The sequence below is a fragment of the Hymenobacter sp. CRA2 genome, assembly GCF_002007105.1.
Classification (GTDB): Bacteria; Bacteroidota; Bacteroidia; order Cytophagales; family Hymenobacteraceae; genus Solirubrum.
This window is the reverse complement of the sequence record NZ_MVBC01000003.1, coordinates 1-57671: the sequence shown is the minus strand read 5'-3', so window position 1 is coordinate 57671 and position 57671 is coordinate 1. Positions and strand designations below refer to the sequence as shown.

50 protein-coding genes, 2 tRNA genes and 1 rRNA gene (1 of these 53 running past the window's edge) are annotated in these 57671 nt (G+C 61.5%); 30 read left to right on the top strand and 23 right to left on the bottom strand.

Translation table 11 applies throughout. From position 1 onward, the window contains the following. From B0919_RS06645 to B0919_RS06635, 3 genes are all read right to left on the bottom strand, one after another. On the bottom strand, positions 1-183 hold the beginning of the coding sequence (locus tag B0919_RS06645) for an aldo/keto reductase (RefSeq protein WP_078011451.1). The gene continues 813 nt to the left of window position 1, outside the view; the window shows 183 of its 996 coding nt (coding positions 1-183); it begins with the start codon at positions 181-183; its stop codon lies beyond the left edge, outside the window. Between the two features lie 106 nt (positions 184-289). After that, a complete protein-coding gene (locus B0919_RS06640) occupies positions 290-949 on the bottom strand; it encodes a hypothetical protein (protein ID WP_078011450.1) in 660 nt (219 codons plus the stop codon). A 289-nt stretch (positions 950-1238) separates the two neighbouring features. Then, positions 1239-4433 carry a glycoside hydrolase family 3 N-terminal domain-containing protein gene (locus B0919_RS06635; RefSeq protein ID WP_254846503.1) on the bottom strand — a complete coding sequence of 1065 codons (3195 nt, stop codon included), beginning with the start codon at positions 4431-4433 and terminating at the stop codon, positions 1239-1241. A 493-nt stretch (positions 4434-4926) separates the two neighbouring features. Here B0919_RS06635 and B0919_RS06630 point away from each other — a divergent pair, with 493 nt between their 5' ends. Together B0919_RS06630 and B0919_RS06625 are read left to right on the top strand one after the other, a co-directional pair. Continuing rightward, a complete protein-coding gene (locus B0919_RS06630) occupies positions 4927-5172 on the top strand; it encodes a hypothetical protein (protein WP_217701004.1) in 246 nt (81 codons plus the stop codon). Between the two features lie 185 nt (positions 5173-5357). Then, entirely contained in the window at positions 5358-6248 is an 891-nt protein-coding gene (locus B0919_RS06625) for an alpha/beta hydrolase (protein ID WP_176132896.1), read from the top strand. A gap of 315 nt (positions 6249-6563) precedes the next feature. Here B0919_RS06625 and B0919_RS06620 read toward each other — a convergent pair whose 3' ends face one another. Further along, positions 6564-8627 (bottom strand): HelD family protein, encoded by a 2064-nt coding sequence (locus B0919_RS06620; RefSeq protein ID WP_078011447.1) that lies wholly within the window; start codon positions 8625-8627, stop codon positions 6564-6566. 878 nt (positions 8628-9505) lie between these two features. On the opposite strand from B0919_RS06620, the gene B0919_RS06615 reads away from it, so the two are divergent. Next, positions 9506-11923: a T9SS type A sorting domain-containing protein gene (locus tag B0919_RS06615; RefSeq protein ID WP_078011446.1), complete on the top strand. Its 2418-nt coding sequence runs from the start codon at positions 9506-9508 to the stop codon at positions 11921-11923. 179 nt (positions 11924-12102) lie between these two features. Here B0919_RS06615 and B0919_RS06610 read toward each other — a convergent pair whose 3' ends face one another. Further along, on the bottom strand, positions 12103-12528 hold the full coding sequence (locus B0919_RS06610) for a BLUF domain-containing protein (RefSeq protein ID WP_078011445.1): 426 nt from the start codon (positions 12526-12528) through the stop codon (positions 12103-12105). A 197-nt stretch (positions 12529-12725) separates the two neighbouring features. Between B0919_RS06610 and B0919_RS06605 the strand changes: the two genes are divergently transcribed. The 6 genes from B0919_RS06605 (at position 12726) to B0919_RS06580 (ending at position 21832) form a co-directional block, all read left to right on the top strand. Then, positions 12726-13094 carry a cupin domain-containing protein gene (locus tag B0919_RS06605; protein ID WP_078011444.1) on the top strand — a complete coding sequence of 123 codons (369 nt, stop codon included), beginning with the start codon at positions 12726-12728 and terminating at the stop codon, positions 13092-13094. A 288-nt stretch (positions 13095-13382) separates the two neighbouring features. Then, on the top strand, positions 13383-14120 hold the full coding sequence (locus B0919_RS06600) for a hypothetical protein (RefSeq protein ID WP_078011443.1): 738 nt from the start codon (positions 13383-13385) through the stop codon (positions 14118-14120). A gap of 17 nt (positions 14121-14137) precedes the next feature. Next, a complete protein-coding gene (locus tag B0919_RS06595) occupies positions 14138-16933 on the top strand; it encodes a TonB-dependent receptor (protein ID WP_078011691.1) in 2796 nt (931 codons plus the stop codon). 1 nt (position 16934) lies between these two features. Beyond that, positions 16935-18092, top strand: coding sequence for a DUF4249 domain-containing protein (locus tag B0919_RS06590; RefSeq protein WP_078011442.1), 1158 nt, complete (start codon positions 16935-16937; stop codon positions 18090-18092). A 104-nt stretch (positions 18093-18196) separates the two neighbouring features. Then, the gene (locus tag B0919_RS06585) at positions 18197-19363 is read left to right on the top strand and encodes a DUF4249 domain-containing protein (RefSeq protein WP_078011441.1); all 1167 of its coding nucleotides are present in this window, start codon (positions 18197-18199) and stop codon (positions 19361-19363) included. 36 nt (positions 19364-19399) lie between these two features. Next, a complete protein-coding gene (locus B0919_RS06580; protein WP_078011440.1) occupies positions 19400-21832 on the top strand; it encodes a hypothetical protein in 2433 nt (810 codons plus the stop codon). Positions 21833-21917: 85 nt separating this feature from the next. Here the strand turns inward: B0919_RS06580 and B0919_RS25150 are convergent, their stop codons facing one another. Next, positions 21918-22091 carry a hypothetical protein gene (locus B0919_RS25150; protein ID WP_176132894.1) on the bottom strand — a complete coding sequence of 58 codons (174 nt, stop codon included), beginning with the start codon at positions 22089-22091 and terminating at the stop codon, positions 21918-21920. A 335-nt stretch (positions 22092-22426) separates the two neighbouring features. Here B0919_RS25150 and B0919_RS06570 point away from each other — a divergent pair, with 335 nt between their 5' ends. Both B0919_RS06570 and B0919_RS06565 read left to right on the top strand, forming a co-directional pair. Further along, a complete protein-coding gene (locus B0919_RS06570; RefSeq protein ID WP_078011690.1) occupies positions 22427-23062 on the top strand; it encodes a flavin reductase family protein in 636 nt (211 codons plus the stop codon). A gap of 25 nt (positions 23063-23087) precedes the next feature. Continuing rightward, on the top strand, positions 23088-23489 hold the full coding sequence (locus tag B0919_RS06565) for a DoxX family membrane protein (RefSeq protein WP_078011438.1): 402 nt from the start codon (positions 23088-23090) through the stop codon (positions 23487-23489). Positions 23490-23562: 73 nt separating this feature from the next. Here the strand turns inward: B0919_RS06565 and B0919_RS06560 are convergent, their stop codons facing one another. After that, positions 23563-24279 carry a 3-ketoacyl-ACP reductase gene (locus B0919_RS06560; protein WP_078011437.1) on the bottom strand — a complete coding sequence of 239 codons (717 nt, stop codon included), beginning with the start codon at positions 24277-24279 and terminating at the stop codon, positions 23563-23565. A gap of 62 nt (positions 24280-24341) precedes the next feature. On the opposite strand from B0919_RS06560, the gene B0919_RS06555 reads away from it, so the two are divergent. Next, complete coding sequence (locus B0919_RS06555; protein WP_254846502.1) at positions 24342-25733, top strand: tetratricopeptide repeat protein; 1392 nt, start codon at positions 24342-24344, stop codon at positions 25731-25733. A 6-nt stretch (positions 25734-25739) separates the two neighbouring features. On the opposite strand, the gene B0919_RS06550 is transcribed toward B0919_RS06555, so the two are convergent. Beyond that, positions 25740-26162 (bottom strand): hypothetical protein, encoded by a 423-nt coding sequence (locus tag B0919_RS06550; protein WP_078011436.1) that lies wholly within the window; start codon positions 26160-26162, stop codon positions 25740-25742. A 357-nt stretch (positions 26163-26519) separates the two neighbouring features. On the opposite strand from B0919_RS06550, the gene B0919_RS06545 reads away from it, so the two are divergent. Next, positions 26520-27806, top strand: coding sequence for a T9SS type A sorting domain-containing protein (locus B0919_RS06545; RefSeq protein ID WP_078011435.1), 1287 nt, complete (start codon positions 26520-26522; stop codon positions 27804-27806). A 154-nt stretch (positions 27807-27960) separates the two neighbouring features. After that, positions 27961-29760, top strand: coding sequence for a DUF885 domain-containing protein (locus B0919_RS06540; protein ID WP_078011434.1), 1800 nt, complete (start codon positions 27961-27963; stop codon positions 29758-29760). A gap of 159 nt (positions 29761-29919) precedes the next feature. Here the strand turns inward: B0919_RS06540 and B0919_RS06535 are convergent, their stop codons facing one another. After that, the gene (locus B0919_RS06535) at positions 29920-30111 is read right to left on the bottom strand and encodes a hypothetical protein (protein ID WP_078011433.1); all 192 of its coding nucleotides are present in this window, start codon (positions 30109-30111) and stop codon (positions 29920-29922) included. Between the two features lie 192 nt (positions 30112-30303). Here B0919_RS06535 and B0919_RS25145 point away from each other — a divergent pair, with 192 nt between their 5' ends. Continuing rightward, complete coding sequence (locus B0919_RS25145; RefSeq protein WP_176132892.1) at positions 30304-30987, top strand: hypothetical protein; 684 nt, start codon at positions 30304-30306, stop codon at positions 30985-30987. Between the two features lie 229 nt (positions 30988-31216). On the opposite strand, the gene B0919_RS06525 is transcribed toward B0919_RS25145, so the two are convergent. Further along, positions 31217-31732, bottom strand: a complete 516-nt coding sequence (locus tag B0919_RS06525) for a hypothetical protein (protein WP_139361959.1) — start codon at positions 31730-31732, stop codon at positions 31217-31219. 143 nt (positions 31733-31875) lie between these two features. On the opposite strand from B0919_RS06525, the gene B0919_RS06520 reads away from it, so the two are divergent. Continuing rightward, positions 31876-32637, top strand: coding sequence for an adenine nucleotide alpha hydrolase (locus B0919_RS06520; RefSeq protein ID WP_254846501.1), 762 nt, complete (start codon positions 31876-31878; stop codon positions 32635-32637). A gap of 76 nt (positions 32638-32713) precedes the next feature. Here the strand turns inward: B0919_RS06520 and B0919_RS06515 are convergent, their stop codons facing one another. Next, positions 32714-33808 (bottom strand): MBL fold metallo-hydrolase, encoded by a 1095-nt coding sequence (locus tag B0919_RS06515; RefSeq protein ID WP_078011431.1) that lies wholly within the window; start codon positions 33806-33808, stop codon positions 32714-32716. Positions 33809-33847: 39 nt separating this feature from the next. After that, on the bottom strand, positions 33848-35476 hold the full coding sequence (locus B0919_RS06510) for an HTTM domain-containing protein (RefSeq protein WP_254846500.1): 1629 nt from the start codon (positions 35474-35476) through the stop codon (positions 33848-33850). Positions 35477-35495: 19 nt separating this feature from the next. Between B0919_RS06510 and B0919_RS25140 the strand changes: the two genes are divergently transcribed. Next, entirely contained in the window at positions 35496-36023 is a 528-nt protein-coding gene (locus B0919_RS25140) for a hypothetical protein (RefSeq protein WP_176132891.1), read from the top strand. A gap of 380 nt (positions 36024-36403) precedes the next feature. On the opposite strand, the gene B0919_RS06500 is transcribed toward B0919_RS25140, so the two are convergent. After that, on the bottom strand, positions 36404-36778 hold the full coding sequence (locus tag B0919_RS06500) for a hypothetical protein (RefSeq protein ID WP_139361958.1): 375 nt from the start codon (positions 36776-36778) through the stop codon (positions 36404-36406). Between the two features lie 235 nt (positions 36779-37013). On the opposite strand from B0919_RS06500, the gene B0919_RS06495 reads away from it, so the two are divergent. Continuing rightward, positions 37014-37424, top strand: a complete 411-nt coding sequence (locus tag B0919_RS06495) for a thiol-disulfide oxidoreductase DCC family protein (protein WP_078011429.1) — start codon at positions 37014-37016, stop codon at positions 37422-37424. Between the two features lie 95 nt (positions 37425-37519). Here the strand turns inward: B0919_RS06495 and B0919_RS06490 are convergent, their stop codons facing one another. Further along, positions 37520-38005, bottom strand: a complete 486-nt coding sequence (locus tag B0919_RS06490; protein ID WP_078011428.1) for a MarR family winged helix-turn-helix transcriptional regulator — start codon at positions 38003-38005, stop codon at positions 37520-37522. Between the two features lie 145 nt (positions 38006-38150). On the opposite strand from B0919_RS06490, the gene B0919_RS06485 reads away from it, so the two are divergent. Next, positions 38151-39152, top strand: a complete 1002-nt coding sequence (locus B0919_RS06485; protein ID WP_078011427.1) for a zinc-binding dehydrogenase — start codon at positions 38151-38153, stop codon at positions 39150-39152. Positions 39153-39268: 116 nt separating this feature from the next. After that, the gene (locus B0919_RS06480; RefSeq protein ID WP_139361957.1) at positions 39269-39535 is read left to right on the top strand and encodes a hypothetical protein; all 267 of its coding nucleotides are present in this window, start codon (positions 39269-39271) and stop codon (positions 39533-39535) included. Positions 39536-39710: 175 nt separating this feature from the next. On the opposite strand, the gene B0919_RS06475 is transcribed toward B0919_RS06480, so the two are convergent. Together B0919_RS06475 and rfaD are read right to left on the bottom strand one after the other, a co-directional pair. Next, the gene (locus tag B0919_RS06475) at positions 39711-41141 is read right to left on the bottom strand and encodes an FAD/NAD(P)-binding protein (protein WP_139361956.1); all 1431 of its coding nucleotides are present in this window, start codon (positions 41139-41141) and stop codon (positions 39711-39713) included. 109 nt (positions 41142-41250) lie between these two features. Next, on the bottom strand, positions 41251-42216 hold the full coding sequence (rfaD, locus tag B0919_RS06470; protein ID WP_078011424.1) for an ADP-glyceromanno-heptose 6-epimerase: 966 nt from the start codon (positions 42214-42216) through the stop codon (positions 41251-41253). A 325-nt stretch (positions 42217-42541) separates the two neighbouring features. On the opposite strand from rfaD, the gene B0919_RS06465 reads away from it, so the two are divergent. From B0919_RS06465 to lpxB, 5 genes are all read left to right on the top strand, one after another. Continuing rightward, a complete protein-coding gene (locus B0919_RS06465) occupies positions 42542-43453 on the top strand; it encodes a bestrophin family protein (protein WP_078011423.1) in 912 nt (303 codons plus the stop codon). A 195-nt stretch (positions 43454-43648) separates the two neighbouring features. Further along, positions 43649-44560 carry an ABC transporter substrate-binding protein gene (locus tag B0919_RS06460; protein ID WP_078011422.1) on the top strand — a complete coding sequence of 304 codons (912 nt, stop codon included), beginning with the start codon at positions 43649-43651 and terminating at the stop codon, positions 44558-44560. Next, positions 44557-45561 (top strand): FecCD family ABC transporter permease, encoded by a 1005-nt coding sequence (locus B0919_RS06455; RefSeq protein ID WP_078011421.1) that lies wholly within the window; start codon positions 44557-44559, stop codon positions 45559-45561. The genes B0919_RS06460 and B0919_RS06455 overlap by 4 nt, the downstream gene beginning before the upstream one ends. A 76-nt stretch (positions 45562-45637) precedes the next feature. After that, positions 45638-46057 carry a 6-pyruvoyl trahydropterin synthase family protein gene (locus tag B0919_RS06450; RefSeq protein ID WP_078011420.1) on the top strand — a complete coding sequence of 140 codons (420 nt, stop codon included), beginning with the start codon at positions 45638-45640 and terminating at the stop codon, positions 46055-46057. A 96-nt stretch (positions 46058-46153) separates the two neighbouring features. Continuing rightward, positions 46154-47263, top strand: a complete 1110-nt coding sequence (gene lpxB / locus B0919_RS06445; RefSeq protein ID WP_078011419.1) for a lipid-A-disaccharide synthase — start codon at positions 46154-46156, stop codon at positions 47261-47263. A 65-nt stretch (positions 47264-47328) separates the two neighbouring features. Here lpxB and B0919_RS25135 read toward each other — a convergent pair. The 6 genes from B0919_RS25135 to B0919_RS24625 form a co-directional block, all read right to left on the bottom strand. After that, a tRNA-Ser gene (locus B0919_RS25135) sits at positions 47329-47433 on the bottom strand. A gap of 179 nt (positions 47434-47612) precedes the next feature. Further along, complete coding sequence (clpX, locus tag B0919_RS06440) at positions 47613-48839, bottom strand: ATP-dependent Clp protease ATP-binding subunit ClpX (RefSeq protein WP_078011418.1); 1227 nt, start codon at positions 48837-48839, stop codon at positions 47613-47615. 396 nt (positions 48840-49235) lie between these two features. After that, positions 49236-49940 (bottom strand): ATP-dependent Clp protease proteolytic subunit, encoded by a 705-nt coding sequence (locus B0919_RS06435; RefSeq protein WP_078011417.1) that lies wholly within the window; start codon positions 49938-49940, stop codon positions 49236-49238. 133 nt (positions 49941-50073) lie between these two features. Then, complete coding sequence (tig, locus tag B0919_RS06430; RefSeq protein ID WP_078011416.1) at positions 50074-51402, bottom strand: trigger factor; 1329 nt, start codon at positions 51400-51402, stop codon at positions 50074-50076. 129 nt (positions 51403-51531) lie between these two features. Further along, positions 51532-51616: transfer RNA gene (locus B0919_RS06425), tRNA-Leu, on the bottom strand. Between the two features lie 161 nt (positions 51617-51777). Beyond that, entirely contained in the window at positions 51778-52479 is a 702-nt protein-coding gene (locus B0919_RS24625) for a hypothetical protein (protein ID WP_139361955.1), read from the bottom strand. Between B0919_RS24625 and B0919_RS06420 the strand changes: the two genes are divergently transcribed. The 4 genes from B0919_RS06420 (at position 52479) to B0919_RS06405 (ending at position 56850) form a co-directional block, all read left to right on the top strand. Then, positions 52479-54686, top strand: coding sequence for a RelA/SpoT family protein (locus tag B0919_RS06420; RefSeq protein WP_078011415.1), 2208 nt, complete (start codon positions 52479-52481; stop codon positions 54684-54686). The genes B0919_RS24625 and B0919_RS06420 overlap by 1 nt on opposite strands. A gap of 74 nt (positions 54687-54760) precedes the next feature. Further along, positions 54761-55231 carry a Fur family transcriptional regulator gene (locus B0919_RS06415; RefSeq protein WP_078011414.1) on the top strand — a complete coding sequence of 157 codons (471 nt, stop codon included), beginning with the start codon at positions 54761-54763 and terminating at the stop codon, positions 55229-55231. Then, positions 55228-55578, top strand: a complete 351-nt coding sequence (locus B0919_RS06410; RefSeq protein ID WP_078011413.1) for an STAS domain-containing protein — start codon at positions 55228-55230, stop codon at positions 55576-55578. The genes B0919_RS06415 and B0919_RS06410 overlap by 4 nt, the downstream gene beginning before the upstream one ends. Next, positions 55579-56850 (top strand): adenylosuccinate synthase, encoded by a 1272-nt coding sequence (locus B0919_RS06405; RefSeq protein ID WP_078011412.1) that lies wholly within the window; start codon positions 55579-55581, stop codon positions 56848-56850. A 174-nt stretch (positions 56851-57024) separates the two neighbouring features. Here the strand turns inward: B0919_RS06405 and B0919_RS24620 are convergent, their stop codons facing one another. After that, complete coding sequence (locus B0919_RS24620; RefSeq protein WP_139361954.1) at positions 57025-57459, bottom strand: hypothetical protein; 435 nt, start codon at positions 57457-57459, stop codon at positions 57025-57027. Between the two features lie 89 nt (positions 57460-57548). On the opposite strand from B0919_RS24620, the gene B0919_RS06400 reads away from it, so the two are divergent. Beyond that, positions 57549-57671, top strand: a 16S ribosomal RNA gene (locus B0919_RS06400); the annotation flags it as partial.

The following is a 57671-nucleotide window of genomic DNA, read 5'->3' as shown; positions in this document are numbered from 1 at the left end:
CGTGTCGAGCAGGTTGATGCCCAGCTCCAGAGCGCGGTGCAGGGTGGCCAGGCTTTCGGCTTCGTCGGCCTCGCCGTACACGCTCATGCCGCTTACGCCGCTGGTCATGCCCATGCAGCCCAGCCCTTCCACGGGTACTTCCAGGCCCTGGCTGCCCAAGGCGACGCGTTTGATGGTGTTCATGGTGTGGTGCAGAATTAAAGTGAATGTCTTGCCCGACAAAGGTCCGGCCCGTTCACCGCCGCGGGGGTATACAAACCCCGGCTTCTGCAACACAAAACGCAGGTGGCTACCGGCGCGTCCAGACGGTGCCGCCGCGCTCCTTAAACTGCAGTACGCCCCGCTCGCGGGAATAGAAAACCTGCACCGCATTGTAGGCTGCGTTGGCCGGGTACAACCAGGTGCTGGGCACGAATTCCAGCACGTTGGTATAGCTGATACCGCCGACGGTGTAGGTCGGGTGCAGCGTCCAGCCGGTGGGCAGATCCTCGCCGTTGGCTAGCTCGGTCAATGGCAGCTTCAGCTCGGCGTTGTGCCAGACCAGCGTCGCCCCGAACGCATCGTAATCCGGGTTTCGGCGCGTTTCCGGGGCTACATCCGCGCGGAGCTCAAACGGCATGAAGTATCGGTAGTTCTCAATCGAGGTGGCCGGCTGATACACCGAGTCCACGCGCTGGAGCTGGGCCGCCTGCTGCTCGCGGTAGTAGGTGGCGCGCCGGGCGTGGTGCTCGACAAAGCGAAAATCCTCCGTTGCGAAGCCTTCGGCCCGGTACACGCGCTGGTATCCCAGGCCTGCATCGAAGCGCCACTCGGCGTTGTCGCGGTAGGGCGTGCTCCACTGCTTCTGCTCTTCCGTGAGCTTGAAGCGCGGCACATTGGTTTCGTCGCGGCTGCAGGCGGAGAAGAGCAGGGCCGTGGCTAAAGCGAAAAGGGATACGGAGCGTAGCATATCAGGGTCGGGATAGGAGCGAGACTAGGCAGCATGGGCCGCACCTCACTTATTGCGGGGGCTGTGCCTAAGAGTGCTTCGGGAGGTATAAAGTTGCAGCGAGCTGTTTGGTCTTATGGCCGCTGACGGAAAACGGGTACGTTCCGCATCTTGGGTACGTCACGCTTTGTTTGCGCGGATAATAGATGCAAGAGAATTGCTTCGGAATCCCTGCTTAGGACTGGTCTGTACAAACAGCCGCGCCCGGCCTTGCGGGACCGGGCGCTGCTTTGCCTAAAGCGAAAGGGGCTTACTCTTCCACCGTCGTTTCCACCCGCGGCCGCTCCGACTTCACCGCGTCGATGGCCAGCTGCAGCAGCTTGGAGCGCACGCTCAGCTCGGTGATTTTATTGTTGTTGCGCGTGGGGTTCACGCGGTTGGTGAGCAGGATAACCATCAGGTCGTACTGCGGATCCACCCAGAAGTACGTGCCGGTGAAGCCCGTGTGGCCGTAGCTGCGCGGCGAGGCGTCCTTGGCCGTGTTCACCTTCGGGTCGTTGGCCGGGCGGTCAAAGCCCAGGGCGCGGCGGTTGTCGGGGCAGAACTGGCACTTGGTGTACTCCTGCACCGTCTCGGCCTTCAGAATCTGCTGCCCGCCGTACTTGCCTTCCCAGGCGTACATCTGCACCAGCTTGGCCAGGTCGTTGGCGTTGCCGAAGAGGCCGGCGTGGCCCGAGAGGCCGCCCTGCAGGGCCGCGCCTTCGTCGTGCACGGTGCCGTGCAGCAGCTGCTTGCGGAACAGGGAGTCGTATTCAGTGGGCACGATGCGCTTGCGCGGGAAGCGCCACTCCGGGTGCAGGCCCAGCGAGGTGGCGCCCAGCGGCCGGTACAGCTCCTCGCTCAGGAATTGCTCAAACGAGTGGCCTGTTTGCTGCTGCACCAACTGCGGGTAGAGGTAGAAGGAGAGGTCGGAGTACACGTAGCCAGGCTTCTCATTCAGCGGCGACTCGGCAATGCTCTTGCGCAGGCGCTCGGGCAGGTCCTGGCGGCCCCACATGCCGTTGGCCACCTGCAGCGGGAAGCGGGCCGACGAATCGGCGCGGAAAAACTTGCGGCTCATGGGCAGCACCTCGCCGGGCTTCGTCTTGATCGGGTCATGCGGGTATTTGCCAAAGAGGCGCGCAAACAGGCCCTTGGGCTGGGTGTACTGCTGCCAGAACGGAATCCAGGCCTTCAGGCGGGCCTGGTGGGTGAGCACGTCGCGCAGCTTCAGGTTTTCCTTGTTCGAGCCTTTCAGGAAGCCGAAGTAAGAGCCCATGGTCTGGTCGGGGCTGAACTTGCCCATGTCCTGCAGCTTCATCAGCGCGGGCGTAGAGGCGGCCACTTTCGTCACCGAGGCCAGGTCGTAGAGGTCGGTGTTGCGCACGGGCAGCGCGCCCGCCTCGTAGGTGTGCGTGCCAAAGCTCTTGCGCAGCACCACCGTGCCGCGGCGGGCAATGAGCACCTCGCCGCCGGGGAAGGCCTTGGCCGCCAGCGCCCCGTTAATCAGGGAATCCACCCGGGCTTCCAGCTGGTTGTTCATGCCCACGGCTTCGGGCGTGGCGTAGCGCAGGCGCAGGCCGCCCTGCGTAGTCAGGCCAGCGCCGTGGTTGTAGGGGCTGCCCGGCACGCTTACCGACAGCTTGCCGGTGGCGCCCACGCCACCGAAAATGACCTGCGCGGCCAGTTCCTGGGCGTTTTTGCTTTCCTGGTAGGCCAGCACCACGGCGTCGGCGGCGCTTAGGTCGCGCAGCTTGGCCACGGCGTAGGCGTTGCCGAACACCGACACCACCATTTTCTTTTTCAGGCCCGCCAGCTCGCGCAGCAGCACGTTTTCCTCCGGCGAGATGCCGAAGTTGGTGGCCGGCAGGCGGCCCAGGTTCTGCAGGCCCACCAGCAGCATGTTGTAGGGCTTCAGCTGTTCGCGCAGCTGGGTCAGCTCGTCCATCGTGGGCGAGGCCGAGATGCTGAAGTGCCGCGCCGGGGCGTAGTCGGCCACCATACGCTGGAAGTCGGTGGTGTCCTTGTAGCCCATGAGCACGGTAGCAATGCGCAGCGTATCGAGGCGTTGCAGCGGGAGCAGCTGCTTCTGGTTGCGCAGCACCGTCATGCTCAGCTCCTGCAGGCGCTGGGCCAGGTACTGGGCGTGCGGATTGTTGAGGTCGGCCGTGAGGTTCTTCAGCTCCACGGGGCGGTATTTGTTCAGCCCGGCCCACTGCTTCAGGGCCAGCACGCGGCGGCATCGCACGTCGATGTCGGCCTGCTTGATGCGGCCCGAGTCGATGGCGGCGCGCACGGCTTGCAGGGCCTTGGGCACGTTCTTCGAGAATTCCAGGATGTCGTTGCCGGCCAGTAGGGCGCGCACGTCGGCCTCGCCGGGCGGGTACTTGCTGGTGACGCCCTTCATGTTCATGGCGTCGGTGAAGATGATGCCGCGGTAGCCCAGCTCGCCCTGCACCATGCCCGTCACGATGGGCTTGGAAAGGGTAGAAGGGGTGCCGGTGGAGTCCAGCGCCGGGATGTTCAGGTGGGCAATCATCACCCCGCCCAGGCCGCGCGTCATCAGGGAACGGAACGGGCCCAGCTCCAGCGAATCGAGGCGGCGGCGGTCGGCGCGGATGATGGGAAGGGCCAGGTGGGAGTCGGCGTCGGTGTCGCCGTGGCCGGGGAAGTGCTTGGCCACGGCCAGCACCTGCGCGTCCTGCATGCCGCGCATGTACTCCAGGCTCTTGGCCGTCACGTTGCGCTTATTCTCGCCCCACGAGCGGAAGCCGATGACGGGGTTGGCGGCATTGTTGTTCACGTCGACCACGGGGGCGAAGTTGACGTGCATGCCGATGCGGCGGATCTGGTAGCCGACTTCCTGGCCCATGTCGTAGAGCAGCTGGTTGTCGCGCAGGCCGCCCATGGTCATCTGGTAGGGGAAGCGGATGGTGCTATCCAGGCGCATGCCCAGCCCCCACTCGGCGTCCATGGCTACCAGCAGCGGCACTTTGCTCTGGGCCTGGTAACGGTTCAGCAGCTTGGCCTGGCGCACCGGCCCACCCTGGAAGAAAATCAGCCCGCCGATGCCGCTCTGCTGAATCAGGGTCGAAATCGAGTCTTCGTCGATGCGCTTGCGGTTGGAGTAGGCCGCCACCATAAACAGCTGCGCCACGCGCTGGTCGGGCGTGAGCGTCTGCATCACCGAATCGACCCAGCGCGAGTGCAGGTACTGCAGAAACGCCGGCTGCTGGGCCGCGGGTTTGGCCGCGGCGGCTTTCTGGGCCGTAGCCTTGGCGGCCGGGCGCGCCTTAGCCGCGGCTGGTTTGGGCGCGGCCGGGGCTTTGGCCGCCGGGCGCCGGGCCGCCGCGTGCGTGGCGGGCTTCTTTTTGGTCGAATGCTTTTTGCGGTGCTGGGCCGAGAGCATCAGCGGCCCGAGCAGCAGCAGCAGCAACAGGAGCAGGGACTTAGGGAAAAAACGCAAAGCGGGATGGGAATTGGGTCCGCTGCGAAGTTAGCGCAGATGGGGCGTTTTGGATGGAGCAGGGGTAGTTGGCTGGTTCGTGAAAACTCTAGCACGTCATGTCGAGCGCAGTCGAGACATCTCGCGTGCTGACGTTGCGCCTCAAGGGACCCCCACGGGGCACGGCCTCCTCTCCAGAGAAGGAAGGGGGAATGAATTCCGGAATTGCCATCCTGAGGCGCTAGCCGAAGGACCTTCTCACGCGTGAACGGCAGGCATCAGTAAATTACTATAGAACGTGAGAAGGTCCTTCGCAAGCTCAGGATGACAAATGATTGGAGGCTTGGGCAAGTAAACCCCTATTTTTGACCGCTACCCACGTTGCTAGAGCCATAATTATTCTCGTCCCATAAAGCTGCCGCTTATCCTACTCCTGACTGCCGCGTGCTCCCTGCCGGCCGCCGCCCAACTTCAATACCCCCGCCTCAGCAAGACGCTGGATAGCCTGGCCTACGTGGATCAGTGGCCCATGCAGCAAATGTTTCGCCAGCAGCCCGACAGCGCGGGCCGCAACTTGGTGGATGTGGAAAAGGCCAACTATGCTCGCCACCAGCCTGTGCTAGAGCGCATCGTGCGGCAGTACGGCTTCCCCGGCGTCCGGCAGGTGGGCAAAACCAGCTCCCACAACTTCTGGCTCATGGTGCAGCACGCCGATGCGCATCCCGAGTTTCAGCCTCTGCCCGGGGGGGTATGGGAATAGCTGGCGTGCATCAGGCTTTTGAGGGCCATCAGCACGTCCTGCACCTGCTCGCGCTGCCTTTGCCCTTAACGTTGTTGCTGCTCAGCTCGGCGTACTCGGTGGCAATGGGCGCCCGGAGCCGTTTACTAAAGCATATACTTGCAGCGATAGTGCAAGTGCTCATTGTATCGCTCTCAGCTTTACCTATGTCGAAAACTGCCGTAGCGACGATGCAACTACCTGCTTTGTCCGGGTCAATCCGGCTGGTAATTGTTGTTGGCTTGATTGCCCTGCTCGGTAGCTGCCATCAGCCCCCTGCCGCGTACCAGCCCGCTTCCTCTTCTGCCGCTGCCAGTGCTGGGGATTCCGCCTGGGTAGGCCGGAACCGGCAGCGCTTATACGTGCAGGCCTACCGTAATACCCAGGTGTCGGCCCATCCCGTGCTGGTGGTCGTGGTGCATGGCGATGCTCCGTTCAATAAACCCGGTTATCAGTATGCCTTTGCCAAGCAAGTGGCCGCGAAGCATGCCGATGTGGTAGCCGTCGGGTTGTTGCGCCCCGGCTACACGGACCCGCAAGGTCACCGTTCCGCGGGTATCCGCGGCGAAGCAGTAGGCGACAATTACACGCCCGAGGTAATCAGGGCGGTGGCGGGCGGAATGGCGCAATTAAAACGGCGCTACAAGGCGCGGCGGGTGGTAGCGGTGGGGCATTCCGGCGGAGCCGCCATCGTGGCCGATGTGCTGGCCCAATACCCCGCCGCCGTGGATGCAGCGCTGCTGGCTTCTTGCCCCTGCGACGTCCCCCGCTGGCGGCAACACATGCAGCAGCTACACGGAGGGGCGGTTTGGGAGCAGCCTGTCACCAGCTTGTCGCCTCAGGCCCTAGTCCCGAAGGTTTCCCGTACCGTACCCGTAACGCTGGTGGTGGGCACCGCCGATTCGGTAACGCCCGTGCGGTTAAGTTGGGCGTACTGGCGCGCGCTGCACCAACAGAATCCCACGACCAAGTTCGTCACGCTCGCGGGGCTCGAACACGAGATTTTGTTTGCCCCAACGGTGCACCAAGAACTAGCCCATCTGCTGCAGATTCGTTAGCTATACGATTGGTTAACCAGTACTTCGTGGCGGTCAAGCGGGCCTCCGCAGGTAGTAGGCGGGGCTGATTATTTCTTATGCACTAGCCAGGAGCGAAGCTCAACGCGCCCTGATGAACTCCCACCCCTGAGAGCAACAGCCCGCCGGGTAGCGCACTCCGGCGGGCTGTTTCTTCTTTCCCTTCAGGCAACTTGGGCGGCTAGTAGCTCGCCTTCAGGATGCCAAACTTCCTTTTCTCGGCTAAGTGGGTTTTCGGAGATTTGGCGCGCAGCAGGCTTTTGGGCGGCCGAGAGCCACTTTCAACAAAACCTGCTCTCAAGCCGACAAGAACCCCGTCAACTCGCCGGTGTAGGTGAGCGTGAGGCGGTGCATGGCGCGGGTGCAGGCCACGTAGAGCATGCTCTTGTCGACCTCCGTGTGGTAGTTGCGGGCGGAGGCCATGGGCACGATGACCTCGTCGAATTCCAGGCCCTTGGCCAGGTGCGCCGTGGTGATGATGACGCCCTCCTTGAAGGCCGTGGACTCCTCGGTGAGCAGATGCACGCCGGGGCCTTGCAGCGCCTCGTGCACCTGCGCGGCCTGGCGCAGGGTTTTGCAGATGATGCCCAGCGAATGGTTGCCCGAATTGCGGAAGGCCGTCACCAGCGCCTGAATGGCCTGTAGCTCCTCGGCCGGGCTGCCGTAGCGCGTCACGGCGGGCTCGGGCCCGTGGCGCTCCAGCGGCATGATATGCGGGTTGGGGCTGATACGCTGGGCGAAGGCGGTGATTTCGACGGTGGAGCGGTAGCTGCGGTAGAGCTTGACCACGTCGGCCTGCGGGAAGACCCGCTCGATGGTTTCGGCCGAGGAGGCGCTGTAGGGGTTCACCGTCTGGCTCACGTCGCCCAGGATGGTCTTGCGGCAGTGGAACAGGCGCGAGAGCACCGCGTACTGCACCGGGGTGTAATCCTGCATTTCGTCCACCAGCAGGTGTTTCACGTGCTCGTAAGCCGTGAGGCCCTCCATACGGATGCGCAGATAGATCAGGGCAAACACGTCGGCGTACTCCAGGGGCCGCTGTCCATCGAAGCGGAACAGCTCGGGCCGGCCGACCCAGCGGTAAAAGTCGCGGTAGAACTCCAGCACGGTGGCGTAGCGGAACATGCGCGGAATGCCTTCCCCGATGGCGGCTTTCTCCCCGCCGGTGAGCTTACGGTCGGCCTTGTCGCGCACGTAGGCCCGCACGTCATTAGCCACCTGCCCGAAGCGCTTGAGCAGGGGCACGCGGTGGTAGGCCTTGAATTTCTGCTGGATAAACACGCCGGGCACCACGGTGCGGCCCACCCGCAGGTCGGCCACGCTGAAGTAGTTGTTCTCAACGTGCAGCAGGTATTGGTTCAGCTGGGTCAGAAACTCCGCCGAGGACTTGAACCGAATCCGCTCGATAAAAGCCGCGTCGTGCTTCTCCAGCAGCGCCGATACCTGCTCGAAGAAAGTCTGGAACTGGTACTGGCCCTGGAGCAGATCAGCCGCCAGCTCCTCCATGCCCAGCTCCGGAATGTGCTCTTCGCCCAGCTCGGGCAGCACGTTGGAGATGTAGTCGGCGAAGACCTTGTTGGGCGAAATGATGAGGATGTCCTGGGCCCGGATGGTGTCGCGGAAGCGGTAGAGCAGGAAGGCGATGCGGTGCAGGGCAATGGACGTTTTGCCCGAGCCGGCCACGCCCTGAATCACCATCACCGACGCGTCCTCGTTACGAATCACCGCGTTCTGGTCGCGCTGAATCGTGGCCACGATGTTCTTCATCTTGTCGTCCGACGACTTGGCCAGCTCGCGCTGCAACACGTCGTCGTGGATGTTCACGTCGCTGTCGAGCATGAACTCCATGCGCCCGTCGCGGATGCGGTATTGCCGCTTCAAGGCAATGCGGCCCTGCACCGGGCCGGTGGGGGAGGCGTAGGACGCATCGCCCAGCTCGAAGTCGTAGAACAGGGACGAAATAGGGGCGCGCCAGTCGTAGATCAGGTTTTGGCGCTGCTGCTCGTCGAGGAAGGAATGTACCCCGATGTACACCGGCGTGCTGCCCTGCTTCGACGTGTCGAAATCGATGCGGCCGAAGTAGGGCGACTGCACCAGCTTGAGCAGGCGGCGCTTGCGGGCCACGGCGCCCTCGCCGGTGTAGGCCATGCGGTTGATGGACTGCTCGGCGGCCACCATGTCGGCGTCGTCCATGCCCGACTGGTGCTCGTGGATATACTGCTTTTTCTGCCGCAGCTCGGTGGAGTACTGCCGCACGGCGTCGTCCACGCGCTTGACGGCCAGCGTCAGCTTCTCCTTGATTTCCTCCAGGTATTCTCGCTCTTGCTGTTCGGTGGCGTTCATCACGGGCAGTTCTTGCATAAGGAACCCCAAAGATGCCAGCAAATTCCGGGCTGCGGAAGCGTCGAGGTAGAAGAGGCAGGGGAGGGACCGACTGGCAAAGCCGAAAAGAACGTCCTGCCCAGCGCAGTGGAAGCGCAGGCAGGCGTAAGACAAGCACCCCCTGCTGTTTTGCCTGAACTACTCAAATAGCACGTCATGTCGAGCGCAGCCGAGACATCTCGCTGGCTTCGTTGGGCCTCACCCCCCGACCCCCTCTCCGAACAGGAGAGGGGAGCCTGACGACGCGAGAAATGCTTGGCTTACGCCTGCCTGCGCTTCCACTGCGCTGGGCAGGACGTTCAAAATGCGCCGAACATCTTTCGGATTCCCGCTCTACACTTCAGGTCGTTAGGTTGTAGAGAATTGAACTATAGCAACTGCGGATAGGCTGCATCCTGGTTTGACGATGGTGGGTTATCAAGACACGCATGGGTAGCGCAGCATATACATTCTTTTTGCGCCGGATGGTATACAAACGTTTCCGGAAACGGTTGCGGTACTTTCATTTATCTGCGGCGCTTGCCGGGTGTTGGCTCATTTTGGGAGGCTGTTAAATTCCTTCATAAACCGGTTTTTGCTCACGTCAGGGCCTTCGCTAGCTGCGAGGGGCTACCTGCTGGTGGGTAGATCGGCAATTGTACTATGGCTGTGCGACTCTGTTGCCGCGCAGCCTCTGCCGCGCACTTGTGCCGGCGCTGAGTGACTACGCCAGCCGGTGCCGGCACTGCTCACTTGCTTCTGCTCCGCTTACCCAATCTGCCTATGCCCCAACCCGCCTGAGCTACTACCACCGCCCCGTGCCAACGGCCCGCCGTTGGCCTTTCTGCCTCTGCTTTACCTAACTCATTCCCAACCCAATGAAGACAACCAATACCCTTGCAGCCTTGCTGCTGGCCATGCTGAGTCTGGGCGCTTCGGCGCAGCAGATTCCGCTGGTGTACACCACCGAAAACACCGGCGGCAGTTGCACGGCCCCGACCTTGCCGGCCTTCAACCAGCTACCCACCGTGGACCCGCTGCCCGACCCCTTTATGCGCTCCAATGGGCAGAGCCGTTCCACCGCTTTTAGCGACTGGGAGTGCCGCCGCAACGAAATCAAGGCCGAAATCGAGAACTACGAAATCGGCACCAAGCCCCCGCGCCCCCAAAACATCACGGCCAGCTACGCCGCCGGCACCACCGCCAATACCGGCGTGCTGACGGTGAACGTGACCGAGAACGGGCAGACGCTCACGCTGACTTCCGAAATCACGCTGCCTGCTACCGGCAGCGGGCCGTTTCCGGCCGTCATCGGCATGAACAGCGGCACGGGCAGCATCCCGGCTGCGGTGTTTACCAGCCGCAACGTGGCCACCATCAAGTTCAACCACAACCAGGTCACGACCTACGGCAACCCGGCCCAGACCGACCCCTTTTACCGCCTCTACCCCTCGCAGACGCTGGCCAACTCGGGCCAGTACAGCGCCTGGGCCTGGGGCGTGAGTCGCATCATCGACGGCCTGGAGCTGGTGCAGTCCTCGCTGCCCGTCGACCTGCGCCACCTGGCCGTGACAGGCTGCTCTTACGCCGGCAAGATGGCCCTGTTTTCGGGTGCCTTCGACGAGCGGATTGCCCTGACCATCGCGCAGGAATCGGGTGGGGGCGGAGCCCCGGCCTGGCGCGTGTCCGAAACGCTGGGCGCGGTGGAAAAGCTCGGCGCCACCGACTACCGCTGGTTCAAGGACGACATGCAGCAGTTTGCGGGTACCAACGTGAGCAAGCTCCCGCACGACCACCACGAGCTGATGGCCATGATTGCGCCGCGCGCCCTGCTGGTGACTGGCAACACCGACTTTGAATGGCTGGCCAACCCCTCGGCTTACGTATCGGCCCGGGCCGCGCACGAGGTGTGGAACACCTTCGGCATCGGCGACCGGTTCGGCTTCTACATCGACGGTGCGCACAACCACTGCGCCGTGCCCGCTACGCAGCAGCCGGCCGTGGAGGCCTTCGTGGAGAAGTTTCTGCTCGGCAACACAGCCGCCAACACCAACATTACCGTGCACCCGTACCCGCAGCTGAACTACCGCCGCTGGTACCAGTGGTGGGGCAGCGGCAACCCCGTGCTGCAGGCCGAGCCCCTGGGCAAGCGCTACTGGCTGGAAGCCGAATGCGCCACGGTGGGCGCCAACTGGAGCGTGATGGCTGATACCTCGGCCTCTAACGGTGGTTATGTACGGGTGCAAAGCGGCCTGAGCAGCCCCACCACGGCCCCCACGGCCGCCGCGGCTCTGCTGACCATGCCCTTCACCGTGGACAGCGCCGCCACCTACAATTACCTGGCCCGCCTGAACGTACCGGCTACCGAGGAGTATGGCTACTGGGTGAAAGTGGACAACGAAGCCTTCCAAGCCGTGACGAGCCAGCTGGCCACCAACCCCGGCTTTGAGAACGGCCTGACCGGCTGGACCACGCTCAACGCCACCGGCGCCACCATCACGGCCAACACCGTGGCGGCGGAAGCCCACAGCGGCACCGGCTCGATGAAAGTGGTAAACCCCACCGCCCAGCCCGGCAACCAGTGGCGCGTACAGGTAACCAGCGCGGCCTTCCCCACCACCATCGGCAAGCAATACCAGATTTCGTACTGGGTGCGGGCCGCCAACGCCGGGGGCTCCATCCGCCTCTCCACCGGCCCCAGCAGCCCCCAGTACCAGGCCGACCAGACCATCGGCACGACGTGGCAGCAGGTTACCTGGACCATCACCACGTCGTTGGCTTCCACCACCTTCCTGTTCGACATGGGGCAGGTGGCAAATACCTACTACATCGACGACGTGAGCGTGAAGGAAGTGGGCACCACGGCCGGCTGGCGCTGGCTGAAGCTGAAGGAAGGCGCCCTGACGGTGGGTCCGCACACGCTGACCATTGGCTACAACACCGGCGGCAGCGCCCAGCTGGATAAGGTGGTCATTGCTACTTCCACCACGGCCATTGCGGGCAAAGGGCCAGCCGCTACCAACTGCCGCATCACCGCTGCTACCGAGGCCGCCGCCAAACACGTCATCGAGGTGTACCCCAACCCCGCCGCCGATAAGATCATGGTGAAGCTGGGCGCCAACCCCACCCACGTCAAGCGCATCGACGTGCTGGACCTCGTTGGCCGCACGGTAAGTCAGGTAAGCGTGGACAAGCAGAGCACGCTGAGCATCCCGCGCGGGCAGCTCAAGCCCGGCGTGTACCTGCTGCGCTTCACCGGCGACGTAACGGAAACGCAGCGCATCGTGGTGCAGTAAGGGCGACGGCCAAAGTGACGGGCCGCCGTACGCAACATGCTACAACCGCCCGCCGAGCTTGCTCGGCGGGCGGTTTTGTTAAGGCCGGTTTCTTCTGAACTGTGTTGCCGATGCAGCCGCTCACGTGTAGCGTGCCCCGGTACCCCGCATATTCACCGGCCGCCGCTGGCCGGGGCCGCTTACGGGGCTAATTGCGGCGTTACGAAGGCGCGCAGGGCTTCCAGCAGCAGCTGGTCGGCTTCGCTGAAGCGGCCTTCGGGCAGCAGCCACTCCTGCAGCGGAATGTAGCCGGCGGCGTAGGCCAGCTCATCGGGCTCCTGTTCCCAGTACGACATGTGCCACTGGGCAAAGCTGCGCGCGGCCACCGGCTCGTCGGCTATCTTGATGACGCCGGCGTGGCGCGGGTCCTGGGCTATCAGCTCGTATAGGTAGCGCACGGGCGCCTCCGCCCCCTCCAGGACTTGCATGATGCGGCCCTCGTGGTAGAGCAAAACCCCCGTTACGTGGTAGCGGGCGTTCTTCAGGCGCGACTGGTGCAGCAGCTGCCGGAGCTTATCGGTGATAAACGGCTCGGTGGCAGTGCTGACGTAAATAATGCGGTGCATGAATGAGCTAAAAACCGCCTCAGTTACGCAGCAGCGCGGTTTTAGTTCGAAAAAGCTCGTTGGTCGGAGAGGAAAGGCGGCCAGCACTGCCGAGTAAGCCAAGTGCCGCTGGGCTGTCTGGCAGTGACCCGGGATGCGCCCACACGCAGCGCGAGGCAGAAGGTGTTAAGTTTATGCTTCACGTCCGCTATTCACCGATGCATACCCCTCTGCCCGACCTACTGCGCCACACGGCCACCGCCGAGCACTACCGCTGGGGCGACCAGTGCGACGGCTGGCACCTGGTCAAGACCCCGGAGCTCAGCGTCATTCAGGAGCGCATGCCGCCCGGCACCGCCGAGCAGTACCACTACCACGAGCGGGCCCAGCAGTTCTTCTACGTGCTGGCCGGCACTGCCACCTTCGAGATAGAGGGCCAGTGGCTTACGCTGACCGCCGGCCAGGGCCTGCACGTGCCCGCCGGCCTGCGCCACCGCATCCTGAACCAGGCCACCGCCGAGTTGTGGTTCACCGTCACCTCGCAGCCCATGGCCCACGGCGACCGGGTAAACGTGGCGGCCGTCTGACACGGGCTAGGTGGTGGCAACTGCACCGGGCGTGGGCAATAAGTTGTAATTATTAAAGAATTATAAGTGCGCAGTGCCGCGCAAAGCAACCTGAACCATAAGTTTACTGCTCATCATCCGGCGGTGAAGGCTTTCATCAGCTCGATAGCACTTGTATCAGGTTTCGCCAACTACGCCCGCCGCTTGTTCTGCTTCTGCTCCGTCGTTAACTAATTCATTCGTAGCTTCTTCTCAATAGGCTTAAGTCCTCTTTGTATGGGTAGACGATTACTTCTGGGCTGTACCCTGTTGCTACTGCCTGCGCTCAGCAGCCGTAGCTGGGCGCAGGCCGCACCCGCCGATTCCTCCTTGCTGGCCTCGACCGTCCAGAACATGCACCAGCGTTACCTCACGGCGGTAGGGGGCGGCGCGGCGCTGTACACCGGTTTGCTGTACACGAATTACCTGCCCGCCAACTCCAGGGGGCACCAGTATTTTTTGTCGAACGAGGAGCTGAACGGGAGCGTGCGCTTCAACGGCTACGATTTCGTCAACATTCCGCTGCAGTACGATATTCGGCTCGATGTGCTGATCACCAACAGCTACAACAGCCCCGTCAAGCTGATGCTGCTCAGCGAAGAGGTGGAAAGCTTTACCATCGACGGGCACCGGTTCAAGCGCATCGTGGCCGACCCGGCGGCGGAAAGCTCGGTAACCACGGGCTTTTATGAGGTGCTGTACGCCGGAAAAAGCGGACTGCAGGCCCTGGCCCGGCACAGCAAGACCACGCAGGATTTACTGGAGCAGCGCGTGTACTACAAGGTGCTCATCAATGTCGACCGGTACTTCATTGTTCGCAACGGCACCTATTACCCCGTGGCCAAAAAAGGCTCGGTATTGGCCGCCATCGGCGACCGGAAAAAAGAGTTGAAGAAGTACGCCAGCGAGCAGAAGCTCGCCTTCAGCAAGGAGCAACGCCTCGCTTCCATCGTGGCCCTGACGGCTTACTACGATCAGCTGAACCAAGCCAGCGCCCCCGGAAAATGATCTGCTCCCGCCGCATTATGAACTCCAACGATTCGAATCCGCTACGGGCGCTGCTGCGGCTGGGCCTGTGGCTGTGGCTACTGGGCAGCGCGCAGCTGGTCTGGGCACAGCAGCCCACCAACACCCTGATCAGCGCCCGGTTTGCCAACGCCTCCTTCGAGCAGTTTGCCCAGCAGATCGAAAGCCAGACCAAGTACCGCTTCCACTTCGAGCCCCTGACGGTGGACAGCCTCTGCATCAACCTGACGGTGGAACAGCAGCCGCTGCCCGCCGTGCTCGATGCCGTGTTTAAGCAGGGCGGCCTGCGCTACGCCATCGATGAGCAGAGCCGGGTGTACATCACCTCGGGCCAAGCCCTGCAAACGGGCTTGGCGCCCATGTTCTTCCAGCCGCTTACCGACGGATCCGTAGCCACCGCTCCCGGGGGCGACGACCCGCTGGACGCGCTGAACAAGCCCCGCACCAAGCGCAACGCTGAAGGCCGCGTGTACGACATCGGGCAGACGCCCAACCCCAGCGGCAAGGCCACCGTGGCCGGCCACGTGCGCGATGCCAATACTGGCGAACCGGCCGTGGGCGTGAGCGTGTACGTGGAGTCGCCGAGCGTAGGGGCCTCCACCGACCAGTTCGGCTACTACTCGCTGACCCTGCCGCTGGGCCGCCACGCCATCATGGTGCGCGGCATCGGCATCAAGAACACCCGGCGCGTGGTGGTGCTGCGCAACGACGGCAAGCTGGAGATTGACGTGGAAGAAGACGTGACCCCGCTCAAGGAGGTGGTCATCGAGGGCGAAAAGGACCGCAACGTGTCGGGCATGCAGATGGGGCTGGAGAAGCTCGACATCAAGACCATTAAGCAGGTGCCCACGGCGTTTGGCGAGACGGACATCCTGCGCGTGGTGCTCACCCTGCCCGGCGTGAAATCGGTGGGCGAGGGGAGCACCGGCATGAACGTGCGCGGCGGCTCCACCGACCAGAACCTGATCCTGTTCAACGACGCGACGGTGTACAACCCCTCGCACTTGTTCGGCTTCTTCTCCGCCTTCAACCCCGACGTGCTGAAGGGCGTGGAACTCTACAAAAGCGCCATTCCGGCCAAGTACGGCGGGCGCCTTTCGTCGGTGCTCGACATTGCCACCCGCGAGGGCAACCGCAAGAAGCTGGGTGGGGCCGGCGGCATCGGGCCGCTCACCAGCCGCCTCATGCTGGAAGGACCTATTCTGCAGGACAAAGCCTCGTTTATCATCAGCGGCCGCTCCTCGTACTCCGACTGGCTGCTGCAGCGGCTGCCCAACAAGAGCTTCCGCGAAAGCTCGGCCTCGTTCTACGACCTGAACGCGCACCTGAGCTACGACATCAACGACAAGAACTCGGTGTACCTGACCGGCTACCTCAGCCGCGACAAGTTCCGGCTGGCGGCCGACACCACGTACCGCTACCTGAACCAGAACGCGAGCCTGAAGTGGAAGCACATCTACAACAACCGCCTCTACAGCGTCGCCACGACGGCGTTTAGCCACTACGAGTACGACATCCGCAGCGAGAAAAACCCCGTCAACTCCTCGGAGCTGCGCTACAGCCTGAACCAAACTAGTGCCCAGCTCGACTTCAGCTACTATCTCAATCCCAAGCACACCATCGAGTTCGGGGGCAGCGCGATTCACTACCAGGTGGCGCCCGGCAGCCTGCGCCCCTTGGGCGCAGAGTCGCTGGTGAAGACGGATGTGCTTAGCCGCGAGCAGGGGCTGGAAAGCGCTCTGTACGTGTCAGACCGCATCGACGTGACGCCGCGCCTGGCCGTGTCCTTGGGCCTGCGCTACTCCTTCTACCACGCCCTGGGCCCGAAGGACGTGCCGCGCTACGCGGCCGGCGCCCCCCGCAACGAAGGCACCATCGTGGACACGGTGCGCTACAAGCCGGGGCAGGTAATGGCTACCTACCACGGGCCGGAGTACCGGGCCTCGGTGAAGTACGCCCTCACCGACAACTCCTCGGTGAAGGCCAGCTACAACCGCACGCGCCAGTACATTAACATGCTCACCAACACAGCCTCGGTGTCGCCCACCGATATCTGGAAGCTGAGCGACGTGAACCTGCGCCCGCAGGTGGGCGACCAGGTGGCCCTGGGCTACTACCGCAACTTCAAGAACAACACCATCGAGGCCTCGGTGGAAACCTACTACAAGTGGCTGCGCGACGTGGTGGACTACAAGAGCGGCGCCTCGCTGATTCTGAATCACAACATCGAGCAGGACGTGATAAACGCCCAGGGCAAGGCTTACGGGGTGGAGGTGATGCTGCGCAAGCTCACGGGCAAGATCAACGGCTGGGTGAGCTACACCTACTCCCGCTCGCTGGTGCGCGTCAACGGCATTGCTCCCTCGGAAATCATCAACGGCGGGCAGTACTACCCCAGCAACTTCGACAAGCCCCACGACGTGATGATGATCGGTAACTACCGCTTCAGCCGCCGCTTCAGCACCTCGCTCAACTTCAACTACAGCACCGGGCGGCCCATCACCCTGCCCATTGCCAAGTACTACGTGGGCAACGCGCTGCGCGTGCTCTACTCCGACCGCAACGCCTACCGCATCCCGGATTACTACCGCCTCGACCTGGCCCTGAACATCGAGGGCAACCACAAGGTGAAAAAGCTGGCCCACAGCTCCTGGACGGTGGGCGTGTACAACCTGACGGGGCGCAAGAACCCGTACTCGGTCTACTTTAAATCGGAAAACGGTAAGATCAACGGCTACCAGCTTTCCATCTTCGGCCAACCCATCCCCACAGTTACTTATAACTTCCGCTTCTAGGATGCAAAGCACATTATACCGGACAACTCGCCTGCTTGCCTGGGGGCTGTTGCTGCTGGCCGCCGGGTGTATCGACCCCTTCAACCCGAAGGTGGCCGACACCAACAAAAACTACCTGGTGGTGGACGGGTTCATCAACACCAAAGGCGTGACGACCATCAAGCTCTCGCGCACCTTCAACCTGAGCGCCGGCGGACAGGCCCCGACCGAAACGCGGGCACGGGTATACATCGAGGACGAGGCCGGCAGCCGCATCACGCTTAGCGAAGCCCCTTCGGCCCCTGGTACTTACACCTCGCCCTCGCAGGTGCTCAACCCGGCCCGCAAGTACCGCCTGCATTTCTTCACCAACGCCGGCAAGGAATACACCTCCGACTACACGGCCGCGCTGAATACGCCAGAAATTGACTCGGTAGCGTGGGCCTCCACCTCCAACGGGGTCGTCATCGACGTGAGTACGCACGATAACACCAACCAAGTGCAGTACTACCGCTGGAACTATGACGAAACGTGGGAATTTACCTCGGCTTACAGGTCGTACCTTGAGTACGTGAACAGACGGCTTCAGGGGCGAGGCGAAGACATTTACCGCTGCTGGATATCACAGCCGAGCACCAGCATTCGGCTAGCCGACGTTAGCCGGCTCAGCGAAACAGTAGTGTCAAAGCTTCCGCTGATAACCATCCCGGCGAAGTCGCAGAAGCTGCGGATAAAGTACAGCATCCTGGTGAAGCAGCACGCGCAGACGGCCGAGGAGTACGCCTACTGGGACCTGCTGCGCAAGAACACGGAGAACATCGGCACTTTGTTCGACCCGCTGCCCTCGCAGCTCACCGGCAACGTGCACGACCTGAACGACCCGGACCAGCCGGTGCTGGGATACGTCGGGGCCTATTCCGAAACCCAGAAGCGCATCTTCATCGAATGGGCGCAACTGCCCCAGGATGGCCGCTTGTTTGAGACCGGCTACGAAAGCTGCAGCCCGCCTGACACCGTGGAGGTGCGCGACGTAGCGGCGGCGTTTGCCAGCCCGGCGGTTCTTCCCCTCGAAGCCCTATATGATGGGCAGGGTAGCATCATCGCCTATACTTCTGGCTCGGCGGGTTGTACGGATTGCCGCCTGCGTGGTACCAATGTGCGCCCCGGCTTCTGGCGCTGAAGCTGCCTGCCTCAGCACCCGGTATTATTGCTTGAATAATTCGTCCCTGTTTTGCTCACGTTTCCGCTGCCGACCCAGGGTATTTATTATCGAAATACTAGCCTATGCGACATTTGAACAGTAAGGTACAGAGCCGGGTGGCGCGGATGTTGCCGTGGGCAGTGGTGGCTCTGGCCGGCTGCATTGATCCGTTTAACCCCGAATTAAAGGACGCCGACAACAGGCTCCTGGTGGTGGACGGCTACATCAACGCCCGGGGTATTTCAACGATCAAACTCTCCCGAAGCTTCGATGTAAAAGCCACTGGGCAGCCGCCAGTAGAGGCACGGGCGCGGGTGTACATCGAGGACGAGGCCGGCAGCCGCATTACGCTTAATGAAGCTGCCTCAGCCCCTGGTACCTACACCTCGCCGGCGCAAACCCTGGCCGCGGGCCGCAAGTACCGCCTGCATTTATTCTCCGCCGCCGGGCGCGAATACGCTTCCGATTACACGGCCGTTACCATCACGCCCGAAATCGACAGCCTTGGCTTCCAAGTCGCAGACGATGGGGTCGAAATCAACGTGAGCACGCACGACGCGAACAACCAAGCGCAGTACTACCGCTGGGACTTCGACGAGACGTGGGAATTCACCTCGGCCCACCGGTCGTTGTTCGAGTGGAAGAACAACCAGATACAGTTTCGGCAGGAGGACATCTATCGCTGCTGGACCTCGGCGCCTAGTACCACTATTCGCCTGACCAACACCACGCAGCTCGGCCAGGCGGTGGTGTCGCGCCTGCCGCTTACCACGTTGCCGAAGCGCTCGGCCAAGCTGCAGGTGAAGTACAGCATCCTGGTGAAGCAGCACGCGCAGACGGCCGAGGAATACGCGTACTGGGACCTGCTGCGCAAGAACACGGAGAACATCGGCACTTTGTTCGACCCGCTGCCCTCGCAGCTCACCGGCAACGTGCACGACCTGAACGACCCGGACCAGCCGGTGCTGGGATACGTCGGGGCCTATTCGACCACCGAAAAGCGCTTGTTTATCGACCGGTCCGAGCTGCCGCGCCCGTGGCTGTCTTTCGACACGGGTTATGAGAGCTGCCAGCTGACGCGGGATGTGTACTTACGCGACGTGCGGGGGGCCTTCTCCTCCTTTGTCTGGTTGCCGATTGAAGGAATATATTCTGCGGAGGGCACCCTCTTGGGCTACACCGCATCCACCCCAGAATGCGTGGACTGCCGCAAGCGCGGCACCAATGTGCGCCCCAGCTTCTGGCGCTAAGATTTAGAAAGAATGAACCCGAAACGACCACATACCATGGCAGGCATCGTGCGGATGGGCTTGCGCGCAGCGGTTGGGCTGGCCTGGCTGAATGCCAGCGGTGCCTGGGCCCAGGCGCCGGCCCCGGCGCTACCCGTAGCCCAGGCTTTTGAAAACTACAGCCAGCAGGACGCGCACGAAAAGCTCTTTCTGCACCTCGACCGCAGCCTGTACGTGGGCGGCGACATCATGTGGTTTAAGCTCTACGCCGTGGCCGGCTCCCGGCACCAGCCGCTGCCGCTCAGCAAGGTGGCCTACGTGGAGGTGCTCGACGCTAAGCAGAGGCCCGTGCTACAGGGCAAAATTGAGCTGAAGCAGGCTGCCGGGCACGGCTCCTTTCAGCTGCCGGCCACGCTGGCCTCGGGCCGCTACACGGTACGGGCTTATACCAACTGGATGAAAAACTTCGGGCCGGAGTATTACTTCCACAGCACGGTGACGGTGGTCAACACCTTCGCGGAGCGGCTGCCTGCCGCCGCCGATTCGGCGGGCATCGACGTGCAGTTTTTTCCCGAAGGCGGCAATCTGGTGAAGGGCCTGCCGAGCAAGGTGGGCTTCAAGGTAGCCGACAAAACTGGCCGCGGCCTGGACGCAGAAGGCGTGCTGCTGGACCCGCAGAATAAGGTAGTGGCGCGCTTCAAAACGCTGAAGTTTGGCATGGGCCGGTTCGCCTTTACGCCCACCGAAGCAGGCAAGGCGTACACCGCGGTGGTAAAATTACCGGGGCAGCAGACCGTAACCAGCCAGGCGCCGGCCGTGAACGAGCAGGGTTACGTGCTGAGCCTGGACGACGCCGGCCCGAACCAGGTGAGCTTATCGGTGCGGGCCAGCGGGCCGGCCGCAGCCAGTGGCCCGGTATACGTGCTGGGCCATGCTGGCCAGCAGGCCTTCGTGGCGACGAGCCTGCCGCTGGCCAACAGCCAGGGGCAACTGCTGCTGGACAAAAGCCGGCTGCCCGAGGGCGTGCTGCATTTCACCGCCTTCGATGCGCAGCAGCGGCCGGTGTGCGAGCGGCTGTATTTCCAGCGGCCCAAGGCGCAGCTGAGCATCAGCGCCGCCGCCGACCGCCGCCAGTACGGCACCCGCGACAAGGTAAGCCTGAGCCTACGCACCAACGACGGCACCGGCGCGGAGGCGCCGGCTAACCTGTCGGTGGCCGTGTACCGACTCGATTCGCTGGCTACTAGGGCTGCCACCGCCGCTGATATCAGCAGCTACCTGTGGCTTACTTCGGATTTGCCCGGGGTCATCGAAAATCCCGGCTATTACCTCCGGGATAGTTCCGCTGAGGCCGATGAAGCCGCCGACAACCTGATGCTAACCCAGGGCTGGCGCCGGTTTAGCTGGGACAAGGTATTGGCCGGCGGCCCGCTACCGCGGCCATACGTACCCGAATTCAACGGGCACCTGGTGCAGGGCCGCGTGTTTAATAAACATACCAACCAGCCGGCGGCGCAAATTCCAGCCTATCTGGCCGCGCCCGGCGTGCCCGTACGCATGTACAGCTCATTGAGTGACGCCAACGGCGCGGTACACTTTGAGGTGCGGGACTTATACGGGCCCAAAAATCTGGTGCTGCAAACCAATACCCGGCAGGACAGCATCTACCGCTTCGAAATTCACAATCCGTTTTCGGCGGTGTTCGTACCGCGGCCGGCGCCCGGGCTGGCCCTGCCCGAACTGTACCGCCCCGAGCTGACGCAGCGCCACCTGCAGATGCAGGCCCAGAACGCGTACTTCCGCAAACCGCTCAGCGCATTTGCCCAGCCGCTGGCCGATAGCGTTTCCCTCTACGGCAAGGCCTCGGAGCTGTACCGGCTCGATGATTACACGCGCTTCAAAGTGATGGAGGAAGTAATGCGCGAGTACGTACCGGGCGTGCAGGTGCGCCTACGCAAGGACGGTTTCCACTTCATGGTAGTCGACAAAGTCAGCGGGGCCTACTTCGACGATGACCCCATGGTGCTGCTCGACGGGGTGCCGTTTTTCGACATCAACCGCGTAATGAAAATGGACCCGCTAAAGATCAAAACGCTGGAGGTAATGGATGGCCGCTTCATGCAAGCGGGGCTGATGTACAGCGGCATCGTGAGTTACACTACCTACAAAGGCGACCTGGCTGGCTATCGGCCCGATGCCCGCGCCCTGGTTCAGGAGTACGAGGGCCTGCAATGGGAGCGGGAATTCTACTCCCCACGCTACGCCACCGCCCAGCAGCAGCAAAGCCGCCTGCCCGACTTGCGTAACCTGCTATACTGGAACCCTCAGGTGCTGACCTCCTCCGCCAGTGGGCAGCAACTGGAGTTCTACACGTCCGACGAGGCCGGCAAGTACGTGGTAGTGGTGCAGGGGCTGGCCGATTCGGGCCTGGCTGGCAGCCGCAGCTTCACCTTCGAGGTGAAGGCCTCGGGCGTGGCACAAGCCCGCTAGCGGGTGCTGTTGCCGACAAAAAACAAGCGGGGCCCGGTCAGTTAGCTGACCGGGCCCCGCTTGTTATGGGCGTGTGGCAGGCTGCCTAGCACCAGCGGCCCACGGAGCGGGGCTGCGCGCGTTCGGGCTGAGCAGGTTCGGGCTCCTGGCCGGGCTGCTGGGAGCGGCGCGGGCGCGGAGCACGGAGCGGATCGGAAGGACGGGCCGGGGGCAGGCCCTGGTGCGCGATAGGAGCAGGCGCGGTAGTTTGCTTAAACATAGCGGTAAGAAGTGCGGGCGGCTCGTCTGCGTGGCGAGGCAAGCTGGGTATACGGCAGAATTACTCGCTGGGCTACAACATTTTCTCTTTTTTCTGTCGGCAGCCGCCGCGTAGCTGATTCGGCTATTACTGCAGTGGCTAAAAGCAGCAAATGAGGCCGGTGCCGGGCTCGGTGGCCGTATCGGCTGGCGTTGAGGCCCGAATCGGATATCTATGGCCGCGTGCCGGATGGGTCACTGCTGCCTGACGGTTGGCTGCCAAAGGCTTGAATGCGGCGTACTGGCGAGCAGAACAATGACCCGGCGAAGCGGTACTATACCTATACTCCACTGCCCATGCACCACTTCACCGCCGCCGACCTCCACGCCTTCGAGAAAATCTACCGACTGAACCTCGTCAACGCCCTGCCCGGCTACAAACCCGCCAACCTCGTAGGCACAGCCGACGACGAGGGCCGCACCAACCTGGCTATTTTCAGTTCGGTAGTGCACCTGGGCTCCGACCCCGCCGTGCTCGGCATGGTGACGCGCCCTACTACGGTGCCGCGCCACACCTACAAAAACGTTCGGGCTACGGGCTGCTACACCCTGAATCATGTGCCGGCTACGCACGCAGGGGCGGCGCACTACACCTCGGCCAACTTTCCGCGTGAAGAATCTGAGTTCGACGCCTGCGGCTTTACCCCCGTGTACCGCGATGGATTTGCCGCGCCCTACGTGGCCGAAAGCCAGGTGAGCATCGGGCTGCGCCTGGCCGAGGAGCTGCCCATCAAGCTCAACGGTACGGTGCTGCTCATCGGCACCGTGGAGCACGTGTACATAGCTCCCGAAGCCCTGCGCCCCGACGGCACCCTCGACCTGGCCGCCATCGACACAGCGTGCATCTCCGGCCTGGAAAGCTACTACCGCGCCACGCCGCTGGCGCGCTACGCCTACGCCCGCGCAGGGCAGGGCCCCCAACGCATTCCGTAATCTTAGTGTAGCCTAAACGCCAGTTATGAACCTGACCAATGCGCAGCTAGCCTTTGTGCTGGGCCGCCTGCTGATGGGCGCCAATTTCTTTATGCACGGCCTGGTGCGCCTACCCAAGTTGGGCGCTTTTCGGGCCGGTATGGTGAGTAGCTTCGCCGATACCTGGCTGCCCGGCGCGCTGGTAGAAGCCTTTGCTACGGTGCTGCCACTACTGGAGTTCAGCGTAGGGCTGCTGCTCTTGCTGGGGCTGTTTACGCGCTGGGCCCTGGTGGGCGGGCTGCTTATTCTGCTGGCCTTGGTGTTTGGTACGGGCCTGCGCGAACAATGGGATACGCTGGGCACGCAACTCGTGCACGGCTTATTTTTCTACCTGCTCCTGCTCCACGCCGACCAAAACCGCCTTTGCCTGGACCGCAAAGCGCAATAAACGGGCACCCATTGGCGTGATTACAAGAACAAACATGCCCAGCCATCGGCCGGGCATGTTTGCTTCTGCTGCCTTACGGATTCGTGCTCCATAGGCCGGCTTCCTTCAGGAACACGCGGCGGTTGAGCTTGAGCTGGGCAATAATCAGCTCGGCCAGGTCTTCCGGCTGCATCACTTTTTCGGGGTTACCGTCGGTGAGCTTCAGCTCGGCGGCCAGCGGCGTGGCTACGGTGCTCGGCGTAAGGGCCGAGACGCGGATGTTGTGCTTGCGCACTTCCTGCATCAGCGACTCGCTCAGGCCTAGCACCGCAAATTTGGAGGCACTGTAGGCGCTGGTGACGGCTGCGCCGCGCTGCCCGGCCGTGGAGCTGATGTTGATGATGTCGCCGCTCTGCCGCTCAATCATTTGCGGCAATACCGCGCGGGTGGCGTAGTACACGCCCAGCACGTTTACGCGCAGGATGTTTTCCCAGGCTTCGGGCTCCAGTTCCAGAAACTTACCAAAAGCCGCCGTGCCGGCGTTGTTGATGAGAATGTCGATGGGGCCTAGCGCCTGCTGCAGGCTGGCCACGGCGGCTTCCACGGAGGCGCGGTCGGCTACATCGGCAGTAGCTATGGCGGCGCGTACGCCCAGCGCCTCCACTTCCCGGGCCACCTCGCGCAGCTGTTCTTCGGTGCGTGCCAGCAGGCCCACGTTTACGCCTTCCTGAGCCAGGGCCAGCGCCACGGCCCGCCCGATACCCTTGCCTGCGCCCGTCACGAGGGCAATTTTTCCGCTGATGGATTCCATGCGAGTACGTAAATGAAAAAGGAAACGAAAGCCCGTGTAACCGGTCATTGGCCCGAATAGTTATGTCCGCGCCCACAACCTCGGCCGTGGATGAGGCCGTAAACGCCTCGGTCCCGTATGTTAGCGGGGCCGAACTGCCCGCCGGCCGTTGTGCGTTTATGTCGGTGCTGCCGATTTGCTCCCCTATGCCCCTGATTCAGCGCCCTGCCGGGCTGTTCGTGTGCGTGTTGCTGCTGTGCCTGGGCTGCGCCCGCGGCATCGTGGCCCAACAGAAGACCGATACCACGCGCCAGCAGCCCGTGCGCAACATTCAGCTGGACAACGTGGAGGTGCTGCCCGATGCGCTGAACACCAAAAACTGGCTGTTGCTCGACCGGGACATTCAGCTGGAGCTGGACGGGGCCGTGCACAACCTCTACAACTTCAAGTACGACCGGGCCGAAAAGCAATTCCGCTCCCTGCGCCGCCGCTACCCCGAGCACCCGATGGCCTACTTCCTGCTCGGGCTGAGCCAGTGGTGGAAAATCGTGCCCACCAACGTGCAGAGCAAGCTCTACGACAAGCCTTTCTTCGCCTACATGGACACGGCCATTACCAAGGCCGAAACCTTGTACCGGGCCGACGACAAGAATTACGAGGCCTGCTTTTTCCTCTCGGCCGCCTACGGTTTTGCCGCCCGCCTGCACGCCGAGCGCAGCAACTGGCGCAAGGCTACCGTCTACAGCAAGCACGCGCTGGATTACCTCACCAAAAGCCAGGAAGCCAACGGCCTGAGCCCGGAGTTCCTGTTTGGGCAGGCGCTGATGAACTACTACGCGCCCTGGATTGCGGACAACTACCCCTTGCTGCGGCCGGTGCTGCTGTTCTTCCCGAAAGGCAACAAGAAGCTGGGCCTGCAGCAGCTGCGCAACGTCGCGGATAACGGCTTTTACACGGCTCCCGAGGCGCGGTTCTTCCTCATGAAGATCCTCTACAACGATGAGGGCGACCCCGCCGCCGCGCTGCCCGTGGCCAAAAGCTTGGCCACCACGTACCCCGACAACGCCTACTTCCAGCGCTTTTACGCGCTGATCTGCTACAGCCGCGGCGAGTACGACGAGTGCGAACGGATGAGCCGCGACATCCTCGATAAGCTCAACCGCGGCCTGCCGGGCTACGAAGCCATCAGCGGGCGTTACGCTACCTATTTCCTCGGCTGGCTCTACGAAAACCGCAACGACGACGTGGCCAAGGCCCGGGAGTATTACCAGCGCTGCATCGTGTTTGCCGAAAGTACCGGCGACACCGGCCCCGGCTTCTACGTGCTGGCCCACCACCACCTGGCGCGCCTGGCCGCCGATCAGCGGGACGTGGCTACGGCCCGCCGCTACTACAGCGTGGTGGAAGAAAAAGCCCAGAAAAATTCTGCAGAGTACCGCGAGGCCCGCGAGTACCTCAAGCAGCACAAAAAATAACCGCGGCTACCGGGCGCCCAGCCACGCGGCGGCTTCGGCCTGCGTGGGAAAATAGCGGAAAGTGAGCAGCTTGCCCGGCAGCTGCGCCCCGATGGACTGGGCTACCAACCGCCCTAGTGCCGACTGGTTCTCGACCACGGCGCAGTGCGAGTAGCCTGTCTCGCGCACGGCCTGCGGAATCCACTCCTCGGCCACCCAGGTACTGACGGCTGCCGGCAGCGGCGGACGTGCGCCGTGGTTGCTGAGCACTTTACGGATGCCCTGCTGCTGCATGGCGCGCAGCGCCTGCTCGTACACGGCCCGCAGCTCTTCTGGGCTGGCTTTGACCGCACTCCAGCTTAGCACCAAGTAGTTGCCATTGGGGGCGTAGCTGATGCTGGCCGCAGCATTCTGGAAGTAGGGACGAAAGAGGGCCGGGGACGAAGCCATGCGAAAAGACTGAGCGGGAAGTAGGCCGGTATGTAGGCTTGGCGTGCTGCTGGGCAGCTAGTTACGGACGGAAAAATAACTCCGAAAACAAAAATCCGCGATTGTACTGGCTTGGTCGTCGCAAGCAAATGAAAGCGCTTAAACGAGGCGATACAAGCCTTTCTCAGTTTTTCGGAGGCTCGCAGGAAATTGGACGATAATATAAACGCGAATTTAAATAGTTATATAAATATGTAACTATAACGCGAATTTATTTCATCTCAATAGTACAGCTTTTCGTAACAGCCACCAAATACCACGCTCATTTTCTGCATATGACCCACTTCAACCCTTTGTTCCCCAAAACCATGCATTCACATGACCTCCACCATACTCCGTTTTGCCTTTTCGTCGGCTCTGTCGCTGGCCGCTGTTGTTTCTGCCCAAGCCCAAGTCACCTACACCTCGCGCCCGAGTGGGGGTAACTGGAGCGACCCGAACACGTGGATAGTATCCGGCAACGGCGCCGCGGTACCCACCAACCAGTCCACGCGCAGCGGGGCCGAGGCCAGCGACAACGTTATCATCATCAACTCGGCCGTAGTGCTCGACCGGGACTACACCGTAGCCGGCGACCACGGCAAGCTGGTTATCACGCCTACCGGCTCGCTCACCGATGGCAACAGCCCGAACTCGCTCACCTTCGGGCAACAACAGGGCGCTGACATGGTCCGGCTCGATCTGGACGGCACGCTTGACATCTACAGCGTGAGCTTTTATAAGGCCGATGCGGATATCAGCTCCACTGCCGAGCTGAGCACCAACTGCAACATTTCCCTGGCCAACCAATCGGACCTGATGATTGCACCCGGCGCCACCGTCGACATCGATGGCAACCTGATGGTGCGGCAGGGCAACCCCACTATTACCGGCTCGGGCACGCTGATGATCAGCGGCTGCGTGCTCACCCAGGGCAACGGCGCCCTGAACGGCCTTTTCGGCCCCAACCTACGGGTGTGCGTGCAGGGCACACCGAATAGCTGCGCCACCGATGGCCTGAGCTGCAACACCCGCGTAGCCGAAGCCATTACCATCGACGCCTGCCGCACGTCCGCGCCGCTGCCGGTGGTGCTCACCGACTTTACGGCCCGCTTCCAGAACAAAGCCGTGCAACTGGCCTGGACCACGGCCCAGGAGAAAGACGCCGACTCGTTCACAGTGGAGCGCTCGGTGGATGGCCGCACGTTTGAAGCCATTACGACGGTGCGCGCCGCTGGCAACTCCAGCACCCGCCGCGACTACTCGGCCCAGGACCGCACCATGCGCGCCGGCCTGAACTACTACCGCCTCAAGCAGCAGGACTTCGACGGTACCGCGCACTACTCGCAGGTGCTGGCCGTGCAGGCCGGTGCTGGCCAACAGCAGCTGACGGCGTACGGCACCATTTCGGCCCTGACAGTGGAAATGCAAACGGCCGCGCAGTGCCAGGCCTTCCGCGTGATGGACAGCATGGGCCGCCTGCTCTACACCGAAAAGCTGCCCGACGGGGCTACCGGCACCGTGACACGCGAGATTCCGCTGCGCCAGAGCAGCAGCGGGGTGTACATCGTGCAGGCCGTGACTACCGACGGCGTGGTGAGCAAGAAGCTCTACCTGCAGGAATAAATTGGGCCAATAGCCCCTTAAGTAAGCCCGCGGCCGCTACCGGCCGCGGGCTTGTTGTTTGTGGCTGGCCGGCGCGAGAAAATAGGACCAGCGCGGCGCAGGTGCGGCAAAAGCAGCTAGCTTTAGCCCACTTATTTGTATTTCCTGCTCTACTATGAAGAAACAGATTCTCGCTGCCAGTGCCTTGGCCGGCGCGTTGCTGATGGGCTGTTCGCACCAGCCCAAGAACGAAACCCAGAACACCACCCAAGCCGGTACGGAAGTGAAAGACTTCGCCTCGGTGCTCGAAAACTACTGGGAAGAAAACGCCAAACTCTTCCCGCTGAACGCCACCTCGCAGGGCGACAACCGCTACAACGACCAGCTGCCCAACGACGGCACCGCGGCCTTCCGCCAGCAGCTGCACGACTACTACCAGAAGTACCTCGACCAGCTCGGGCAGTTCGACCGCGAAAAGCTGTCGGACAACGACAAGATCAGCTACGACATCTTCAAGTACGACCTGCAGATGAACCTGGAGGGGCTGAAGTACAATACGTGGATGATACCATTTCAGCAGTTTTGGGGCCTGCCCCTGACCATGGGGCAATACGGCTCGGGCGAAGGCGTGCAGCCTTTCAAGACGGCCGAAGACTACGACAACTGGCTGGGCCGGGTGCGTAGTTTCTCGGTGTGGGCCGATACGGCCATCAGCAACATGCGCCGCGGCATCCGGGCCGGGGTGGTGCTGCCTCGCCCGCTGGTGGAGAAAATGGTGCCGCAGATGACGGCCATGGTGGTGAGCGACCCGACGAAGAGCCTGTTCTACGGGCCCATCAATAAGTTTCCGAAGACGGTGTCGGAAGCGGACCGCAAGCGCATCACGGAGGCCTACCGCACGGCCATCCAGAACGAGCTGGTGCCCACCTACCGCCGCCTCGGCGAGTTCCTCGATAAGGAGTACAAGCCGCACGCGCGCCGCAGCACGGGCATTTCGGCCGTTCCGAACGGGCCGGAAATCTACCGCTACTACGTGCGCAACTGGACGACCACCGACAAAACGCCGGAGGAAATCTACCAAACGGGCCTGAGCGAGGTGAAGCGCATCCGCACCGAAATGGAGCGCGTGCGGACGTCGGTGGGCTTTAAAGGCGACCTGAACGCCTTCTTCAACTACATGCGCACGGACAAGAAATTCACGCCCTACAAAACCGACGAGGACGTGCTGAACGCTTTCCGCGCCATTCAGGCCCGCATCACGCCCAACCTGCCCAAGCTCTTCGGCCGCACGCCCAAGACGCCGTTTGAGGTGCGCCAGACCGAAGAATTCCGCGAAGCTTCCGCCTCGGCCGAGTACAACCAGGGCAGCCCCGACGGCTCGCGCCCCGGCATCTTCTACGTGCCGATTATCGACGCGAAGACTTTCCGCACCACCTCGGGCATGGAGTCGCTGTTTTTGCACGAGGCCATTCCGGGCCACCACTACCAGATTTCGTTGCAGCAGGAAAACACCTCTTTGCCCAAGTTCCGCCGCTTTGCGTGGTATGGAGCCATGGGCGAAGGCTGGGCCCTGTACACCGAAAGCCTGGGCAAGGATCTAGGTCTCTACACCGACCCGTACCAGTACATGGGCGCTTTGGGCGACGAAATTCACCGCGCCATCCGCCTCGTTGTCGATGTAGGCATGCACACCAAAGGCATGACGCGTGAGCAGGCCATCAAGTACATGATGGACAACGAGGCCATCGACGAGCAGGGTGCCACGGCCGAAATCGAGCGGTACATGGCCATTCCGGGGCAGGCGCTGTCGTACAAAATCGGTGCGCTCAAAATCCGCGAGCTGCGCAGCAAGTACGAAAAACTGCTGGGCGCGAAGTTCAAGATTCAGGAATTCCACGACGAGCTGCTGAAGGACGGCGTGATGCCGCTGGCCGTGTTGGAGCAGAAAATGGATGCCTGGGCCGCCAAGCAGTAACAACTGCCATCGGGCAGCCGGCCCCGCTACCTTACTGGTGGCGGGGCCGGTTGCATTTGGTGGGCTGGTAAGCGGGGCCGCTGCTGATCAGGCAATAAAAAACCGCCCTGGCTGGTGCGGTCAGGGCGGTCGGCGGAAGCTTGCTGACGCGGGAGCCGCTTATTGATCTTGCGGCGAAGCGCTGAAGCCGGATTCGCGCGGCAGCCGACCGTGCCGGCCGTAACGGTAGCGGTGGTACTGGGCGGTGCACGACGCGGAGCTGCTGTAGGTGTAACGAGGCGAGGCGACGCTACCCGCCGAGCTGGTTTGCGGGTAGCGCGAGTACTGTTTGGGGGGCAGAGGTGAGTTCATAGGCTGGGGTCGTTTGTAGCTGTATACGCCGCCAGCCTGTCCAGTTTTACCAGGATTTTGCAGCAGAAAACACGGGTTTTGCTGACAAGTACTTATCCGTAGTTACTCCCGATTCACCCACAAAAAACCAGCCCGCCGGATTACCGGCGGGCTGGTGTGTTTTAAGCTAAAAACGGCAGAACGCCTTAGGTGGTGGAACCGCCCGTAGTGGAGCCGGAAGTGCTGCCGCTGGTCGTACCCGTGGTGGTGCCAGTAGTAGTACCGCTGGTGGTAGTGCCACTGGTTGTGCCACTCGTAGTACCCGTGGTGGTACCGCTTGTAGTCGTGCCAGAAGTCGTGGTGCCACTAGTCGTGCCCGTGGTGGTGCCGCTGGTCGTACCCGACGTTGTACCGCTCGTGGTGCCCGTAGTCGTGCCGCTGGTAGTAGTTCCGCTGGTGGTGCCAGTTGTAGTTCCACTAGTAGTGCCGCTGGTGGTGCCTGTGGTAGTACCGGTCGTGGTACCGCTGGTGGTAGTGCCAGTAGTACCGGTGGTCGTACCGCTGGTAGTACCAGAGGTAGTGCCTGTAGTCGTACCCGAGGTAGTACCGCTAGTGGTTCCTGTTGTCGTGCCCGTAGTACCTGTCGTGCCGGTGGTACCTGTCGTGCCGGTAGTACTAGTGGTGCTACCGGAAGTCGTAGTGCCTGTGGTGCTGCCGGATGTAGAGCCGGAGGTAGTTCCGGTAGTGGTACCCGAAGTTGTACCGCTTGTGCTACCTGTTGTCGAGCTAGTAGTAGAGCCCGAAGAATCATCGTCGTCGTCGCAGGAAGTAAGCGCCGGCGAAGCGCATAGGGCTGCTCCTAGTAGCAGCGGAAGCCAGGGTTTACGCATGATGTAATTTGATTTTACAGATGAAAAAAATGCTTTTGTCTTCCCGGTTATACGCATTTCTACATGCTATAATCTAACCTATTATGTGGGTAAAAATACTGATTTTCAAATAGTTGAGCTTGTAAAAGGCTTTCTGATTCAGCGTGGGTTATACGGAAAATGAGCTTCAGGCCAAAGAAAAGAGCCGCTCTGCCCATCAGGCAAAGCGGCTCCCCGCAGGTAAGCAGAGCTACTGCTTACCGGTTCTTGTTGCTCTGGCCGTTGTTGTTGCCAGTGCCCGTTTTGGCCTGTTGCGGCGCGTTGGACTCGGCTTGGCTGGCGGCCGTTTGGGAGGTTTGGCGCGGCGCGTTATTCAGCGAGCCGCGGCCGTCGCCGGTGCCGGTAGCCGGGCCGCGGGTGGTGCCCGGTACTTCCGTGTTGGAGGTGCCCCGGTTGGTCAGGCTGCGGCCGCTGGTGGTGCTACTACCGTCGGTGGTGCCGCCGTCGGTGAATTTGGAAGTATTTGGGTCGCCGCCGGGCTGCGAGCTGATGGCCTCCGCCGACGAGCGAGCCAGCGAGCCGGTGCCCACGGGCCGGTAGGCCTTGCCGCCGCCCGATACGCTGTCGCGCTCTGTATCGACGCGCGTGGCCGGCGGAACCGTAGCAAAAGAATCATTATTGGTGACGTCGATGCCGGGAGCCCAGGATCTGTCGCAAGCGGCTAGCGGGAGAAGTAGCAAGGCGGCGCCCAGCACGCGAGAAGGAGAGAACATAGCAGATGCAGGGTTTTGGTATGGAAGAGGGGTGTGCGTGCATTCCTATACGCAGGCCGCGCAAAAAATGGCTAACCTGCCGCCGCACAGAGTAAGCGCAAGCCGGCGGCCGTGCATCTTTGCCCTCGTTTCATTCCCACGCTATGCCTACCCAAGCCGTGATGAGCTGGAGCGGAGGCAAGGATTCGGCCCTGTGCCTGTACCATGCCCTCCGCGACCCGCAGCTGCGCCCCACCCACCTGCTCACCACGCTCAACGAGCATCACCGTCGTGTGGCCATGCACGGCGTGCGCGCGGAGCTACTGGAGGCACAGGCCCAGCGCATTGGCTTGCCGCTGATGCCCATCTGGCTGCCCGAAATGCCTTCTATGGATGTGTACGAGCAGCGCATGAGCACCGTCCTGAGCAAGCTGGGGCGGCAGGGCGTTGGCACGGCCATATTCGGCGACCTGCACCTGGCCGATCTGCGCGTCTACCGCGAGCAGCAGTTGGCGCGCATAGGGTGGCAGGCAGCCTTTCCCATCTGGCACAAGCCCGCGACCGAGGTGCTGGCCGAGTTCTTGGCCCTCGGCTTCAAGGCCATCATCGTCTGCGTCAACGAGCAGCACCTCGACGCCAGCTTCTGCGGACGCGAACTGGACCGCGACTTTCTGCGTGACCTGCCGCCGGGCGTCGACCCCTGCGGCGAAAACGGCGAGTACCACAGCTTCGTGTACGATGCGCCGTACTTCAGCCGGCCCATTGCGGTGCAACGCGGCGAAAAGGTGCGCCGCACTTATCAGCCCACCGCAGCCCCCGATGCTGAGGACGCCACTGCTGATTGTTGCCGTGCCGAGCCGGACCCGTTCAGCGCCGCTTTCTGGTACTGCGACCTGCTACCGGACCCGGCAGAATCAGCCCGCTAGATGCCACCACGGCTAAGCAACGCGGCCCCGCTTGGCAAGTCCAGGCGGGGCCGCGTTATTGGCTGGAGAGAAACGACTAATAGCCGGCTTCTTCATCGATAGGCGTAAACGGGTCTACGGTGGGGTAGCTGTTGGCCGGCACATCCAGGTGGTGCTGGCGGTTGCGGCGGGAGCGTTGCACGTGCTTGTTGCGGCCTTGGCGACGCTGGCGCAACCAAATGCCCAGGCCAATGCCCGCCGTGGCGGCAAGGCCCCCGATGATCCAGGGCGTGCGCGGGTTGCTCGCGGGCGGCGGCACCGATACCACCCCTAGCTCATCGGCCAAGGCGGGCTGATCCACGTAGCGGCCTTGCGCCGGCACGGCCAATTCTTCGAAGTGCTGAGCCAGCTCTTCCAGCTCCTGGTGCAGCGCGGCTCCGCGCATCGGAATGCCGTGGCCGGTAGCGGCTACTGCGGGGCGCAGCAGCGCCAGTTTCTCCACCGATTCGCGGGCGGCGCGCCAGTCGCAGGTGAAGTACTTGGGCGGGCCGTGTACCTCCTGGCGCTGCTCCCACACGGCCATGGCCGATTCCTGTTTGGTCGTCACGAAGGCGTCGCCGGCAATCAGCACCCGGTCGCTTTCACGGAAGAACGATACGTGGCCGGGCGTGTGGCCGGGCGTGTGCACCCAGCGCCACTCCGGCAGCTCCGGCACCGAGCCGTCTTCGGGCAGCTCGTGGGCGCGCGGGCCCACCTGGTAGGGGTGCTTGGGGTACAGCCCCGACATCCAGGCCATGGCCCCGCCGCCCACGGTGGGGTCGGGTGGGGGGTAGCTGGAGAGGCCGGTGAGGTAGGGCATTTCCAGGCGGTGCGCATACACGGGCACGTCCCAGTGCTCCGCCAGCGTTTCGAGGGCCCCGGCGTGGTCGAAGTGGCCGTGCGTCATGATGATGGCGGCCGGGCGGGCGCCGTTGCCAAACAGCGTTTCGGCGGCGTGCCGAATCTTGGCAGCGGCGCCAGGCAGGCCCGCATCCACGAGTACCCAGGGACCGGCGTTGGGGCTCTGGCGCACAAAGAACAGGTTGACGAACACGTTGCGCAGGGCCCACACGCCGGGGGCTACAAACTGCAGATCGGGTGTGGTGGCGCGGTTGGGGCGCGCTTTCAGGTGGTTCAGGTGGTCTTCTGGCATGGCAGGGAATGGAATAAGGAGTCGTCGGGGAAGGGTGCGCTAGGGCTGGCAGCTGCACAGCACCTCGCGGGTGGGGCCCTGCACCTTGTACTTGGGCAAGGACACCTCTTTCATGTATATCACGTCGAGCTGTTGCAAGGGCGGGTTGTTGGGGTTTTCGTGCCAGACGCGCAGCAGGTAGTTGCAGTAATACGCACGCATCCAGCTATTGTCGACGAAAAGGTAGTTTTCGGAGTACTTGCGCCACCGGTCGTTCTTGTGCAGGTCTACCACGGCATACGGCTTGGCGTACGTCACCGGTTGGCCTCCGCGGTTCAGGTCGAGTACGCGGCCGTCCTTGGTGCGGCCCTCCATGATGTACCAGCCGTCGTCCTTGAACACGGTGGGCGCAAACATGCCCCAGTGCTGATCGGTGCGAAACAGGTAGCCAAACCAGCGCAGCGGTTCGCGCATGGTGTAGTCGGGCTTCAGGATGCCGTCGAAATTCCACCAGACGGTGTAGGCCAGCACCACGTACAACACAGTGTCGCGCAGGGCGGGCAGCAGCCGAAAGTGACGATGGGTGCGCACATGTGGCTGCCAATCAGCTTGCACCTGTACCTGCCAGGGCAGCTGCCAGGGCGGCAGGCGTTGCCGCCAATTGCCCAGGTAACCCGCGCAGCGCTGCACCGGCGGACCTAACTTCCGCTCCAGCCAGTTCATGGCCGGCGTCGGCAGCAGGCCCATCACCGAGGCAAAGCTGATGAGGAAGAACAGCCCCACAAACAGCGTCAGGCTGATGCCCAGGTGAAAGCCCCAGATAGTGACGACGAATACGACGCGCCAGAACGGCGTGGCCACCGGGATAATCAGCAGCACCGGCAGCAGCAGCTCCATGTACCAGGTGAGGTGCGTCAGGGCCTTCATCAAATCGTAGTGCGGGTACAGCAGCCGGCCGCCGGGCATCAGTACCTGATCGAGGCTGAGGGCGTAGTAGAGCGCCGTGCCCTCGGAGCGCCACTCCGGGCCGCTTTTCAGAAAGGCTGTGCACACGTATACCAAGGCAATCTGCACCACGTAGGCCACCGTAGCAGCACTGAAGTAGCTGTAGTGTTCGGGCGAGGGCCGTCCCTGCGCGTCCTTCGACCACACGCGGCCCCAGGGTAGAAATATCCCCCAGAACAGCAGCATGCGCAGCAAATCGTCACCGCCCTGCGCAATCATGGGGTTGCGGTTTTGCAGCGATACGAGCAGCACCCACGATAGCACCGTCATCAGCCGGGTGCGCCAGCCCAGCAGCAGACCTACGGCCACGGCCGCCGCCGTCAGGAACAGCAGGGCCTGCACCTGCCAGAGCCCGCTCATGGTGTGTAGCGAAAACTCGTAGGGATTCCAGGCGCGCTCGAAGAGCACGTACAGCGGCAGCACGCCCAGGTTGGTGTAGTGCGCCTCCAGATCGGTGCTTCGAATGCCCAGATCGAGCAGCAGCACCGCGGCCACGGCCATGCGCATCAGCGCCAGGGCCCGCACATCTACCACGAAGGGGCGGCGCAGCACGGCCAGCCAGCGCGGCAGCGCCGCGGGCTGCGACGAAGGAGGGAGGGGCGAGGGCGGAGGCGCAGAAAGGGCAACCTCCGCGTCGGGAAGTTGCCCTTGCGCCCGGTCTAGCAATTCGGCCGAGGTCTGCAAAGTGAGTAAGAATTAGCGCGTGGTGGTACCGCGAGTCGTGCTGCTGGTGGTGGAGCCGGAAGTAGAGCTACCCCGCGTGCTCGTGCCCCGGGTGGTAGAGCCCGACGTGGTGCCGCGGGTAGTGCTGCCGCTCGTGGTGCTCCGCGAGCCGCTGGTGGTGCTACTGGTAGTCGAGCCAGAAGTACTGCCGCTGGTCGTACCCGAGGTAGTGCCACTGGTGGTACCCGTGGTGCTACCCATCGTTGTACCGGAAGTGGTACCGCTGGTAGTGCCCATCGTAGTCGAGCCGGTCGTGCCCATAGTCGTCGAGCCCGATGTGGTACCTGTCGTGGTCGTGCCGGTGGTTGTACCCATAGTGGTAGTACCGCTGGTGCTCATCGTAGTGGAGCCCGAAGTCGACATGGAAGTGGTCGAGCCCGTGGTGGTCATATCCGTGCCGCCCATGGTTGTTGTGCCCGAAGTAGTACCGGAGGTGGTGCCAGCAGTAGTGCCGGTGGTGGTGCCCGAAGTGGTAGCGGGTGTCATCGAGCCGCTACCGCTGTTGTAGTCTGAGGAAGTAGTGCCCGTGGTGGTCGAGCCGGCCGAAGTGGCGCCGGAGGTGGCTTCACGGTTGCAGGCCACCAGCGCCAGCAAGGAGCTCAGCACGGCTGCCGAAAGCAGCGTTAGGGGGGAAGCAGCAGACTTTTTCATAGCAGTTTAGGTGAGAGGGTTGGTAAGACAAGAGCGGGTGGAGTTGAGCTGCAGCGCCGCGGCCAAAGTCACTGCGCAGGCAGCCCGCAAAGGCTTACGACAAATCGGCAGAAAGGTGATGGTTGAGCTAGCGAGCCAGTGGACCGAAAAGAAAAAAAGGACAGCCACAGCGTGACGTCCTTTTTCTCCCTCCTCTTTCCAAAAAGTAGTTGCAGTAAAAGCAGATAAGCTAACTGGTTAAGTAGTGCTGCCGCTGGTGGTCGAGCCGCCGCCGGTTACGCCGCCCGAGCCCGTATTCATCCCGCTGCCCGTGGAGGCACCGGTAGTGGCTTCATTGGTAGTGGCCCCGGAGCCCGTCGAGCCGCCAGTAGTGCCGCCCGTGCTGCCCACGCCGCCCCCGCTGGTGGTGCTGGAGGCGCCGCTGCCGCTTTGCTCCATGCCCGTCGAGGCCGGATCGGTAGTGTTCATGTCAGTTGAAGTGCCGGCTTCCGTGCCGGAAGCATCGGCGCCCGTGCCCGAGCCAGCGTTGGAATTGCTGTCGTTGCCGCAGGCACCCAGGGCTAGCAGCGCGCTGAATGCGCCCGACATGCAGATCATGCGTGTACGGTTCATATCGTGGTGGTGTCGTTTGATTATTAGTGCGTTGCGGCGCGCTGTTCAGGAGGCTTATACGCCGTTTTATGAGGCCTAGATGAATTTTAACTGGAATTTTTTGTGCACGCTTTTTGCAAACTTTAAGGCCTCAAATACGCTCACTGTCGGTGTGCATAGCGTAAGCGGCCTCAACCAAACCGCGCCGCAGCGGTTGCGTATTGCTCACCCGGGCCGCTCTGGTTCTCGCGCTGCTATGCTTCCCAATTCCTCCGTGATTCTCTTCGACGGCGTCTGCAACCTCTGCCACGGGCTGGTGCAGTTCGTTATCAGCCGCGACCCACAAGGCCGGTTCCAGTTCGCTTCCCTGCAGTCGGCCGCCGGGCAGCGGCTTATGCCCGCCGGCATCAACCCCGACCCCAACGACCCCGATTCCGTGGTGCTCATCGAAAACGGGCGGGCTTACACCCATTCCACGGCCGTGCTGCGCATTCTGCGGCACCTAGGCGGGGGCTGGCCTCTGTTGGCAGCTGGCCTAGTGCTGCCCCGCGTCCTGCGCGACGCCGCGTACCGCTTCGTGGCCCGCAACCGTTACCGCTGGTTTGGGAAGCAAGATGAATGCTGGCTGCCCACCCCCGAGCTCAAAGCCCGCTTCCTGGCGGTCTAACCCGCCAAACGCGCCGCTGCCGCCGCGCCCCGAGCTTGATCAGTAGGTTCGGGGCGCGGCGGCAGCGGCGCGTTTGGGCTAAGCAGGAACTGGCTTTAGGCAGCCGTTGCAGCAGCAGGCGCATCGGTGTCGCCCTGGGAAGGCAGCAAGCCCCGCATAGTTTGCACCAGTGAGGTAGCTTCTTTGCCGAAGAACTGCTGGTCGAATTCTTCCAGCGCCCAGGCGGCCCGCACCACGGTTTTCAGGCCAGCGGGCGTCAGGATCAGGCTGCGGGCCCGGGCGTCCTGCTCATTGGCTGGGCGCTGCAGAAAGCCTTTTTCCTCCAGGGCCCGCACAATTTTGCTCGTGGTCATTTTGTCGTAGTGGGCGTGCTGAGCCACGGCCGCCTGCGTGACGGGCTGCGGCTGCTGACCGAGCCGCTGCACGGTAGCCAGCAGCAGAAACTGGCTGGGCGACAGATTCATCGGCTCCAGTACTTGCGCCAGGCTACGTTGCCAATGCGCCGTAGCCTGGGCGAGCAGGAAGCCCGGATTGGCATCCGGACCTTCGAAGGTGAATAGTGGATCGAGTGGAAGCGCCATGGGAATTTCAGTAGGTTTCGGCGCCAAGAAGATTTGGCGTTCGGGCTTTGTTGTAAACGTTTCTCCTGTAAACAGGTTTACCGTAACCTCGTTTACTACCAGCTAAAACCGCTTGGGCCAGCTGCACTGGCCTTTTTACTCTCTTATGAAAGCTCTTGTTCTCGACGGCATCGGCCAGCCCGTGCAACTGCGCGAAGTGCCTACGCCCCAGCCCCAGCCGGGCGAAGTACTGGTACGCTTGGAAGCCGCCGCCCTCAACCACCGCGACGTCTGGATTCAGAAGGGCCAGTACGCCGGGCTGCGCTTCCCCATTATCCTTGGCTCCGATGGGGCCGGCACCGTGGCCGAACTAGGGGAGGGTACAGACGAGACTTTGCGCGGGCAGGCCGTCATCATCAACCCCGGCCATAATTGGGGCGACAACCCGAAGGCGCAAAGCCGCGAGTTCAAAATCCTGGGCTTGCCGCAGGACGGCACTTTCGCCGAGTACGTGAGCGTGCCCGCCCGCTACGCGCACCCGCGCCCGGCGCACCTGTCGGCAGAGCAGGCGGCAGCGCTGCCCTTAGGCGGTGCTACGGCTTACCGCGCGCTGTTTACGCGGGGCCGGCTGCAGGCGGGCGAGCGGGTGCTTATCACCGGCATCGGTGGCGGCGTAGCCCTGTTGGCGCTGCAACTGGCCGTAGCCCGCGGTGCCGAAGTCTGGGTAACTTCCGGCTCCGCCGACAAAATCGAACGTGCGCAGGCTCTAGGCGCGCGCGGTGGCATCAACTACCGGCAGGAAAACTGGGGTAAAGAGCTGGTAAAGCAGGCCGGCGGACAATTCGACCTCATCGTGGATAGCGCCGCCGGGCCGGGCGTAGCGCAGCTGGTGGAAGCTGCCGCGCCGGGCGGCCGCGTGGTATTCTACGGTGGCACTATCGGCACCATGACCAACGTGCCGCCGCGCCATATTTTCTGGAAGCAGCTGGATCTGCTGGGCTCCACCATGGGCACCGAGGAGGATTTTGCCGGCCTGCTGGCCCTGATCGAAGAAGCCCGCATCGTGCCCGTAATCGATGCCGTATTCGCGCTGGCCGAGGGCGAAGAAGCCCTGCGCCGCATGGCCGAGGGGCAGCAGTTCGGCAAGCTGGTGCTGTCGATAAAATAGTTTGTAACGTACTGTGATTCAGGGCTAAAATTTGCTGGTTAAAAGCGTCTGTTTGGAATGCGACAGGCAGGTTTTGTGTTTTGATACTGACGCTGAACAACAGACTTTTAGCCCATATGAAGACATCTGCTGAATACCTCAATGTGCCGGTTTTTCACCTGACGTATCCCACGGGTGAAGAAGCTGAAATGGTGCCCGTGGTAACGTACGACGACGCCCTGCGCGCCGTGGAAACAGCCCTGGCCGACGCCGAGAAGTACCGCTACCTGCTTATGCGCGCCCTGCGCCGTAGCCAAGAACCCGAGCAGGTAGAAGCCCTGCCCGCAGTGGTTGCCGAAGCCCAGGTACGCCCGCTCTATTCCGAATCTGACTTGGCGGCCTAATTCCGCGCTACCTGAATGTATCAAGCGGCCCTGCGGGGCCGCTTTTTTTGTGCCCTATCGGTGTTTCTGACCTATTCTGAGATGCGTCTCGTCACCCGATTCCTGCCAAACGGTAATTGACGCTGCAGCTCGCTAAAGCCGAGCCCCTACGAAGCCGCGCTGACCAGCAGCAGCATTACGATACAAACCGAAGCGCGCTGGGCAATTGCCCATTGGAGCTGGTGAAGCGCTGAGCCAGCGTAGCCGCCAGGTCGGCAGCTTGGCGCCGCAGCTCAGGTACGGCCGTCGACTCGAACCACAGCGGACGCAGCGCTGAGCCCAGCGTGTACAGGCACTCTGAAGCCTGCCCGTCTTGGTTCAGCAATGCTCCTGCCGCATTGGTCCTGATGCCGAGGCGCAGTGCGTCGGGCACCAGCAGGCCGCCATTGCGAAGGCTTGTCACCAGCGGGTCGTTGATGTGCTGATAATCCATGAGTGGCCCAGTACAGAGCACCACGTGGTCGGCCACCAGCCAGGAGTGCTGGGTGCGGTGGCGTAGCTCCACGGCCAGTTGCTCTCCGCGCGGCTCAATCTGCTGCACGCAGCCGTGGTGCACCTGTAGCTGGCCCGAGTCCAGTAGCTCCGTCAGAATAGCAGCGTTGGCGGGCGGGTTGCGGTGCCGTAGCGTCGACCAACGGGTGGCCAAGTGCCGCAGAAAGCGTTGTTGCTCCTCGCGGGGCCACGCCGCCCATATCCGGCCAAAATCCGGCCGCGGCGCGTCCAGCACGGCCCGCCAGTCAAAGCCCTCCGTTACGCCCAAGGCTACTTGGCGGCGCACGGCCCGTAGTACTTCGGTTACGGTGCGCAGGCCGGCCAGCTTATCGGCGTAATAGTTGGGGTAGGGCACCACGGGCTTGGAAGCGTGGGGCGCGGGCCAGTGGCCGTGCCGCGACACCGCCAGTATCGGCGCGCGGTGCCGTTGCTTGTGCAGAGCCACCAGCGTATCGAGGGCCGTGAGCCCGGTGCCTACCAGCAATACCGATTCGTCGGGCCTGATGCTGCTTAGCGCTTCCGGCGCCCACGGGTTGGCGTGGAAGTGTGGGTGCTGCCGGTAGCTGTCGGCGGGCTGCACGGGCATAGGCGGCGGAAAATTGCCCAGCGCCAGCACCACCGTATCAGCTGCTACGCGGCGTCCGTCGGCCAGAATTACGTGCAGGGCGCAGCCGTGCGCGGCGGGCTCAGCGGCCACGGCGCGCGTGTTCAGCCACTGCACCCGCACGCCGTTGGCTGCCGGCTGGGCCAACGTGTCTTCCACGAGGCTGCTCAGGTAGCGGCCGTAGGTTTGGCGCGGGCAGAAGCCATTGGGGCAGTTGTCGATGCCGTGCTGCTGCAACCAGTCCACAAAGTGGTCCGGCTCGTCGGGAAAGGCGCTCATGCCCCCGCTACGCACGTTCAGCAGCCACTCCGGGCGGTTGTTGCTGTAAGCGGTGCCGGGCCCCAGGTGCGGGCGCGTTTCCACCAGCAGCACGTCGAGCGGCCACGGCCCACCCGGGAGCCGCGTCAGCTGCACGGCCAGCATACTGCCGGCCACGCCGCCCCCGATAATGACAATGGTACGCCGCTGCATGGTAAGCTCGTTGCGGCCCAAGAACACCTCGGGCCTTAGCGCCGAAAAAAGAGAAAATTTCGGACAATGCTCACCGCGGGGCGGGCGCCGGCTGCTTCCGGGGTCCGGGCTACAGATACGCGCCGGGCAGCAAAAAGTCGCGTACGTACTCGCTGATGCCGTCTTCCAGGCGCGTAAACGGCCGGGCGTAGCCGATGCTGCGCAGCTTCTGCATCTCGGCCTGCGTGAAGTACTGGTACGTGTCGCGGATGTCCTCCGGCGTATCCTTAAACTTGATATCCGCCGTCTTATCCAGCGCCGCGAAGGTGTTCAGGGCCAGGTCGAGGAAAGTGCGGGCCTCGCCGGTACCCAGGTTATAGATGCCGGAGTTGCGGCGGTGGTGCATCAGAAACACGCACACGTCCGTCAGGTCGCGCACGTAGATGAAGTCGCGCATCTGCTCGCCGTCGGCGTACTTGGGGTTGTGCGAGCGAAATAGCTCCATCGAGCCCGTGCGCTGCACCTGCTGGAAGGTGTGGAATATCACCGAAGCCATGCGGCCCTTGTGGTACTCATTGGGGCCGTACACGTTGAAAAACTTCAGCCCGGCCCAGAAAAACGGTTTCTCCGGCTGCTGCACGGCCCAGTTGTCGAAGTCGTTCTTCGAGTCGCCGTAGGGGTTCAGGGGGCGCAGCAGCGGCAGCAGGGCTTCGTCGTCGGAGTAGCCGAGGGTGCCGGAGCCGTAGGTGGCGGCCGAGGAGGCGTACACCAGCGGGAGCTGGTAGCGCACACAGGCCTGCCACATCTGCTTCGAGTAATTCAGGTTCAGTAGGTCGAACACGGCCTTGTCCTGCTCGGCCGTGTCGGTGCGCGCGCCAAGGTGGAAGATGAATTCCACGGCTTCGTGATGCTTGTCGAGCCAGTCGACAAACTCGTTGCGGTCGACAAACTCGCGCAGGTGCTTGCCTTGCAGGTTGGGCATCTTCTTCTCGGCCGAGAAGTTGTCCACCGCCACCACGTCGTTGAAGCCATCGGCATTGAGCCGGCTCACTAGGCAGCTGCCGATGAAGCCCGCTGCACCCGTCACGATAATCATAAGCTCAGAGTTGTTTTCTGTGGTGCGAAGTACGCAGTTTCTCGCCGCACGGGCGTACTCGGGCTCCACGGGTGTGCCTTAGGCCGTGGGTGACGTGGCGTAATGCCTTTGCTGTCAGCCTTTGGGCGCACACGTTCAGGGCTGATTTAGGTACAGCTATGTACTTATACTTAAGTCGATATATTGTTTTAATACAATTTTAATGATGAAAATGCCGGCCAGAGCCAAATCCTCATCGTACCTATGAGTGCTGCCGCTCCTCGCTTATCATGTAAGCTTCTAGCGGTGCCGTGCATCAGCGCGTTTACCTGCAAACAGACCAAAAATGCTAATTGAAGCTAAGGTTCCCTTCCGCTACATCTTCCGCCAGATCCGGCGCGACGTGGCCCGGGTAGTGTTATTCTCCCTGATTTTCGTGGTGCTCAAAACCTACGTTGCGGACTACATGCCACCAGTGCCGGTGCAATTGCCCACTATCATGGGCAGCTTCATTTCGCTGCTGCTGGCCTTCAACCTGAACCAGTCGTACGACCGGTGGTGGGAGGCGCGCAAGGTCTGGGGCGCCATCGTCAACGATTCCCGTACCTGGGTGCTGCAGCTGCGGCAGTTTGCTGATAGTCAGCCGGTCGGAGGGGAAAGCGAAGCCCAGCCGGTGCGGCGCATGGGCCTACGGCAGATTGCTTGGTGCTACAGCCTTGCCCGGAGCCTGCGCGGGCAGGATGGCCTGGCCGACCTGGACACGTTTATCAGCCCTGAGGAACAGCAGGCGCTGGAAGCGCAGCGTAACCGGCCGCTGGGGCTGCTGGCCCAGCATGCCGACGACCTACGCCGCCTGCGCCAGGCCGGTGCCATCAATGCCTACCAGCAAGTGCAGCTCGACAACACCTTGGTGCGCCTCTGCGAGTCGATGGGGCAGGCCGAGCGCATCAAAAGCACGGTATTTCCGGTGATGTACCGCCTCTTTATTCATATGTTCATCTACTTGTTCCTGATCATCCTCTCGTTCGCGCTGGTGGAGGAAGTCGGGCTGCTCGAAATTCCGGCCCTGACGGTGGTGGCATCGGCTTTTTTTCTGCTGGAGAAAACGGCCCGTTACCTGCAGGACCCTTTCAGCAACAAGCCTACCGATACGCCGGTGTCGGCCATTTCGCGTACCATCGAAATCAACCTACGCCAGCTGCTGCACGAAGTGGAAGTGCCGCAGCCGCTGGCGCCGGAGAAATTCTACCTCATGTAAGAGACCGAAAAAAGCACGCAGCTGGAGCACGCTGCCTTCGTCGTCGGCCAGTGCCGACAGCTTCCAGGCCTGGGTTTGGGGCGGAAACAATCAGAGGGCAAACAAACGCGGCGGCTAATCTTGGCGCAAATTCTACGGCCGTGTTGCCCGCCCAGGACTACACCGGTGGGCAGTAGCCTTCTACCTTTGCCGGCCATGTTTACAAGACGATTGTTTCCGTTGCTGTTCGGCACGCTGCTGACCGCCTGCTCGCCGTCTACCGACTCCGGCCGTACGGCTCCGGCCGCCCCGGCGTCCCAGCCCCGCACCGTCCGCGACGACCTCGGCCGCTCACTGACGATTCCCACCCGCCCCCAGCGTATCATGGGCCTGGCCGCTTCCATGACGGAAATGCTCTACGCCGTGGCCGATACCTCGACCATCGTTGGCCGCACTCAGGTTTGCGACTATCCGGCCGCGGCGCTGCACAAGCCCGTCGTGAACAGCTACCCGCTTGATTTTGAAACGCTCGTCGGCCTGCACCCCGACGTGGTCTTCACCGTGGAAGGCATTACCAGCCCGGCCGATGCGGCCCGCCTGCAGCAGTTGGGCATCCCCGTGTACTACCAGCGCTACCGCAAGGTGCAGGACGTATTTCGCGGCCTGAACGACTTGGGCCGGCTGCTCGGCCGCGAGACGCAGGCCCGGCAACTCACCGATTCACTGGCGCGCGAGCTGGCCACCATCACGGCCGATTCCGTCGGACCTCGCCCCCGGGCACTGGCCATCATTTCTACCGACCCTATCTACGCCTTCGGCCACAATACCGTCTTCACCGATAAAATGCGACTGGCGGGCGGGCAGAACGCGCTGACGGAAGAGTTTCCCCAGCCTTACCCGGCTCTGACACGCGAGTACGTACTGAAGCTGAACCCCGACGTTATCATCGGCGGCCGATTCGGCAAAATGGACAGTACGTTCTTCCGCATGTACCCTGAGCTGCGCCGCATTGCCGCCTACCGCATGCGCCGTATCTACCCCGTCACCGGCGACCTGATGGACCGCCCCAGCCCGCGCATAGTCGAATCGGTGCGCGAGCTGTACCGCCTGCTGCACCCTGCCTCATGAGCCACCGCGCGCCGCTGCTGTTCTTGGTGTTGGCTCTCGTGGCGGCCGCGCTGCTGCTCGTGGGCTTGCGCGTAGGCAGCGTGTCCGGCGCCGATTATGCTACCTTCTGGCAAGCCCTGCAGCACTACGATGCCAATAACCCCGCGCATGTGGTGCTGGTGGAGCTGCGCCTGCCGCGCCTGTTGCTGGCTCTGCTGGCCGGCGGCGGCTTGGCCCTGAGCGGCTACCTCATGCAGGCCATGGTCAACAACCCGCTGGCCGACCCGTACCTGCTGAGCACGGCCTCCGGCGCCTCGCTCGGTGCCTTGGTGATGAACATCTTACTGCCCACGGCCAGCGCCGTCACGCCGTGGGTAGTGCCATTGGGGTGTTTAGCCGGTGCCGTAGGCGCTACGCTGCTGGTAATAGGCCTGGGCACCCGGCGCGGCCGTCTGATACCGGCGCAGCTGCTGCTGGCCGGAGTGGCGTTGTCGTCTTTGCTCAATGCCTTCGGCGGGCTCATCACCTTCCGGGCCCAAACGGATTCGCAGCTGCGGGCCGCTATTTCCTGGGGCCTCGGCAGCCTGGAACGGGCCGGCTGGCCCTTGCTGGGGGGGCCGGCCGTGGCAGTATTGCTGGGCATGGTAGCCGCCTGGCTGCTGCGCCGCCACCTCAACGTGCTGCTGCTAGGGGAGGAGCGGGCCGCTGCCCTTGGCCTCGATGTAGGCCGGACCCGCTGGCTGCTGCTGCTGGCGTCGTCGGGCATTACCGCCGGCGTGGTGGCTTTGTGCGGGCCGTTGGGCTTCGTCGGGCTCATTGTACCGCATGCCACGCGCGGACTGCTGGGCGTCACCGGCCGGCTGAACGTAGCCTTCTGTACGCTGCTCGGCGGCACCTTCCTGCTCGGCTGCGACTTGCTGGCCCGCCTGCTGAATCCGCCCGCGGGCTTACCGGTTGGCTTGGTCACGGCCCTGTTCGGCGTACCGTTCTTCGTATATTTGCTGCGGAAAAAAGGGGCTTAAGGACGGTGTTCCGATTGGCGCGGCACGACGCCAGCGTCGCGGCAGCGTTCCTAAGCCCCTAATTGCCTCTTTGCTCATGATTTACCTCAGCCGTCAGGAACACTTCAACGCCGCTCACAAGCTCTACAATCCTACGTGGAGCGAGGAACGCAACAAGGAAGTGTTCGGGCCCTGCGCCAACGCCAACTGGCATGGCCACAACTACGACCTCATCGTCACCGTCAAAGGCCAACCCGAGCCCGAGACCGGCTTCGTGATGGACCTGAAAGCCCTCAGCGTGCTCATTCGTGAGCATATCATCCAGCACGTCGACCACAAAAACCTCAACCTCGACGTACCGTTCATGGCGGGCAAGCTCGCCAGCACCGAAAACCTGGCGTTGGCCTTCTGGGAAATTCTGGAGCGGGAATTGCCCCGTATCACCAGCACGGCCAAGCTGCACTGCATCAAGATTTACGAAACGCCACGCAACTTCGTCGAGTACTACGGCGAGTAGATGGGTAAATTGTTAAATGGCCAAGTGGCTGTCATTCAGTGTTTGAACTGGCAGATATCAACCATTCAACAATTCAACAATTTGACAATTTAACCCTTGAAATACTACATCATTGCCGGCGAACGGTCCGGCGACTTCCACGCCGCCCGCCTGATGCGCGCCCTCAAGCAGCGCGATTCCCAAGCCGACTTTCGGTGCTGGGGCGGCGACATGATGGAAGAAGCCGGCGGTACCATGGTGCACCGCTACCAGGAAATGGCCATCATGGGCTTTCTGGAAGCGGCCACCAGCATCTTCAAGTTTCGGCGCTTCCTCAAGGAGTGTGAACAGGACCTGCTGGCCACCAAACCCGACGTCCTGATCCTGGTTGACTACGCGGGCTTTAATCTGCGCGTAGCCAAGTTTGCCAAGGCGCACGGCATCAAGGTGTTCTATTACATTTCGCCCAAAATCTGGGCCTGGAACCAGGGCCGCGTCCACAAGATCAAGGCCTTGGTCGACAAGATGTTCGTCATCCTGCCCTTTGAGCGGGAATTCTATCAGCGTTTCGGCTACGACGTGGACTACATCGGCAACCCCACCGCCGATGCCGTGCACGAGCACACCCTGGCCGACGACTTCCACCAGCGCAACGGCTTCGACCCCGAACGGCCCATCATTGCCGTGTTGCCCGGCTCGCGCAAGCAGGAAATCGAGGAAATGCTCTTCGAGATGCTGCGTATTCTGCCGCCCTTCCTCGATTACCAGTTCGTGGTGGCCGGCGTCTCCAACCTCGACCCCGCCTACTACCGTCACTTCGAGCGCATCAACGTGCGCATCGTTACGGATCAGACCTACGACCTGCTGCGCCACGCTAAGGCGGCCGTGGTCACCAGCGGCACCGCTACGCTGGAAACGGCCCTATTCGATGTGCCCCAGGTGGTTTGCTACCGCACCAGCGCCGTGTCGTACCAGTTGGCCAAGAGCTTCATCAAGGTCAAGTACATTTCGCTGGTCAACCTCATTGCCGACCGCGAGGTGGTGAAAGAGCTGATCCAGGGTGACTTCACTGCCCGTAACCTCGTCACCGAGCTGCACAAGGTGCTCGACGACGAGAAATACATTGCCGAAGTAAAAGCTGGCTACGCCGAAATCCGCGAGAAGCTGGGCCGTACTAATGCGGCAGATAAGGCGGCGGAGTTAATGGTCGGGTATCTGACGGCCTGAGCTTAATTTTTTAAAAACTAACGAAGAAAGCCCCGGTAGAAATTTCTACCGGGGCTTTTTGAGTCTGGTGGGAAGTGGAGGACTCGAACCTCCGCTCTCTATCCTGAATTCAGATTACTTCTTCTATGCTTTCAATGCCCTGTTAGCACGGAGCCGGAACCGTTCTTCCCACGAGAGCTACTCCACCTACTACACTTATGAACGCTGTCATCATGACCGTCAAATTTTGGTCTATTATCATTTTTACAAATGAGAAGAGGTCCAGAACTCCGGCTACGGACATTGCAAAGTCAATAGTTAAAGTAACCTTTAAACTCAGGTCTTTTGCTCGGAAGAGCTATATCAGTCCTTACGCCGCCCGCAGCTGCTTCAGCGGCGACTTCTCGAACTTCTCGTGGGCGTAGTCCAGATCGATGATCAACTCCGTGGTGTCCGTCACCGAGGGCATGTCGAACATGGCGTCGGTCATAATGCTTTCACAGATGCTACGCAGGCCGCGGGCGCCGAGGCGGTACTCGTCGGCCTTTTCCACGATGTAGTCCAGGGCCTCGTCGGTGAAGCTCAGGCTGATGCCTTCCATCTCGAACAGGCGGTTGTATTGCTTCAGGATGGAGTTCTTGGGCTCCGTCAGGATCATGCGTAACGTGGCCTTGTCCAGCGGGTTCAGGTGCGTAAGCACCGGCAGGCGGCCGATCAGCTCGGGGATGAGGCCGAACTGCTTCAGGTCCTGGGCCGTGATGTAGCGTAGGAAGTTGTTGGTGTCCACCTTCTCGTCCAGCAGCGTCTTGGCGAAGCCCAGCGGCTTGGTGTTCAGGCGGCTCTTGATGATGCGCTCAATGCCCACGAAGGCGCCGCCGCAGATGAACAGGATGTTCTCCGTGTTCACCGTAATCATCTTCTGCTCGGGGTGCTTGCGGCCGCCGTGGGGCGGTACATTCACCGTGGTGCCTTCCAGCAGCTTCAACATGGCCTGCTGCACACCCTCACCGCTCACGTCGCGGGTAATGCTGGGGTTGTCGCTCTTGCGGGCAATCTTGTCCACCTCGTCGATGTACACAATGCCGCGCTCGGCTGCTTCCACGTTGTAGTCGGCAGCCTGCAGCAGACGCGTCAGGATGCTTTCCACGTCCTCGCCCACGTAGCCGGCTTCGGTCAGCACCGTCGCGTCGGCGATGCAGAAGGGTACCTGCAGCACCGAGGCTAGCATTTTCGCGAGGAAAGTCTTGCCCGTGCCGGTTTCGCCCACCATGATGATGTTTGATTTCTCAATCGTCACGTCATCCTTGCCGGCGGGCTTCTGCATCAGACGTTTGTAGTGGTTGTACACCGCCACCGACAGCACCTTCTTCGCTTCATCCTGGCCTACCACGTACTGATCGAGGTATTCCTTCATGTCGCGGGGCTTCACGAGGTTAAACTTCGGCGTCTTCGAGTTCGAACGAATCTTGTTCTCTTCGTTCAAAATCTGCTGCGCCTGCCCGACACACCGCTCACAAATGTGCGCGTTGATGCCGGAAATCATGATGGAAACCTCGCGCTTGCTTTTGCCGCAAAACGAGCAGGTGATATCTGCCATTGTCGAAGGAAAGTCGAAAAACTAACTGTATTAGCCTTACCAAGGCCGATACAGTCTCAAAGGTACGAATTCGCAAACGCCCTGCGCATCGTTAAAAGTGCCGATGCGTCGAGCTTCTACAAAAAGAACAACCGTCTCACCCTGAAGTTACCATTCAGAATGAGACGGTTGCATGTGCGGCCGTCTGCCGCTAAAACTTTGTTGCCGAACGGCCTGAATTACTGGCTGAGCGAATCAGCAGCAAAAACCAGAGCAACTAAAAAAGAACGTCATTCCAAGCTTGTTGAGGAATCTTGCGCGCTAACTTCTGAGAGTAAAATTACTTTCAGACGAAGCGGTAAAGATGCTTCGCGGGGTTCAGCATGACGTTCTAATTATTTCAGCGTCGCCGCGGAGTTACTTTTCCAGCTTGTGGCGCTCCAGCACTTCGTCGATGATGCCGTATTCCTTGGCTTCGTCGGCGCGCATCCAGTAGTCGCGGTCGGAGTTGTCGTGCACTTCCTGGTAGGTCTTGCCAGTATGCTTGGCCAAGATGTCGTACAACTCCTTCTTCAGCTTGAGGATTTCGCGAGCGGTAATCTCAATATCCGACGACTGACCTTGCACGCCGCCCGAGGGCTGGTGAATCATCACGCGGGCGTGGGGCAGGGCCGAGCGCTTGTCCTTGGCGCCACCGGCCAGCAGCACGGCGCCCATGGAGGCGGCCAAGCCGGTGCAGATGGTGGCGACGTCCGGACCCACGTATTGCATGGTGTCGTAGATGCCGAGGCCGGCGTACACCGAGCCACCGGGCGAGTTGATGTAGAGCAGAATGTCCTTTTTGGCATCAGCCGACTCCAGGAAGAGCAGCTGGGCCGTGATGATGTTGGCAATGTAATCGTCAACCGGCGTGCCCAGGAACACGATACGGTCCATGATCAGGCGGGAGAATACGTCGATTTCGGCGAAGCGCGTGGGGCGTTCCTCGATAACCGAGCGCGTCATGTTCGTGACGAAATGGCTGCTTTGCCCTTCGATGTGGTGCAGATACTGATCGACACCCAAGCCGCTCAGGCCTTGGCCCTTAACGGCGAATTTGCGGAATTCCTGTTTGTTCAGCATTGACTGAAAAGGTAGGAGAGATGGTTGGTACGGCTGATACCGGCCGATAGCCGGGGAGTCAAGGGTACGAAAAAAGCCCTTACTCCGACGAAGTAAGGGCTTTTTTTTAGCGGGAATCAACCCCAGCGCAGATTTACGCTTGCGGGTTGCTCCGGAAGTCCTCGGCCGTCATCGGCTGGTCCTTCACAACAATCTGACCACGCAGGTTCTCGAGCACTTTTTCTGCCAGAATGGCTTCGTACTCCTGTACGTAGTTCTTGCCGTTCTCCTGACGCAGGTAGTTGTCGGCGAAGCCGCGCACCGATTCGCGCAGCTCTTCGCCTACTTCCGGCATGTTGAACTGAGCCAGAATCTTGTCCATGGTGCGGTCGAGGATTTCCTCGTTCGACACTTTCAGACCCTGCTCTTCCACCACTTTATTGCGGATCAACGACCACTTCAGTTCCTTCTCGTAGTCGCTGTAGTGCTCTTCTACCTGCTCAACCGTCAGCTTGCCCTGGTTGGCAGCTACCAGCCATTTCTTGAAGAACTCCTTGGGCAGGTTGATTTCCGTCTCGTTAACGATTTTCTCGATCAGGCGACGGTTCAGCACGTTGTCGGCTTCGCGGTCGTAGTTCTGCTGAATCGTCTCGTTGATCTTGGCGTCGAACTCCTCGCGGGTGGTCACAGCGTCTTTGCCGAACACCTTGTCGAACAGCTCCTGGTTGTACTCAGCGTGCTGCGAACGGTGAATCTGCTCTACTTCGAAGGTGTACTCGCCTTCCACGCCGGCAGCCAGTTCTTTCGACAGGCCCGAGAAGTTGGCAATAGCCGACACGTCGCCGCCGAAAGCGTCCTTCAGGTCGAAGGTCACCACGTCACCGGCTTTCACGCCGATAAACTTGTCGGTGCTGTTCTTCAGCTTGTTGGTTGGCAGCAGCACTTTCTGCGAAAACTCGGTGGTTTCCTGCTTCAGCTGACCCGAGATGTAGTCACCGGACTCCGAGGTTTCGGGGTTGGTGTTTTCGCCGAACTGGCGGCCGATCTGCTCGTAAGTCTCCTCCAGCGTGTTCTGGTCCAGCTCCACTTTCGGGCGCTCTACTTCGAACGAGTCGCCGGTGGGCAGCGAGAAGTCGGGAATCAGGCCCAGCTCAAACTGGAATTCGTAGTCCTTCTGGTTGTCGAAGTCTACGTTGGCGGGCACCGGCAGCGGGTCGCCGATGAGACGCAGGTTGTTCTCTTTGATATAAGCGTCTACCGACGAGTTCAGCAGGCGGTTGATTTCGTCGACCAGCACGCCCTTGCCGTACATCTTGCGCACCAGCCCAACCGGCACTTTGCCCGGCCGGAAGCCTTTGATCTGCGCCTTTTTGCTGACGTCTTTGATCTGCTTTTCTACTGCTTCCGAGTAGTCAGCTTCCGTGAGGCGCACGGTCAGCAGGGCGCCCTGCTGTTCGTCTTTTTTGTCGAGGGTGATGTCCAAAACGAGTCGGAAATTAAAAGTAAGCGGGCCGGTCGGACCCAGTTAGATAAAAAGGCAACAAGCCCCCAACGCACCGGGGCCGGGGTGTTGAGGGCCTGCATCGAGGCTGCTGCCGAAACAGCAGAGGAGTGGTGCGGATGGAGGGACTCGAACCCACACGCCTTGCGGCACCAGATCCTAAGTCTGGCACGTCTACCAATTTCGCCACATCCGCATTGCACGGCCGACTGCCGCGGGGCCGCAAAGCTAAACAAGTGCGCCGGAAAATCAAACCCTTGCGCCAAGTTGGCGGTTTGGCGCCGCCGTGGTTGGCATTAAAGCGTCATGCTGAGCTTGTCGAAGCATCTCTACCGCTTCGTTGGGCTGAACGCTCAATCAGCGTTTAAAGTAATTATCTGTATAGCCAATTCGATACGCCGCAGGAAGCAATTGATTTAGACGTTGACAGAAGATGTAGAAACAGATGAGCTTGTATTTATAGATGTCAGTAACTGCAAGGTGAGGGCCTTTGTATATGGCGACATGGTATCCAAAGCCATGAAGAGGCGCGTTCTTTCCGTTGTATTCGCTTTTTATAGTCGATAAATAGCTCTGATCAAACGAAGACAAAAGCCAGTCGCGTTGTATCGAGCTGATCATCATCACAAAAGCTGTATCAGCAAATCCTTCTTCCAATAGGTGGGATACTTTAACCTTAATGGAATTCGAAGTAACAAGCCATTGAGCTTCTTCTGCGAAAGCGGATTCAACTACGCGCAGTTTTGTTACACGTTGAGGATGCTTCTGAGCGCGGCCGCTTTGGCATATGACCAGATATAAAATACTGGTCAAAACATATTTTAACATCGCTGCGCTTAGTGGATGAAAAGGTAGGTGTGAAACTAGGCAAAGATGATTCGGTAACGCCCAGCCCCATTTCACTGTTATATTAATGGGTACCGCCAGTCCCAACCATTCCTTCACCCAGCCGAACCGTTCATCCGAACAGTTCCGCCGATAGGGGATACCCCACCGGGCGCGGTTTTCGTACCTTCGTCGGCCGCCTTCCGCAAGCGGCCCGCAGTGCTTTTTCGCCAATGGCAACTCTCATAGATCCGGAGGTAGAGCGGCAGGAAATCCTGCGCCACTACCGCAAACTGCTCCGCACGGCCAAGCCCTACCTGAAGGGTGGCGACGCCAAGCTCATCAAAAAGGCCTTCAACACCTCCCTGGAGGCCCACAAGGATATGCGCCGCAAGTCCGGCGAGCCGTACATCCTGCACCCGCTGGCCGTGGCGCAGATTGTGGTGGAGGAAATCGGCTTGGGCACCACCAGCATCGTGGCGGCCCTGCTGCACGACGTGGTGGAGGACACGCCCTGGGAAATTTCCGACGTAGAGCGCGAGTTCGGTACCAAGGTAGCCCGCATCGTCGACGGCCTGACCAAGATTTCGGGCGTGTTCGACTACGGCACCTCCGAGCAGGCCGAGAACTTCCGCAAGATGCTGCTCACGCTGTCGGAAGACGTGCGTGTTATCCTCATCAAAATCGCCGACCGCTTGCACAACATGCGGACGCTCGACTCGATGCCGCGGCACAAGCAGCTCAAAATCGCGTCGGAAACCATCTACCTCTACGCCCCGCTGGCCCACCGCCTCGGCCTCTACGCCATCAAGAGCGAGCTGGAGGACCTGCACCTGAAGTACACCGATACCGACACCTTCCGCGACCTGACGCAGAAGGTGCGCCAGAGCCGCGGTGCCCGCAACCGCTTTATCAAGGAGTTCGTGGCCCCGCTGGACGACGAGCTGAAAGCCCAGGGCTTCGACTTTGAAATCAAGGGCCGCCCCAAGAGCATCTACTCCATCCTGCGGAAGATGCGCAAGCAGAACATTCCCTTCGAGGAAGTCTACGACCTGTTTGCCATTCGCATCATTCTCGATGTGCCCCCGGAGCAGGAAAAAGCTGCCTGCTGGCGCGTCTACTCCATCGTTACCGACTTCTACCAACCCAACCCCGACCGCCTGCGCGACTGGGTGAGCACGCCCAAGGCTAACGGCTACGAGTCGCTGCACACCACCGTCATGTCCCAGACCGGCCAGTGGGTGGAAGTGCAGATCCGCTCCCGGCGCATGGACGACATTGCCGAGAAAGGTTACGCCGCGCACTGGAAATACAAGGATACCGGTGCCGTGCAGCCTGAATCCAGCCTGGAAGCGTGGATTAACAAAGTGCGCGAGATGCTCGAAACCAACAACTCCAGCGCCCTGGAGTTCATGGACGAGTTTCGCCAGAACCTCTTCGTCAAAGAAGTCTACGTCTTCACCCCGAAAGGCAAGCTGGTCATCCTGCCCGACGGCGCCACCGCCCTGGATTTCGCCTTCGAAATCCACACCCATATCGGCCTGCAGTGCCTCGGCGCCAAAGTCAACCAGAAGCTGGAGCCGCTGAGCTACCGCCTGCGCAACGGCGACCAGGTCGAAATCCTGACTTCGCAGAAGCAGCGCCCGACGGAGGAGTGGCTGAGCTACGTGACGACGTCGAAAGCCCGGACCCGCATCAAGGACTACCTGCGCGACGACAAGCGCGCCAAAGCCGAGGACGGCAAATTCCTGCTCGAAAAGCGCTTGGAATTGATAGGAGTGGAGCCCAGCCAGGACAACCTGAACCGCCTGCTGGCTCACTTCAACGTGCACAACCTGCAAGAATTCTATTACCGCTTGGCCATCGGCCAGGTTGACGGCCGCGAAATCAAGGAAAGCTTATTCGACCCGGCTGTTCCACTGCCCCGCACGCCCTCGATGCTGGAGCCGAAGGCCTTCGATCAGGAAGTGCAGAAGCTGCGCGGCGTGCGCCCGGATATGCTGGTCATCGGCCAGACCACCGACCACATCCGCTACACCATTGCCACCTGCTGCAACCCCATCCCCGGCGACGACGTGTTCGGCTTCGAAACCGACCAGGGCATCGTCATCCACCGCACGTCTTGCCCGAAAGCCACCACGCTGATGTCCAGCTTTGGCAACCGCATCGTGCGTGCCAAGTGGACCGAGCAACTGGAGCTGGCTTTCCTAGCTGGCATCCGCATCAAGGGCTCCGACCGCGTCGGCCTCGTTAACGACGTCACCAAAATCATCTCGAACAGCCTCAAAGTGAACATGCGCTCCATCACCATCGACTCCGACGACGGCATGTTCGAAGGCCAGATCATGGTGTTCGTCAACGACACGGCCCACCTCGAAAAGCTCATTCAGCGCCTCAGCCGCGTGCGCGGTGTGCTGTCCGTCGAACGGTTTGGCTCCTGAGCCGGTTAACGGTTGGTCCTTTCAGCATGTCCGAGTACATAGCTGGTACACCTTAGTATATATAGCAGCACAAAATGCTCGATGTTGAGAAGTACGAGGAGGTAAAGAAGATTTTCACTGCCTACCTCGAAAGCAAGGGCCTGCGCAAGACCTCTGAACGGTACGCTATTCTGGAGGAAATCTACTCGCGCACCGGTCACTTCGACGTAGAAGAGCTCTACGCCGGCATGAAAGCCCGTGGCGTGCAAGTAAGCCGCGCCACGGTCTATAATACCCTGGATTTGCTCGTCGAGCATCACCTCGTCAGCAAGCACCAGTTCGGCCGCAACCTCGCCCAGTACGAGAAGTCCTACGGCTACCGCCAGCACGACCACGTCATCTGCACCGAGTGCCACAAAGTCGTAGAGTTCTGCGACCCGCGCATCCACGGCATCCAAACCATGGTAGGGGAGTTATTGAACTTCCATATCTTGCACCACTCTCTGAATCTTTACGGCATTTGCGGCGACTGCCGCGCCAAAGCCGCTCGTACGAACACTGAATGAGAACCGACGCCAACCTGCAAGACGGCATCCTCTCGGTGCGCCTCTCCGGCGACCTGATTGGCAGCCCCGATTCCCAACAACTTCTCCAGACCGTTGACCAGCACCTCGGCGACGAAGCCGTAAAGCTCTGCTCCGTCGACCTTTCCAACGTCCGCTACGTCAACAGCTCCGGCATTGGCGTCCTGGTGTCGCTGCTGACCAAGTTCCGCAGCCGCGGCGGCGAGCTAGTGCTGATCAACCCCGCCGAGCACCCGCGCAAGATGCTGGCGCTAACCAAACTCACCTCCATCTTCACCATTGCCGACGACGAAGCAGCTGCCTCTAGCCTGCTCAAAAACGCCAACTAAATGCCCGTAGACGTACTCGTTGGCCTCCAGTGGGGCGACGAAGGAAAAGGTAAAATCGTGGATGTGCTTGCACCCACGTACGACGTAGTAGCTCGTTTTCAAGGCGGCCCCAACGCCGGCCACACCCTCACCTTCAACGGCACCAAGCACGTCCTGCACCAGGTGCCATCGGGTATCTTCCACCCGCACATTATTAATGTAGTCGGTAACGGCGTTGTTCTCGACCCGGTCGTCTTCCGCGAAGAGCTGCGCAAGCTCACCGCCCGCGGCGTCGATGGCACCGCCAACCTCTACATCTCCAAAAAAGCCCAGCTCATCCTCCCATCGCACCGCGCGCTCGACCGGATCTGGGAAGAAGCCCGCGGCGGCGGCAAAATCGGCTCTACCTTAAAAGGAATCGGCCCCACCTATCAGGACAAAATCGGCCGCACTGGCCTCCGCGTCGGCGACATCCTGCACCCCAACTTCAAAGAGCGGTACGACGAAGCAGTAGCCCGTCACCGCCAGTTGGCCAACTTCCACCAGCGCGAGCTGGAAATTGAAGAAGCCGAACCCATCTTCTTCGAAGCCGTCGAAGAACTCCGCCAGCTCCGCCTCACCGATACCGAGTACCTCCTCAACGACCTGTTGGCCCAGGGCAAACGCATCCTGGCCGAAGGCGCCCAAGGCTCCCTGCTCGACATCGACTTCGGAACCTACCCCTTCGTCACCTCCTCCAGTACCGTAGTAGCCGGCGCCTGCACCGGCCTAGGCATTGCCCCGAAGCACATTGATAAGGTGTACGGCATCAGCAAAGCCTACTGCACCCGCGTCGGCAGCGGCCCCTTCCCCACGGAGCTCCACGACGAAGTAGGGGAGAAGATCCGCCAAGCCGGCCGTGAGTTCGGCTCCACCACCGGCCGTCCCCGCCGCTGCGGTTGGATAGACCTGCCGGCCCTGCGCTACGCCATCATGCTGAACGGCGTCAGCGAAATCCACCTCATGAAAGCCGACGTGCTTTCCGACTTCGACGAAATCCAGGTCTGCACCCACTATAAGCGCCCCGACGGCAGCACCACCGAGCACTTGCTCGACCTCGCCGAGCTGCAGGAACTCACTCCCGAGTACACTGCGCTGCCCGGCTGGCAAACCAGCCTCGACAATATCTCGGACCCTGCTGCCCTACCCAACCAGCTGACCGCCTACGTGCAGTACCTTGAGCAGCAGCTCCAAGTCCCCGTCAGCATCGTCAGCGTCGGCCCCGACCGAACTAGTACGATTCACCTAAACTAGCCGCTAAGCGAAAATAATTGCAAAGGCCCGCTTGACATTGCACAAGCGGGCCTTACCTTTGTCATCCCAGTTCGGCAAAAGGCCAGCTGAAACCTCAAATGAGGAAGTCTTGAAAAGTTTTTCAGTCAAGTTCTTGACTACTGCGAAACGAGTTTGCTATCTTTGCACCCCGTTTCAGCAGGAGGCGGCAAGGCCCGCAGACAGTGAAAAAAGCTGCTGCGGAACTTGACACGACAGCTTGAAGGTTCTGATCTTTGTCCTTCGTTTCGCTGCTAAACGGACGCGGGAGGAAAGCCAGCGAGAAAAAAAGAGCGGCGCGGAACTTGCAAAGACGGCAACGAGTTTGCTACCTTTGCAGCCCGGTTCGAAGAGCGAGCCGACCAGAACTTGACAGGCGGGACGACGAAAAAAAGTTGCCCCGGGGTTTGCAGACGAAGAAAAAGCTTTGTAGCTTTGCAACCCGAAACGAAAATACCGAAGCGAATCGCGCTTCGGCACGGACTTCAACCGGAAGTCATACGTTCTTTGAGAGAGTGTTGAAAACGACAAGGTAGTAGCCGCCCAGGCGCTGAGAAGCGCGGCAAGCGGTGAAGCAAGCGAAACGAACAAACCAATCCTGTCAGCCCGCCGTTCTTCGGAACGGCAACGGCAAAAGATTGCTAGGACAATCGCTGCCTACGGGCAGCAAACAAACTTTTACAATGGAGAGTTTGATCCTGGCTCAGGATGAACGCTAGCGGCAGGCCTAATACATGCAAGTCGAACGGGCGGTAGCAATACCGCTAGTGGCGCACGGGTGCGTAACGCGTAGGCAATCTGCC

Coding starts and splice junctions, on each gene's coding strand:
- B0919_RS06640 (WP_078011450.1), bottom strand. CDS start 949: ATGCTACGCTCCGTATCCCTTTTCGCTTTAGCCACGGCCCTGCTCTTC.
- B0919_RS06625 (WP_176132896.1), top strand. CDS start 5,358: ATGTCGAAAACTGCCGTAGCGACGATGCAACTACCTGCTTTGTCCGGG.
- B0919_RS06620 (WP_078011447.1), bottom strand. CDS start 8,627: ATGCAAGAACTGCCCGTGATGAACGCCACCGAACAGCAAGAGCGAGAA.
- B0919_RS06615 (WP_078011446.1), top strand. CDS start 9,506: ATGAAGACAACCAATACCCTTGCAGCCTTGCTGCTGGCCATGCTGAGT.
- B0919_RS06610 (WP_078011445.1), bottom strand. CDS start 12,528: ATGCACCGCATTATTTACGTCAGCACTGCCACCGAGCCGTTTATCACC.
- B0919_RS06605 (WP_078011444.1), top strand. CDS start 12,726: ATGCATACCCCTCTGCCCGACCTACTGCGCCACACGGCCACCGCCGAG.
- B0919_RS06595 (WP_078011691.1), top strand. CDS start 14,138: ATGAACTCCAACGATTCGAATCCGCTACGGGCGCTGCTGCGGCTGGGC.
- B0919_RS06590 (WP_078011442.1), top strand. CDS start 16,935: ATGCAAAGCACATTATACCGGACAACTCGCCTGCTTGCCTGGGGGCTG.
- B0919_RS06585 (WP_078011441.1), top strand. CDS start 18,197: ATGCGACATTTGAACAGTAAGGTACAGAGCCGGGTGGCGCGGATGTTG.
- B0919_RS06580 (WP_078011440.1), top strand. CDS start 19,400: ATGGCAGGCATCGTGCGGATGGGCTTGCGCGCAGCGGTTGGGCTGGCC.
- B0919_RS25150 (WP_176132894.1), bottom strand. CDS start 22,091: ATGTTTAAGCAAACTACCGCGCCTGCTCCTATCGCGCACCAGGGCCTG.
- B0919_RS06570 (WP_078011690.1), top strand. CDS start 22,427: ATGCACCACTTCACCGCCGCCGACCTCCACGCCTTCGAGAAAATCTAC.
- B0919_RS06565 (WP_078011438.1), top strand. CDS start 23,088: ATGAACCTGACCAATGCGCAGCTAGCCTTTGTGCTGGGCCGCCTGCTG.
- B0919_RS06560 (WP_078011437.1), bottom strand. CDS start 24,279: ATGGAATCCATCAGCGGAAAAATTGCCCTCGTGACGGGCGCAGGCAAG.
- B0919_RS06555 (WP_254846502.1), top strand. CDS start 24,342: ATGTCCGCGCCCACAACCTCGGCCGTGGATGAGGCCGTAAACGCCTCG.
- B0919_RS06550 (WP_078011436.1), bottom strand. CDS start 26,162: ATGGCTTCGTCCCCGGCCCTCTTTCGTCCCTACTTCCAGAATGCTGCG.
- B0919_RS06545 (WP_078011435.1), top strand. CDS start 26,520: ATGACCTCCACCATACTCCGTTTTGCCTTTTCGTCGGCTCTGTCGCTG.
- B0919_RS06540 (WP_078011434.1), top strand. CDS start 27,961: ATGAAGAAACAGATTCTCGCTGCCAGTGCCTTGGCCGGCGCGTTGCTG.
- B0919_RS06535 (WP_078011433.1), bottom strand. CDS start 30,111: ATGAACTCACCTCTGCCCCCCAAACAGTACTCGCGCTACCCGCAAACC.
- B0919_RS06525 (WP_139361959.1), bottom strand. CDS start 31,732: ATGTTCTCTCCTTCTCGCGTGCTGGGCGCCGCCTTGCTACTTCTCCCG.
- B0919_RS06520 (WP_254846501.1), top strand. CDS start 31,876: ATGCCTACCCAAGCCGTGATGAGCTGGAGCGGAGGCAAGGATTCGGCC.
- B0919_RS06515 (WP_078011431.1), bottom strand. CDS start 33,808: ATGCCAGAAGACCACCTGAACCACCTGAAAGCGCGCCCCAACCGCGCC.
- B0919_RS06500 (WP_139361958.1), bottom strand. CDS start 36,778: ATGAACCGTACACGCATGATCTGCATGTCGGGCGCATTCAGCGCGCTG.
- B0919_RS06495 (WP_078011429.1), top strand. CDS start 37,014: ATGCTTCCCAATTCCTCCGTGATTCTCTTCGACGGCGTCTGCAACCTC.
- B0919_RS06490 (WP_078011428.1), bottom strand. CDS start 38,005: ATGGCGCTTCCACTCGATCCACTATTCACCTTCGAAGGTCCGGATGCC.
- B0919_RS06485 (WP_078011427.1), top strand. CDS start 38,151: ATGAAAGCTCTTGTTCTCGACGGCATCGGCCAGCCCGTGCAACTGCGC.
- B0919_RS06480 (WP_139361957.1), top strand. CDS start 39,269: ATGAAGACATCTGCTGAATACCTCAATGTGCCGGTTTTTCACCTGACG.
- B0919_RS06475 (WP_139361956.1), bottom strand. CDS start 41,141: ATGCAGCGGCGTACCATTGTCATTATCGGGGGCGGCGTGGCCGGCAGT.
- rfaD (WP_078011424.1), bottom strand. CDS start 42,216: ATGATTATCGTGACGGGTGCAGCGGGCTTCATCGGCAGCTGCCTAGTG.
- B0919_RS06465 (WP_078011423.1), top strand. CDS start 42,542: ATGCTAATTGAAGCTAAGGTTCCCTTCCGCTACATCTTCCGCCAGATC.
- B0919_RS06460 (WP_078011422.1), top strand. CDS start 43,649: ATGTTTACAAGACGATTGTTTCCGTTGCTGTTCGGCACGCTGCTGACC.
- B0919_RS06455 (WP_078011421.1), top strand. CDS start 44,557: ATGAGCCACCGCGCGCCGCTGCTGTTCTTGGTGTTGGCTCTCGTGGCG.
- B0919_RS06450 (WP_078011420.1), top strand. CDS start 45,638: ATGATTTACCTCAGCCGTCAGGAACACTTCAACGCCGCTCACAAGCTC.
- clpX (WP_078011418.1), bottom strand. CDS start 48,839: ATGGCAGATATCACCTGCTCGTTTTGCGGCAAAAGCAAGCGCGAGGTT.
- B0919_RS06435 (WP_078011417.1), bottom strand. CDS start 49,940: ATGCTGAACAAACAGGAATTCCGCAAATTCGCCGTTAAGGGCCAAGGC.
- B0919_RS06420 (WP_078011415.1), top strand. CDS start 52,479: ATGGCAACTCTCATAGATCCGGAGGTAGAGCGGCAGGAAATCCTGCGC.
- B0919_RS06415 (WP_078011414.1), top strand. CDS start 54,761: ATGCTCGATGTTGAGAAGTACGAGGAGGTAAAGAAGATTTTCACTGCC.
- B0919_RS06410 (WP_078011413.1), top strand. CDS start 55,228: ATGAGAACCGACGCCAACCTGCAAGACGGCATCCTCTCGGTGCGCCTC.
- B0919_RS06405 (WP_078011412.1), top strand. CDS start 55,579: ATGCCCGTAGACGTACTCGTTGGCCTCCAGTGGGGCGACGAAGGAAAA.